Here is a 57671-nt window from a genome sequence, read left to right as displayed (position 1 = left end):
ACCACGTCTTTCCTGAAGATATCGCTGGTGCTGCTGGTGCTGCGCAACGCCATCGGCGTGCAGCAGGTGCCGCCCACGCTGGCCATTTACGGCATCTCGCTGGCCTTGTCGGTGTTCATCATGGCGCCGACCGTGCAGGAGGTCGGCAAGCGTGCCATGGCCGTCGACAGCACGCATCCGGCCGCTTCGCGCAACACCCCGATCCTGCAGCGGGCGCAGGATTCGTTCGAGCCGCTGCGCCAGTTCATGCTCAGGATGAGCCATGCCGAGCAGCGCGAGATGTTTTTGGCATCGGCCAAGAAGCTGTGGCCCAAGGAAGCCGCCAGGGATGCCCAGTCCAGCGACGCGCTGATCCTGATTCCTGCCTTCGTGGTGTCCGAATTGCAGACCGGCTACGAGATCGGTTTCCTGATCTACATTCCGTTCGTGGTGATCGACCTCTTGATTTCCAACTTGCTCATGGCGCTGGGGATGCAGCAGGTCAGCCCGCAGACCATCACCATTCCACTCAAGCTGTTGCTGTTTACGCTGGTCGGCGGCTGGGCCAAGCTGCTCAACGCCCTGGCCATGTCCTATCTGTAATGCGCATGACGCGCCATCTTTTTCCACCCACCCAGAGGAGTCCGGCATGACCGATACCATCACCTATTTCCAGCAGGGCCTATGGATGGCCGTCATGATGTCGGCGCCACCGTTGCTCATCGCCACCTTGTGCGGCATGGGGGTGTCGCTGATCCAGGCCGTGACGCAGATCCAGGACCAGACCCTGCCCTATGTGGTCAAGCTGGTGGCGGTGGCGGTGACGCTGGCCAGCATGGGGCGCTGGATCGGGGTGGAAATGATCCGCCTGGCCGAGCTTGCCTTCACCATGGTTCCCGACATCGGGCGTTGAGCAGATGCCGACCTCGCTGCTGCTCGACATCAATACCGTGCTGGTGACCATGGCTCTGGTCACGCCGCGGGTGCTGGTGTGCCTGGTGATCCTGCCCGGCTTCGGCCTGAACGTGCTGACCGGCATGGCCAAGAACGCCGCGGCCATGGCGATTGCCTTGCCGGCGGCGCTGCCGACGTTCTATTTCGTGCAGCAGAACGCGCCCGACATGCTCAGTTCGGGCGTGATCGTGTTCAAGGAGGCCATCATCGGCTTGATCTTCGGCATCCTCATGGCCATTCCGTTGTGGGTGGTGCAGTCGATCGGCTCGATCTTCGACAGCCAGCGCTCGCCGATCCAGATCCAGGCCAACAACGCCTCGGTCGACCGCGACGCCAGCGCCATCGGCGCCATGCTGCTGCAGGCGGTGGTGCTGGTGATGGTGCAGGCGGGCATGTTTACCGCCATGGCGCGCATCCTCATCGAGAGCTATGCGGTGTGGCCCGCATATGCGCTGATGCCGCCGTTCGAGCCTGGTCATTTCGACATCATCGTCAAGCGTTTTGGCGAATTGCTCTGGTACATCGTGGTGTATGGCGCACCGGTGCTCATTCCGCTGGTGCTCATCGAATTCGGCTTTGCCATCATCGGGGTGTTTGCGTCCAACCTGCAGGTCTCGTTCGCCTCGGCCCCGATCAAGAGCCTGGTGGGCCTGGTGATCCTGCTGCTGTACTGGTCCACGTTTTCGCATTACGTGGCGGGAGATTTCGCCCATCTGCTCGACCTGGTGGCGAGCATGATGGAAATACCTTGAGCGCGCGGAGGATGCATGAGCGACGAAAAGAGCGAAGAGCCGACCGACAAGAAGATCGAGGATGCGAAGGAGAAGGGCCAGATCGCCGTCAGCCGCGACCTAGCCCGGCTGGCTACGCTGGTGGTGGTGATGGAAACGGTGCTGGCCACCGAATCGCTGTGGCGCGGGGCCTTGTTCAACATCATGACCGGCGGCATCCAAGGCGTCGGCCAGGATTTTCGCACCGTGCTGGAAAACCAATTGACGGCGTCGATGACCTTGCTGGCGGTGTTCTTCTTCGCCGCCTTCATCATCTGTCCGGTGGTGGCGGTGGCCGCCCACTGGGGGCAGTTCGGCGTGCTGATCGCCACCGAGTCGCTGCAACCGAAATTCGACAAGCTCAATCCGGTCAACGGCCTCAAGCAGCTGGTGTCCAAGAAGAAGCTGATCGAGCTCCTGATCACGGTGGGCAAGGCCGGCCTGATCGCGTTCCTGATCTACAGCGCCATCCGTGGCCAGCTGGCCAACATCGTCACGCTGGCCGGCGGCGAGCCCAAGGATATCTACGAAGCCTTCGTGAGCCTGATCCGCTCCATCTTCCACATGATCGCCGTGGTGTGCCTGGTGCTGGGGGCGCTTGATTTCGCGGTGCAGAAATACTTCCACAAGAAAGAGCTGATGATGGACAAGGAAGAGATCAAGCGCGAATTCAAGGAGTCCGAAGGCGATCCGATGATCAAGGGCCAGCGCAAGCAACTGGCGCGCCAGTGGGCCAACGAAGCGCCCGCGGCCAAGACCGAGAACGCCAATGCGGTGGTGGTCAACCCCACCCACTTCGCCGTGGCGATGTTCTACGACAGCGCCGAGGCGATGGTGCCGATGGTGCTGGCCAAGGGCCGCGACGACGTGGCCCAGGCCATGATCCGGCGCGCCCATGAGTGCGGCATCCCGGTGATCCGTCACGTCTGGCTGGCGCGCACCCTGTACGCCACCTGCCGCGACGATACGGCGGTGCCGCGCAGCAGCTACCAGGCGGTGGCGCAGGTGTATGCGGTGGTCCACGAGATGCTGGCCAGCGGCGACACCCAGCGCGAGGTGGAACTGGAGTCCCTGGGCGAGCCACCGATTCCGGCAACGCTATAGGGAGCGCGCATGGCCAACCCGCACGATATTGCCGATCCCGGCGCGCTCCATCCCGAACGGCTGGCGGCGGGCGAGACCCGACAGCGGCGCGCGCGCCACGAGATCGAGCTGCGCATCGTGGCGCATCGGCGCCAGGCCGCTGCCGAACGGCAAGCCGACATCGACGCCAGCGCCGGCAGCCAGGCGCCGGAGGCGGCCCCAGCGCTGATCGGCGCGGCGCACCCGGGCCCGGGCGAGGATGCCTTCAACTGGTCGCTGACGGCGGTCTTGCGCCTGGGCAGTGACCTGATCGCCGACGACGGTCCGGCGCCTGAGCGTCACACCATCATCGGCAGTGGCGACCGCAGCCATCATCTGGCCCTGGCGCCGGGAACGCCTGCGCCGCCGCCGCGCCCGTCCAGCGCCCGACGCGAAGCGCTGATCATGCCCCCCAGGCCCGGCTCCAGGGCCGAGTGCCGGCGGCGTTGCGGCAAGAACGGTTTTTGCGATCCGGCCTCGGACCTGGGGTGCGGCGGCGAGCATTGCGGCAATCCGTTGATGCGCCATCCTGGCCTGCTGTGACAGCGTGGCGCGGCCGCTGGAACCTTCCCTTGCGGTTTTCCACTCAAGGAATGTTCAGTCTGATTTCGATGGAGTGAAAAATGCAGCAAGCATCATTACCGCCAAGCGCGACCCTGAACGACCAGTCTGCAGGTGGCCCGCGCAGCAACGGCCTGCACATGGACATCCAGGGCGGCAATGCCGAAGGCGAGCACTTCAAGGCCATGTTCGAGCAGTACATGAACAAGGACGCGATGCGTCTCAAGCCCAACACCAATTCGCTGGGCAGCGCGCTGGCTCAGCGCACCACCAGCCTGGCATCCGAAATCAAGCAAGACCAGCAATATGTGTCCAAGCTGCTCGAGAAGGCCAGCGTCAGCGGCGACTCGATGCAGCTCATGCGCGCCATGATGGCGCTGAGCGATTACCAGATCCGGGTGCAGACGATTTCCAAGACCGTCTCCAAGGCCTCTTCTTCTGTCGATTCACTGACCAAACTTCAATAACCGGGGGGCATGTCGATGCCGACGATAACCAATCTGCCACTGCGCAGACCGGTGGGATGCGGCGTGCTGGCGCGCCTGGCCTGCCTGGTCCTGCTGCTGGCGCTGTTGAGCGCCTGCACCAAGATGGTGGTCCTGCAGGCCGGCCTGAGCGATGCCGACGCCAACGAGATCATCCTGACCCTGAACCGCCAGGGGATCGAGGTCGACAAGCAGAAAGGCAAGGAAGGCGTCTCGCTGCTGGTCAAGGACGTCGAGCTCTCGCGCGCCACCGAAACCATGACGGCGGCAGGCCTGCCGCGCCGCAGCCTGTCTAACCTGGGCGAAGTGTTCAAGAAGCAGGGCATGATCTCGTCGCCCATGGAAGAGCGCATCCGCTACATCCACGGCCTGTCCGAAGAACTGGAGTCGACCATGCTGCAGTTCGACAACGTGGTGTCGGCGCGGGTGCACGTGGTGCTGCCCGAACGCATCGCGCCGGGCGAACCGATCCAGCCTTCTTCGGCGGCGGTGTTCATCAAATACCGTCCGCCGCTGGATGAGGACGCGGTCATGCCGCGCATCCGGCGGCTGGTCGCCTCCAGCATTCCGGGCCTGGCCAGCGAGGACGGGCGCAACAAGGTATCGGTGGTCATGATGCCGGGCGAAGCGCCGGCGCCGGGCATCGAATGGACCATGTTCGGCCCCTTCACCGTGGCCGCGTCATCGGCGACCGGGTTGGCACTGAGCTTCGGCCTGCTGTTGATGGTGGCCTTGGGCAGCCTGGGCTACATCGGCTTGCAAAAGGCGCTGCGTCATCCACGGATCAAGCGCATCGTGGCCAACTTCGCCATGCGCCGCGCCGGCAAGGCCGCCACCAAGCTGGCCAAGGCGCAGCAGAGCACGCAGGGCACGTGATGCAGACGGCCTTGTCGGATCAATTCCTGGACTGGTGGTTTTCACCCTGGTCGTATGGGGCGCCGGCGGCAGCGTCGGACGCCATCGGGCAGATCGCCGGCAGCACACTGGGGCGGCGCGACACCTACCGGCATTGGTGTGCGCAACATGCCGTGGCTGCAGTGCTGCCGGCGTCACCCGACCTGCGCTGGCAGGGGGCGCTGCTGCGGGATGCGCAGCAGTTCGCACTGGCGGCAAGCCTGTACGGCGGACTGTTTGCCGCCCGCGCCCAGCGCACCGACGAACTGGCGGCGCTACCGGCGCCGCATCGCCGCTGGTGCCTGAGCGTGGCGCTGACTCAGCCACTGGCCGGATGGACCGGCGAGCTGCCCGCGCCGTTGGCCAATGCGCGCACGCGCGGCGCGCTGGAACTGGCATTGCGGCTGGAGCAGGCATTCCCTGGCATGTGGTCGCGCCTGAGGTTGTTGCTGCCGCCAGCCGAGCATGAACAGATCGCGCCGCAATTGCGTCTGCCGCTGCCAGAGACGGCGCGGCTGCGTGAGCGTGAGCGCAGTTGCTGGCAATTGTGCGTGGCGCGTGCCACCGCGCCGTAGGCCAGCGCCAAGAATGAAGCCGAGGACATCATGCAGCCCGAACAGGCAATGAATAATTTCTGCGTCGAGACGCTGGCGTTGCCGCGCACGCTGCGCCCGCGCTTTGGCGTGATCAGCTCGCCCGCCTTCGCCGTGACCGACGAGGCCGGGCAGGCGGCTGCGCACATCCTGGCCGAGGCCCGTCGGCAAGCCGAGGCGTTGATGAAGAAGGCGCGCCAGGAAGCCGATCACCTGATGCGCGACGAACAGCGACGGGTCGCCGAGGAGGCCACCCAACTGATGCAGGTGCTGCAACAAATGCAACACGAGGTGCTGGAGCAGGCGCAGGAACTGGCCATCGAGCTGGCCCAACTGACGTTCGACCGGCTGGTGCTGGAGACCACTGCGCGCGAACGGCTGGAAGCGGCGTGCCGGCGGGTGCGCGCGGAGGCGCCATCGAAACTGACCGAGGCGGTGGCCTGGGTGCATCCGCTGGATCGTGCCGAACTGGACAGTGCCGACAGCATGGCATGGGCAATCAAGGAAGACGACCGCTTGCCGCGCGGCACCTGCCGGCTGGAAGCTGCCAGCGGCGAATGGCGTGCGCAATTCGACCTGGCGGCGGCCGCCTTGCGCGCAGCGCTGGCGCAATTCGGCGCACCCGGTGCGGCAGCGCCCGGTTCGGATGACATCCCCGAGCAGGAGCATGCGCCAGCGGACGATCACCAGCATGCTTCCCCCGCGCACGATCTGGACCACGAAGCCGAGCATCAGGGCGAGGAGTAGGGCGCCGGCGTCTCATGGTGGCGATCATGGCGACGATCAGGGCGGCGATAAATGTTGAGACTTTTGCGGGGCGTGCGAGCGAACCGGATGGCAGGGCGGAGGCACATATCGATGCATTCCCATCTGTCAATCGCGAAGTGGCGCGCCGCTTCGCTCACGCAAAGGAGAACGACCATGTCCGCCAATAACCATCCTTATTTGCAGACGCTCGGCAGGCTGAACAACCGTTTCGAATCGACCGCCGACCAGTTGGGCGACTTCAACCGGCGCCAGGCCGACGGCGAACATCCCGATCCGGCTGAGTTCATGGACCTGCTCAACAAGCAATCGGTCACGCGCACGGCGATGACCGCCCAGTTCGGCCTGCTGCAAAAGCCGCTCAAGACCGTCCTCAGCGAAACCCGTTAACCGATGCGATCGGAAGAACTGGAGCAGTGGCTACTGGCGCTGCCCCTGTCGGAACCGTGTGAGATCGACGGCGAACGCGTTTATTTCAACATCTTCGATGATGGCGCCGAGCTTGGCCTGATCTTGCTCGCGCAGCCATCCGACGCCCAGGTCACCGAAGCCATCCGCACCGGATTCCAGGGCGCGATGGAATTCGAGGCGGGCCTGGGCATTGGCGAGGATGGCGCGTTGCTGCTCAATCGTTGGCTGCCCCAGGCCGAGACCTGGTTCGACGCGGCCGACGCACTCGAGGATCTACTCAACCAGGCCGGTCTGTGGCGGGCCGCCCTGGGATACGTCACGAAGACGGGCAACCGGCGGGATACTGGAATCAATCGGGCCGAACAGCGCTTGCGCGCGGCCATCAAGGGGGACACACCATGAACGTTAGAGAAACCATCAAGTCCTGGGGCATCGGCATGGCCTTGGCTGTGCTGCTGCTGTGGGGCACCACGCTGCATGCGGCGGTGCCGGCGGCATGGAAGGACGGTGGATTTTCCATCAATGCCAATGGCCTCACGGTGCGCGGGGTGCTGGACGAGTTTTCACGCACCTATGGCGTGCGCCTGCAGATGAGCGCCGATGGCGGCCAGATCATCAAGGGCCGGATCAAGGCCGATAACGGCGTGGAGTTTCTCAACCGCCTGACCGGTTCCTACAAGATGCGCTGGTTTGTCTACAACGATACGTTGTACGTGGTGCCGTCGACCGACAATACTTCGTCGCGCATGCAGGTCGGCGACGACGCCGTGATGGACGCAAAAGCCGCGCTGGTCGGGTTGGGCCTGTTCGATGAACGCTTCGGATGGGGCGAGTTGCCGGACGAAGGCGTGGTCATCGTCAGCGGTCCGCGCGCCTATGTGGACCTGGCGCGAGAGGTGCTGCTGCCGACCGGCAAGAAGGAAAAACTGCGCGGGCGCCAGGTCATGCTGTTTCGCCTCACCTATGCCACGGCCAATGATCGCGTCATCAATTCGCGCGGCAAGGCCGAGACCATCCCCGGCATCAAGACCATCCTCACCAATCTGCTGATGGGTGCGCAGGGCGCCGAGAAACTTACCGGCAACAGCAGCAACCGTTTCGACGTCGACAGCCGCAAGCGTTCGCGCACCGGCAAGATCGCTCGTGGCGAGTCGGGCGAAAGCAATGCCGGCAATGGCGAACGCTTTTCACCGCTGTTCGCCGCGCCCGGCAGCAACGGACGCAACAACCTGATGGCGCCGGGCGCATCGCAGGCCGCGCAGGGTGACTATGACAATGGCGCAGGCGCAGGTAATGGCCAGGAAGGCGACGCCAAGCATCAGCCGCCGCGCATCGAGGCCGATCCCACCCTCAACGCCATCATGATCTATGACGACATCGCCAAGAAGGACATGTATGCCTCGCTGATCGCCCAGCTTGACGTCAAGCCCCAGCAAGTCGAGATCGAGGCGCTTATCGTCGATATCGATCGTAGCCGGCTGGCCGAAATGGGCGTGGAGTGGGGCGTGCGCGCCGGCGCGTTCGACACCATGGTCAACGGCACCACCACCCAGTCCAGCGGCACCGACCTGCCGTTGCCGGGCGCGACCCTGCTCATCAGCGATGCCGCGCGTTTCTATGCCCGGCTCAAGGCGATGGAGTCGAACGGCGAGGCCCGCGTACTGGCCACGCCCACCGTGCTGACGCTGGACAACGTAGCGGCCGTGCTGGACCTGAGCCAGAGCGCCTACGTGTCGATGATCGGCGAGCGCGTCGCCGACATGTCCGATATCACTGCCGGGACCATGCTGCGGGTGATCCCCCGCATCATCAACGACGGTGGCCATACCCGGGTGCGGATGGAAGTCGATATCGAAGACGGCTCGTTGAACAATACCGACAGCAATACCTCCACCACGACCAACGGCAGCGGCAGCACCAACATCGCCGCCAACGTGACCCGTTCGACCATCAATACCCAGGCCATCATCGACGCCCAGCAAACGCTGATGATCGGTGGCTATCGCGCCGAATCGCTGATTCGCAACAAGCAGAAGGTGCCGGTACTGGGCGACTTGCCGCTGGTGGGCGGCCTGTTTCGCAGCGAATCCAGATCCAATAGCACGCGCGAGCGGCTGTTCCTGATCACGCCGCGCATCACCAGCTTCGATGGCACGCGCCTGGCCTCCAATACGCCAGCCCGCGGCAAGGCAGGCGCGACGCCGGCAGGCCAGACGCCACCAACGGCGCCAGCGTCGGCGCCGGGCATGCCACCGATTCCGGTGCCTGGCCCCGTGAACAGTTCGCAGATACTGCCGGCGCCTGCGGGAGCGGCCACCTCCAGCAGCACGCCGCCGGCCATGTTGCCGCTGCCGGCCAGTCCGCCGGCGTCGACCACGCAAAGCGCCACGGATGAGCCGGCGCTGGCCAGCGCGGCGCCCGCCGGCGGCTCATTGATGGGGGTGCGGCTGCCGCTGCGCAAGACGAAGAACCGTTGTGTCAGGCCGGGCGGCATGGTCGGGATCCTCTAGCCGACCTGAACCATCTTCATGCTGAACCAAGGGAGCGCTGCGGCGCTCCCTTTGCCTTCTCCGATCCGCCCCGGATTTTTTGGCGATGGATGGAACCGCCGCCGCGCCACCTTCACTCATGTTCAGCGACCCGAAGGTCTATCGATGACAGGCCGGTCGACTGATGGAAAACGGTGGGACTTACCTGGAAGTTGTCGTTTTATCCAGTTCCGGATCGGTCATATTTGTTGAGAATTTCACGCGCCGGTTTAGTTACACTGTGCAACATGTTGAGACGGAAAGCGCCGCAAACGCTGACCGGGCAAGGATAGGGACCATCGCATGGCGTACCGCGCCGATGTTCAATTGTTCACTGCAATGGTGAGCAAGCGATGAAGGAAATGCAAAAGAAACAAGCAGCATTCGAAACTCGGGCAACAGCACATTTCTAGGATTTCAGGCGATTCCAGGCAGGGAAAACCCGTGCCGTTTCGCGCCGGCGATCTTGCACAGGCAAGACGCAGGGGACTTTGTTTGCCTTTTTTTTAACGTTGTCGTTCAAGGGATGCGTCATGGTTCGCTCACACATTGCAGGCAGCCACCACAGCAGGCAGTTCAGCTTGGTGGCTTGCGCTTTTGTTGTCACGCTGGGTTCAGGCTGGGCCAGCCAGGCCGCCGCACAGGCGGTGCTGCCGTCCATGAAGTATGCCGGCGCGGTGACCTTTGCCAGTGCCGAGGATAGCCGCTTCCAGCTGGTGGCAGGTGAACCGGAACTGGACGACTGCGACCCGCTGCCGCTGGCCCGGTCCGCGCTCTCCAGTGACACGCTGGTGCTGGCAAAGGCCGAGACCGACAAGAAACCAGGTCGTTCGGCACGGGCCGGCAAGAGCGCCGCCACCACCGAAACCCTGATCGATGCGGTGCCGATGGCGGCCGCGCCGGCCGCCATCGCGGTGGCCGCCGATGCCACCCGCACCTGGGAAATCATCGTCACCGACAAGACCCTCAACGCCACCATGGCGCGCTGGGCTGCGACGGCCGGATGGCAACTGCTGTGGGAGCTGCCGGTGGACTATGCGGTCGAGGCCCGGACCCAGGTGCGCGGCACCTTCGAAGAAGCCGTGTCGATCGTCGCCAGCAGCATGGAGTCGGCAGAAATTCCGATGAAGGCAATCTTTTATCAAGGCAACAAAGTGTTGCGCATCATGGCCAAGGGGAGCGAATGATGAAGGGATATTCCAGCAAATTGCCGCTGCTGTTGCCGCTGGCAATTCTGATTGCCGGCTGCAGCGGCCTGGCCAACAAGCTTGAAGGAAAGGTCGACCAGGAAGCCGAACGCGCCGGTCGCCTGAGCCGTGACGTGGGGCGCACCGCGCCCGGCACCGTCATGCCGTCGGCGCCGCTGGTGAAGCACGAAGCCGGGATCTGGCTGGGCAAGACGCCGATCAAGCTGGGCCAGCCTTCGCTGCCGCCGATCTTCTATGAACCGACTACCTTCGATCGCACCATCAATTCGCTCACCGAACTGGCCGAACGCATCACCCTGCGCTCGGGCATACCGAGCAAGGTGAGCCCGGACGCGCTTGAAGTGTCGGGCGGCGCGTTTCGGCCACGTAACCTTGCCGGTCTGCCGACTTCGGCCAACCCGGCGCTGCGCGCTGCGCCAGGCATGATCGCGCAAACCAACGGTCCCATGTTGCCGTTGCCCATGGGCACGCCCGGCGAAGGCCAGAGCAGCCCGGTGCAGCCCGGTCGCGGCCCGGCGGCCAATACCGGCCAGGCGCAGCCGACCTTTACCGACCTGCCCAATGGTGTGCGCATCGCTTATAACAGTGGATCGCTCAAGGGCTTGCTCGATACCGCGGCCGCCCGTTTCGGCGTGTCGTGGAAGTTCAGCGAGGGCGTGATCCAGTTCTTCCACACCGAGTCGCGCAACTTCCAGATCAGCGCCATTCCGGGCGACTCGACCTTCTCGGCCACTGTCACCAGCGGCGCTACCTCGACCGGCGGCGCCGGTGGTGGCAGCAGTGGTGGTGGCGGTTCCAGCGGCGGCGGTGGGGGTGGCGGCGCGTCCTCTGGCGTGAACGCCAACAATACCCAGAATACCCAGGTCGCCTCCAAGCTGTCGGTCTATACCGGACTGGAATCGGCGATCAAGGTGATGCTGTCGCCGTACGGCAAGGTGCTGGCGTCGCCGGCGACCGGTTCCATCACGGTGGTCGATACGCCTGATTCGCTGGAGCGCATCGCCTCCTATATCGATGGCGAGAACAAGTCGCTGTCGCGCCAGATCGCCATCAACGTCACCGTGCTGTCGGTCACCTTGAGCGATTCGGATCAGTACGGCATCAACTGGAGCGCCGTCTACCGCAGCCTCAACAGCAACTTCGGCATCTCCAACGCCTATGCCGGCGCCGCCGCCACCGGCCTGGTGTCGTTCACCGCCGGCATTCCCTCCACCGGCACCTCCAAGTTTGCGGGCAGCCAGGCGGTGATGCAGGCGCTGTCCGAGCAGGGCCGGGTGCGGCGCCAGACCACCGCCTCGGTGGTCACGCTGAACAACCAGCCAGTGCCGGTGCAGGTGGCGCGCCAGACCACCTACCTGCAATCGCTGCAGACCTCGCTGGTGGCGCAGGTCGGCTCGACCACCTCGCTCACGCCGGGCGTGGTGACGGCCGGTTTCAACATGAGCATCCTGCCGCACATGCTGACCAACGGCACCGTGATGCTGCAGTTCTCGACCGACATCTCGACGCTGCGTCGCATCCGCACCATCGTCGGCACCAGCGACTCCAGCGGCCAGGTCACCTCGCAGATCGAGTCGCCCGAACTGGATACCCGCAACTTCCTGCAGCGGGTGGCGATGAAGTCCAACGAGACCCTGATCATCAGCGGCTTCGAACAGACCGACGACGACCTCGGCCGCTCGGGCGTGGGCGAGGCCAAGAACATGGCGCTGGGCGGCGGCTTTTCGGCATCCTCCAACAAGGAGGTGATCGTGGTGCTGATTACCCCGGTGGCCATGGGTTCGGCGTCCTGAGGAAGATGACATGGCCGGCTATATCACCACCCTAGAGAAGCACAAGTTCGTCTGCGGCCTGTTCTGGCAATCGCTGTCCAAGCCGCGCGAACTCAACCGCGAAGCCGCCGACCTGGGCCGCCGGATCGACTCCGACCTGATGGTGGTCCGCATGGACCACACCACGGCCCAGGCCGGCTTTGCCCAGACCCGGGACGGCATCAAGCGCGGCATGTATTCGCTGGCCGCAGTGGTGTCGAAGACGCTGGCCATCGAAGGCGCGTTCTACGACGGCGAGCAGCAACCGGTGCACAACTGGCTGGGCGCCTTCAAGTTGCCCGACGATCACTGGGTCTACTTCGCGGTGCGCGACGCCAACTTCCTGCCCAATGGCGACTTCGCCGGCAGCAAGGAAGAAGTGCTCGACCGGCTGCACAACGACTACGCACTGGGCGGCTGGAACGTGGTGCTGGGTGAAGACGAGTTGCGCTCGTTCGGCTTTCACAACTTCCAGCCGCGCGATATCAAGAGCTTCATGCCGCAGCGGCCCGACGGCAGCATCCGCATCCACAAATGGTGGGGCCTGCGCCAGATCGGCGGGCGCCCCAGCTGGGTGCCGATGGCCGCCGCCGCCAGCGTGATCGGCGCGGTCGCGCTGGGCGGCAGCTACGGCTGGAAGGTCTACCAGCAGAAGAAGCTGGAGCGTGAGCGCGAGATCGCCATGCAGCAGGTGCGCGAAAGATTGATGCGCGAAGCCTCGGTGGCGGCGCGCCCATGGGCCAAGAAGGCGTCGCCGGTCAGCCTGATGCGCACCTGCCAGCAACAGTTCACTCATCCGACGGCGGGTGGCTGGGTGCTGGAGTCCTATACCTGCACCCAGGAGTCGCAGGCCTATGCCTGGGGCCGTGGCGGCTCGACCGTGGCGATGCTGCGCGAGCAGATGCCGGACGCCACCGTGGAGCCGGCAGGAGAACGCGCCAGCTACGTGCGTCCGCTGAAGATGCAGGCGCCGCAGAACGAAGAATTGCAGGACAGCCGCAAGACGCTCGAACCCTTGCTGTCGCGGCTGCAGATGATGGCGGTGCCGATCAAGGTCAGCCTGGCGCCGGCGCCGCAAATGAACACCGGCGACCAGCAGTGGCAACCCAACTGGCGCAGTTATCTTTTCAAGCTCGTCGCCGGCGGCATGGAGCCGCTGGAGATCGCCGAGATTCTCAACCGGCCAGGCGTGCGGGTCGACAAGGTGGTTTATCAAGGATCCCAGTGGATCATGGAGGGAACGATATATGCAAAATAAGACCGTTGTTGCACTGCTGGCGGTGGCCGCCTGGAGCGCGTTTCCCGCTTGCGCCGAGAGCACCTCCGAGAGCCTGACCCGGATCGAGGCCGAGACCATGGTCCTGAAGGCGCGCGAAAAGCAGCTCGAAGTGCAGGCCAGCATCGTCACCAAGCAAAATGAAATCGCCGCCCGACAGAGCGTGACGGCGGCGCTGAACCAGCCCGAAGTGGTGGGCGACCCGGTGGTGCGCGCCATCGAAGGCATCGGCAATCGCATGTATGCCACCCTGCAATTGAGCGATGGCAGCCTGGTCGATGTGCAGCAGGGCGACACCCTGCCGGGCGGCATGAAGATCGTCGCGGTGCATCCGCGCGAGGTACTGGCCTCCAACAAGGGCCGCCAGTTCCGGCTTGGCACCTATGCACCGGCGCTGACCGGCTTCAACCCGAATTTTCCGGGTCCGGGCGTCGTCGCTGCCGGCAACCGGGGAGTGGCGAGATGAAACTGCGCCTGCCACGACGCCGCGAGCAGCCGCAAGGCTCGCCCGCCGGCACCCCTGACGATGCGCCGCGCTTCGACGGCTTGCAGGTGCTGAGCCACAGCGGCCTGTTCGAAGCCAGCCAGGAAGAGCGCAAGTTGCTGTGCCTGCTGGGCGACGGCCGTCTGCTGGTCGTGGCCGGACAAGAGCTCAATCCCCATGTCATGTCGTACCAGGGACGGCTGGAGCGACTGGGGCAATCCTACAAGGTGGAGTCGAGCGGGGTCGAGGTGATCTACCGCATCAATCGCGTCGGCGGCGTGTTGCCCGAAGAGCGCCATCAGGAACACACGATGATGCAGGTCACCGCCAAGGACCTGCTCAACAAGGCTTGCCGTTCGCGCGCCTCCGATATCCACCTGCGGGTACGCAAGAACTGCACCGAGATCTACTTCCGGATCCACAACGACCTGGTGCCGGTGGGCGGGCAGACCCGTGAATACGGCGAACGCCTGCTGGCCACGCTGTACGGCGCGATGACCTCGGTCTCGGACAGTTCCTACAAGCCGACCGAGCGCCAGGATGCCGCCATCGCCGACCGCGACAAGCTGCCGCCGGCGCTGTACGGCGTGCGTATCGCCACCGTGCCCACCAGCGAAGGATCGGTGATGGTGATGCGGCTGCTCTATAACGATGCCGGCGACAACATCGACCTGCGCCCGCTCGGTTTTTCCGAAGCCCATGCGATCGCGCTGCAAAAACTGAAGGAGCAACCGGTCGGCCTGAACATCATCAGCGGCCCCACCGGTTCGGGCAAGTCGACCACGCTGCAGCGGGTGCTGACCGGCGAGATCATCGAAGCCGAAGGCAAGCTGCACGTGCTGACCATCGAAGACCCGGTCGAATATCCGATCGAAGGCGCGGTGCAGACCGCCGTGACCAACGCCGGCAACGAGGAAGAGCGCTCGCGCGCCTTCGCCGCCGCCATCTCCAACGCCATGCGACTGGACCCCGACACCATCATGATCGGCGAAGTGCGCGACCGCGCCACCGCGCAGAACGCGTTGCGTGCATCGATGACCGGCCATCAGGTGTGGACCACGGTGCATGCCAACAGCGCCCTGGCCATCGTCGATCGGCTGCTGGACCTTGGCTTGCCCGCTGCCCTGGTGGCCGACCACAACGTGGTGACCGGGCTGATCAGCCAGCGCCTGGTCAAGAAGCTGTGTCCCTGCTGCCGGCAGTCGCTGGCCAAGCATCCCGAAGCGCTGCCGCCGGCCATGCTGGCACGGGTGCGCCAGGCGGTGTCGTCCAACCTGGAGGGCGTCTGCGTGACCGGCCCCGGTTGTGATGAATGCAAGGGGCAGGGCACCGTGGGACGCTCGGTGGTGGCCGAGATCATCATCCCGGACGATCACTTCTTCCGCCTGGTGCGCCAGGGCGAAAAAACCGAGGCGCTGAAGTACTGGATCAATGAGCTGGGTGGAAAAACCATGCTGGAGCACGCCATCGAGAAAGTGGCGCGGGGCGAACTCGATCCACGCATGGCCGAGCGGGTGGTGGGTCACCTGATCTATGACCACGCGCCGGTGTTGCCCTTTCTGACTGTCGTGGAGGGTCGCAGTGCTACCTGATATCAACCGCCTGTGGGCCAAGACGCAGTTCACCGATACGGCCCGGCTGCGCCTGTATCGCAAGATGTCGAAAATGCTCAGCAACGGCTTGCCGCTGCTGAAGGTGCTGGAAGAGCTGCGCGACCGCGAATCGAACAACGGCAAGAACCCGAAGGAACCGCTGGCGATCATCCTCGACGATTGCCGCCGCAGCGTGCAGAACGGCCGGCTGCTGTCGGAGGCGCTGGACGGCTGGGTGCCGAAGTCGGAACAGATGATCCTGATGGCCGGCGAACAGTCCGGCAAGCTGGAGCCGACCCTGATCTCGGTGGTCAACGTGGTCCAGGCGCGCAAGAAGATCAATGCGGTGATCGTGGGTGGCATGGCCTATCCGCTGGCGATCCTGGGCCTGGTGCTGTCGTACATCTACCTGTTCGGGGCCAAGGTCATCCCGCAATTCACGACCATGATGGATCCCAACAAGTGGCAGGGCGCGGCGCGGTCGCTGTACCTGATGTCGCTGTGGGTGCAGCACTGGATGGGATGGACCTTGCTGGGCATCGCCGTGGCGCTGGTGATCCTGTTCGTGTCGATGCCCCGCTGGCGCGGCAGCCTGCGCATCTGGGCCGACCGCGCGCCGCCGTATTCGATCTATCGCCTGATGGTGGGTAGCGGTTTCCTGCTGGCGTTCTCGGCCCTGCAGGGCGCCGGCGTGACGGTAGAGAAAGCGCTGATGCGCTTGTCCGGCGGAGCCCAGCCGTGGTTGCGCGAACGCCTGGACGGTGCGTTGCTGGGCGTGCGCTCGGGCCTCAATTGCGGCGAGGCGCTGCGCAATACGGGGTATCAGTTTCCCTCCAAGGAAGTCATCGACGATCTCTGCGTCTATGCGGAATACAAGGGCTTCGCCGATGCCTTGCAGTTGCTGGCGGATGAATGGATGGAGCAGGGGGTGGAAGTCATTTCCCTGCGCATGAAGCTGGTCAACGGCATGGCGGTGGTCACCATGGCCATCGTGATCGGTTGGCTGGTGATCGGGTTCTTCGGGATTCAGCAGGAAATCGCGGCGCTTGCCCGCGCTCATTAATTGTTCAATGCAGTTCTTTTTCAATCACAGGGGTTAATCATGTTCGGCGAAAAAATGAATGGTTTAAAAGGAAAATCGATTCGTTCCAACAACAAGCTGGCGCGCCAGCACGGCGCGTCGCTGCTGGAAGGCATTGCCTACCTCGGTATCGCGGCGATTGTGGTCATGGGCGCGATCTCGCTGCTGACCGGCGCCTTCAGCAGCGCCAAGTCGAACCAGGCCAATGAAGAAGTGATCGGGCTGCGCACTGCCGTGCGCAAGCTGTACATGGGGCAGACCTACCCAACGACTGGCATTCCGCAAGCGTTGCAGAGCGCCAAGGCGGCGCCCGGCACCTTGGCCGCAGATGGCACCACGCTCAAGAACAGCTGGGGCGGCACGGTCGCCATCGTCGGCGCCAACAACGGCTTCACCATCGCTTACCCGTCGGTGCCACAGGATGTGTGCGTGAGCATGATCTCGGGCGCCAACGGCTGGGTAACTATCAAGGTCAATACTGCCGATATCTCCGCTTTCCCGGCGAGCGTGGAAGACGCCACCGCGAATTGCACGCTGACCAGCAACTCCATCACCTACACATCGAGCTGATGGACGCGTAGCGATTCTGCCGGCGGCGCTGAAGTCGCCGCCGGACCGACCCACCGGAGGACCAATATGTGGAACGCTGCAGTAGTGGCCATCCTGATCGCGGTGGCCGGGATCTATGCGACCCGAAACGCCCAGGCGCTGGATGGCGCCCAGGCCGGTCTGGCGGCCAGCCGGGCGGCCGAGATGGGCATCTATCGCAACGCGGTCATCAATTATTTCAGCGCCCATGATTCCAGTCCGGGCGTGGTGAGCACGGCGGCCCTCAAGAGCGGCGGCTACCTGCCGTCGTGGAGCCGCCTGTACCAGCAGAGCACGCCGCTGGCGTGGAGCAATTATCGCGACGCCGACGGCATCATCTACATCTACGCCACGGCGCTGCCCGAGCGCAACCTGACGGCTGAACTGGCCAGCCTGGCGCAGAACTCGGTGCTGTTCGGCCTCTATGACAGTACGACCAACAAGTTGCAGTCGCCGGTGGCCGGCAATACCAATATTCCGACCACCGCCATTTCCGCCATGTCGATCCCCAACGGTGCGCCGGTGTGGATCGCAATGATCAAATGAACATGATGCCGACCCATCCCCCTTCTGCCCTACGCCGCCAGAGCGGCATTGCGATGCTCGAGATCCTCGGCGCGCTCGCCATCGGCGCCATCCTCGTGATGGGCCTGTCCAGCATGATGGATACCGCGCTGGAGGACACCAAGGGCCAGCAGGCGGCGTATTACCAGTCGCAGATCGTGGCCGCCGGACAGAAATACATCGCGGCCAATGCCGCCACCCTGACGACGTCATTGCCAGCGACGGGATCGTTGCTCGCGGTGGGCGTGGCGCAACTCAAGACCGGAAAATTCCTGGCTGACGGGACGGCGACCAAGAATGGCTACGGGCAGACGCCGTGCGTGCTGATCCGTCAGCCCGATCCAAGCGGCAATCCGGGCAAGTTCGATGCCCTGGTGGTGACCACCGGCGGCGAAAAGATCCCCGAGAAGGTGCTGCCAGTGATTGCCGCCAACGCCGGGCCCAACGGTGGCTATATCAGCACCTCGGACACCGCCAACGCCAAAGGCAGTAACTGGAGCAGCGTCACCACGTCGTATCGATCCACCACCTGCACCGGCGGCACCAACCTGACCGGCAACGCCGCAGATGGCGGCCACCTCGCCTCCAATCTGTTCTTCGATGGGCCGGGCCAGTCATCTGCCGACTATCTCTATCGCAATGCCGTGCCCGGACGTCCGGAACTGAACCGCATGAATACGCCGATCCGCATGGCCGACCTGGCGCTGGTGACCTCCGGCGCGAGCTGCCTGGATGCGGATGGACAGAACCGGGCGGCGATTGCGATCGACGCCGCCACCCGCGGCCTGCTGGTCTGCGGCACGAACAACGTATGGAGTTCGCCCTCGCAATGGAAGGACCCAAAGGCAAACTATGGCGCGCTGCCCACCACCGGCAATACGGTCGGCGATGTGCGCATGACGCTGGACAAGTTCCGGGCCTATTCCTACAACGGCAGCGCGTGGGTCGCGCTGGCGGTGGACCAGAACAACAACATGAGCGTGCCGGGCACCCTTACGGCCGGTAACGTCAGCACCGGCAATGTCAATGCGTCGCAAAATATCGTGGCCGATGGAACCATTCATGCCACTGGCGACATTAGTACTAGTAACTCCGTTTCGGCAGACCTGGACGTCAACGCCGCCCGTGCGGTCAATGCGAAGGATGTCTATGTCGCCCATAACGTGGTTACCGAGGGGTTGCAGGTCAACCGCTGGACATCGTCGCCGGCCATCTCCATCGGCATCAATTACTTTGTCGCCGGTGCAGCTTGCCACTACCTGGAATACGACCCCTGGGAAAACACGACCCATATCACGTTCCCCGTGGGGACGATCGTCATGGACAGCAATTACCGGCCGCTTATTTGCGGCGCAGACAAGACAATGAGATACGCAAATGGAACCTATTCCCCGTGAACCCAACCGCTGGCTGGCGCGCCTGCTGCTGCAGACCGCCGCCCTGATCCTGGCCTGCCTGGCATGCGCACCGGCGCTGGCCTGCTGGAACGAAGTGGCCTCGTGGTATGGCGTCAACGTGCACCTGCTGTACGCGATCGCCAAGACCGAATCCAACCTGAACCCTAACGCCATGAACAAGAACAAGAATGGCAGTTACGACATCGGCATGATGCAGATCAACAGCAGCTGGCTGCCTACGCTGCGCAAGTATGGTGTTACCGAAGAACAACTGAAGGATCCCTGCGTGAATCTGCAGGTGGGGGCCTGGATCCTGGCCCAGAACATGGCGCGCATGGGGCTGACCTGGGAAGCGGTAGGCGCTTACAACGCGCGCAATCCGCAACTGCGTATCAAGTATGCCCAGAAGGTATACAAGAACATACCCCAAGAGATACTGGTGCAGGCGTCCAGATAATGATATTGACGCCGGGCGGAGCTTGAACGCGACGTACAAATGAGTTAAACGTTAAAGGAAGGGGACATGCATCTTTCAATTGAATTTTCGCTCGGTCTACGATATTTAGCTCAATTGGCAAGTTGAGTGCTCAGCAGATGGGATACCGTTGTGTAAGCATAAAATATTAGTTTTTGCGAACAATTGCGACGCCGCGAGCAGGTATAGTAGACTCCCTTTTCATGATGTCAGTTGGTGGTCCGGTCATGGAAAGCACCTTTGGTGAGCGGTCAAATCCTAGCGCAGCCCGGGGTCGCGGCGGTCAAACATGTCGGGGAACGCAGCGGGCAGCAGTCCGTTGCTCTTCCATCGAGACTAAAAAGTGCTTTAAAAAAATCAGGTGGCCGAATGTCAAATGACCATTTCCTCGCACGCGATCTCCAACGGGAATTGCTCGCGCTCGTCAACTCCACGCAGACTTTCTCGGACATTCATATCGAGCAAGACCAGCCGCTGATGCTCAAGACGCCGCGCGGCTGGCAGCCGGTGCATGACATGCCGGTATCGATCGAGAACCTGGCGCCGCTGCTGAGCGCCATCGATGAAGACTGGGAAGACAAGATCATCGACGGGGCGCTGGATTGCCCGTTCGTGCTGGGCGAGTGGCGCCTGCGCTGCAATATCTATCGCATGGCGCGCGGCACCAAGGTCGCCGTCTCGATCCGCCGTTTTCCGCTCGAGCCGCTGGCGCTGGAACGCACCGGCTTGCCAAGTTACGTCAAGACAGTGCTCGAAGCGACCAAGGGCATCATCCTGGTGACCGGTCCCACCGGTGCAGGCAAGACCACCACCATCGCCTCGATGCTCGATTACATCAATTCGACCCGGCATGGTCATATCATCACCATCGAAGAGCCGATCGAGTACGAGTTGCAACGCAAGCAGTCGCTGATCTCGCAAAAAGAGGTGCCCACCGATACCGAGAGCTTTTCGTCGGGACTGCGCGAGGCGCTGCGGCAGAAGCCGGATGTGCTGATGGTCGGCGAGATCCGCGACTTCGATACCGCCGACACGGTATTGCACGCCGGCGAATCGGGCCACCTGGTGCTGGCCACGCTGCATACCAGCAGCGCCGTGCGCGCCATCACCAAGCTATTGGGATTCTTCCCGCAGGACCAGCGCGCCCAGCGCGCCGCCACGCTGGCCGAGAGCCTGGTCGGGGTGATCTTCCAGAGCCTCTTGCCGTCCGAAGACGGAGAGCATCACGTCATGGCCAGTGAAATGGTGTTCAACAACAACCAGCAGATTGCCGCCTACATCAATGATCCGACCAAGCTGCACATGATCGGCGACTTCATGAAGCGCAAGGAAGACAACATGTCGCGCAGTCTCAACGAGGTGCTGCTGCAACTGGTGCACAAGAAGAGCGTGTCGGCGCGCGACGCGCTGCGGGTGGCCTATAACCGCCTGGAACTGCACGAAATGCTCAACAGCGCCAAGCGTTAGCGAATTTAGCACGTCCCGTCCGCAAGCGGCCTTCCAGCGAAGGCCGCTTTTTTTATGCGGCCTGCATCTTTGGGGATTCCTGATTCCTGTTGCATGGCGACGTGTAAAGATATTTCTCTCAACGATCTTCACTGCATCGGAACCACACTTGCTGCGCAGTTCACCCATGGGAGAACCACAACAAGAGGAACCCATGTCCAGAAGCCGCTTTATTGAATTGACCAATGACTTCTGCGCGATCGCCAACATCGATCAGCCAGAACTGATGGTGCAAGGTAACGCCATCGAAGTCGATGGCATCGATTTTTTCGTCCAGTACGATGAGGAGTTCTCGCCCGATCACCTCATCGTCTATTGCGATTTCGGCACGCCGCCGCAGGAGCGTCTGCAGGACGCTTACCAGGCCCTGCTGGAAACCAACATGCTGATCTATGCGGCCAATTCGCCCGCCTTCATGCTGGGCCCGGACCAGCGCGTGACGTTCGGCTACCAGTGCCGCCTCAACGAGCTGCGCGCGCCCGAACTGATGAACATATTGCTGAACCTGGCCGAGCAAGCCAGGGATTGGCGCACCGACCATTTCCTGGACGTCTGAGCCTACCGCCAGCGCCCCAGTCAGCCGAACCCAACCAGGAGCCATCATGGGTCCCATCGATAACAAGCCTATCCCGTCCCCGGGCTATTTCCACCAGGCCGGCGACGCCAGCAAGACCAGCACTGCGCTGCGCTCGACCTTCAATCCCAGCCCCAACAACAAGATCACCAACATGTTGGCGCGCAATCACATGCCGCGCGCGGCCGGCATGGTCAACGCCGTGCGCGGCCTGGACCTGTCGATCCGCCAGTCCTGGAACCAGCGACGCCTGGACAGCGCCCGCGGCAAGCTCGAGAAGATGACGGGGGCGGCAGACCAGACTAACGTGGCTGACCTGCAAAGCCAGCGCCAGCGCGTGGAGCAGCGCGAGCACAACGCGCTGCGCCTGCACGGCAAGCAGGCCCTCGGCGAGCAGGCCAGCAGCGGTCGCCTGGAGCAAACTGTTAGTGATTTTGACGAAGCCTTGCAGGACCATCTGACCAAGAAGGACTACGTTCCGCTGACCGGGCTGAGCGACATCAAGGCCGAAAATGTGAAGAGCTGGTATCTGAACGACATCAAGGACAACCATCGTCTCAAGGTGCATTCCGATGGTCCGCCGCTGTTGGCCGAGCACGTGGCCAGGCGCGTCAGCGCCGCCTACGACCGGGGCGCCAGCGGCGCCGCCAGCCGCAGTCTCAGCACGCTGCAGCATGCGCTGGTCGGGATCCAGGGCGCGGCCTTGTCGGTCAAGGGGGCAGTGGCGGGCAGGCTGGCCGAGAGCCAGTACCTGGATGCGGGCGGACGCGCCCGCATGGACGTGCGGGCAGCCCGTAGCGAACAAAAGCGCACCATGCTGCAGGCTTCCCTGCAGGGAAATGCGTCGCTCAGGCAGGCCTATCGCGACGTGGTCGAAGAACAGGCCAAGTCGGCCCGTGCCCGGACCGCGCCCAGCGATGACCCGAATCAGCCGCACTATGTGGCACGCGCGGCGGGCCCGAACGGCGAGGCGCCGCCGCAGACGCGCTCCTTTGACCGTTTCGTGAATCGGCTGGCCCAGCCGCGTGAGGTCGCGCCGCCGGCGGCCAAACTGGAATCACAATCGACCGGTTCCAGCACCACGGGCAGTATCGACCGGCCTGCCGCCGAACCCGGCGTGCAACGCCAGCCCGGACGCATGTCGCGCTTTGCCATGGCGGCCGCCAATCTGCGCAACAAACGCCACCTGCAGAAGGCCGGTGGCGATCTGGCGCTGGCATCGGTCAAGCTCAGGGGCATCAACAGCGAGGAGCAGGATGGCGCTTACAAGCAGCAGGTGCGCCAGAGCTCGGCTGCCACCGACAAGGCGGGCCATCAATATGTGGCACGCCGGTCCGCGCTGCAGGGCAAGTTGCTGGAGACGCTGGATAAAAAAGAGGTACGGAAGATGCAGGATGATGCGTTCCCGACCCAGAGGTGGGTACACGACGAGCTGCCCTGGCAGCCGCCGCGCGATGACGAACAGGGCTCCTGATCATCATGCTCGATCTGACCCGATCACAGCCGCCGGCCTGGATGCAATTTGAATGCACGCGTGACGTGCGCTGGCATGAGATCGAGGCCATGGTGCAACGGCACCAGGCCGAGATCGCCGCGCGCTATGACCTGCTGGTGGCCGTCCTGCGCGCCGGCGCACCGGTGGCGTCGCTCATCGGACGCAACACCGGCTTGCCCATCGATTACCTGGTCTGCAACCGGCGCAACCCGCAGCCGCACTTTCTGGATGGCGAGGCGCGTGCGCCGCGAGGGCGCCGCATCCTGCTGGTGGATGACGTGTGCGGCAGTGGCTGGACCTTCGAGCGGGCCGCCGGCTACTGCCGGGAGATGGGCAATACGGTGGGCACCTTCAGCGTCTACCGCTGCCTGGGGCCTGGCATGTACCAGCCCGATTTTTCGATGGAGATGACCGCCGACACCTATCTGCGCTGGCCCTGGGAATACCAGTCGGAGACCGAAATGCCGCAAGACCGGCAGCAGATGGCCGCCTGAAGGTGGCGCCGTCCATGCCGCGCAAGACAGGCAAGTAGCAGGGCGGCCGGCGCGAGGGCGAGCCACAGGCGAACCATTTATGAAATTTAATTCATAAACATGATGCGGTTAAAGCTAGGGTAGGGGGTGCCAGGAACTGGCTGCGGAGGGAACTGCGTGAACAACGAAAATTACATGCGTCGCATGGTCACCGGAGCGGGCCCATCCAGGAAATCCTCTAGGGCAGTTTCATTTTCTGCCATGTTTTCCGCGCTCGCCAGCAGCTGCTCGTCGACCGGGTCGAGGCGGTAGCCCTGGCTGTAGGCGGTGCGGATCACCACCACCTGCCGTCCGTCAATCTGTAACTTCTTGCGTAGTTTATAGACGTGCTGTTCGATTGTGCGGCCGGCGATTTCGCTGTCGGCGCTCCAGATGACGGTGCCCAGCGTTTCACGCGAGATGTAGACGCCGGGCGAAGAAAAAAACAGCCAGGCCATGCTGAATTCACGTGGAGTTAGTGATATCGGCTGGCCTTGATAGCTGAATTTCGCGCTTTCCTTGTTCAGCGAAAAGCCCGCGTACTCGATCGAGCGCTTGCTGTTCTTGGGCGCACAGCGCCGCATCAGCGCATTGATCCGGGCCACCAGTTCGACCGCCTCGAAGGGCCGCTCCAGAAAGTCGTCCGCCCCGCCGTCGAGCACTTGCGCCACCAGTTCGCCGGAACGGCGCGGCGCCAGCACCAGGCTGGGAATGTGGTCGCCGCTGCGAATGCCGAGCCAGGAAAAGATGCTGTCGCCAGCGGCGGGGTTGGCGGGAATGTCGAGGATGAGAAAGTCGTACGGTTTCCTTTTGAGAGTCCGTACCAATATTGTCTCGGAGTCGAACTGCGTCGGTTGAAAGCCGGCCCGCGCGACGGCTTCCTTCACCTGTTCGAACACGCTCGTATTGCGGATATAGCATGCAATTTTCATGGGGCCATCGGTCGTTGTTATAGGCACTGCTGGGGATTTGCCGTCCGATCGACGAAGGCTTGTCGTCGGTAATTCTCTGCACAGCGGGAGGGACGCTAGCTGAATTGCAGGGAATATAGTAGAGCAAAATTCCGCGCCGCACCGAGCCAATTAAACATTGTCGCCAGCGCGATGTAACAGAAGATTAACGAAATTCAAACTTCGGAATGAATCTGTGCGACTGTGACGCATCCACCGCGCCGACCGCGCGGAGGATGCCTAATGTACCCGGATATTTAGAAAAAACCCAGTGGTCCGCGCAAATAGAAGCGTCGAACTCTTGACGCGCGGTAGGCCGGTGCAAGGCAAAACACGCCGCTGACACCGAATGGCCATGGTGCCGCCGAGGTGCCAGAAAACAAACCGGCGTGTTGTTGTTATGTTGCACCGCGCAGTCGTCAGAAAGCGACGCCTGCAGGCGCTCTGTCCTACACGCACCTGAACTGGATTTTCACCTCATAGTCGTCATTCGCATTGAGGGATGGAAAAGTCGGCGCGCTCACGTAGGCGGACAGTTGCTCGGCCTGATCCTTGTGATCGCGCGGGTTGGACCAGGCGCCGCGAAAGCGTGTGTCGATGCCGCTCACCACATGCCGCTGCTGGCGATCGCGACAGGTCGACGCGGCCACTGCCAGTGAACCGTCCAGCGCAAGCTGTTCGGTCGGGGCAAAGGCCACGGTGCGAAAAGCGCCATCTTCCTGCGGGATCAGGCTGACCTGCGGCGCGGTGGAGCAGCCGGGCACCAGCAGCAGGCAGGCCAGCGCGGCGAATAAGTTTTTGTTCATGAAGGTCCTTTCATGGCCGGGCTGGCCTTGGTGGAAGTGCGGCGTGCAGTCGAGGCATGGCTGCGTTTGTCAGTGTTATAGCCGTCGCGGCGGTTCCATTGGTCAGCTATAAATACGATTTATCCCGGTCTCCGGATCGGGATCACGCCCTGTCGCCGTGCGCAAGAACGTAAAGGAAGGTGACAAGCGCTTAGTCCGCCCCGGGAATTTCATCTTGCCGAAGCGCCCGAACAACACAGAATTGGCCCTGTTTTTGCGCCGCTGACCGGCTGTAGGAAGAAAGTCTCAATTGGTGCAGACGCCGCATCGTTGCGGTGCGCAACGCGTGCGTTCCGGTTTGCTGCTGTGTGGTGTTGGCGCGGGCATTCATGCCAGCGGTGCGGTATCGCTTGGACATGGTCCGAAAAGCGTTGGCAGGCGTTTGCATCCGGCCCTTTTCCGACTTGCCTCCGGCATGCTTTTTCATGGTGCAGTGCGACCAGGTCGGGCACCTGCGAAGCCCCTTTCGACGGGGCTATCTGTACCCCGTGCGGGACAGTACAGAAGTCCCTACTTCTTGCCTTTCTGTATATCCCTCCCTGCTGCGTGGCTGATTACCATGCAATCGTTCGAATTAACTCAGGGGAGAAATAGAAAGTGAAAAAAGGAATCTTCGGTGCTCAGCTCATCGCGCTGGCAAGCCTGCTTGGTCCCTGTGCTCAGGCGGCCGACATCAAGATCGGACTGGCTGCCGAGCCCACTGCGATGGACCCGCATTTCCATAACCTGACGCCCAACAACCAGGTCGTCATGCACATCTTCGAACCGCTCATCATCGCCAATTCGAAGTTCGAATGGAAACCCGGACTGGCCGAGTCCTTCAAGGCGATCAACCCGACCACCTGGGAGTTCAAGCTGCGCCGTAACGTCAAGTTCCATGACGGCAGCGCCTTTGACGCCAACGACGTCCTGTTCACCATGTGCCGGGTGCCGACCGTGGTCAACAGCCCGTCGCCCTTCACGCTGTACACCAAGGCGATCAAGGAGATGGAAGCGCCGGATCCCTACACCATCATCATCAAGACCGCCGAACCGTATCCATTGCTGCCCAACGAGTTGTCGTCGGTGGCGATCCTGTCCGATACCCTGATCGAGGGCGAGAAAGTGACCTTCGCCAGCGCCGGCTGCAAGATTTCGCATGCCATGCCGACCACGGCCGACTTCAACAGCGGCAAGGCGGCCATCGGCACCGGCCCGTTCAAGTTCAAGAGCTTCACCAAGGGCGACCGCATCGAGTTCGTGAAGAACGACGCCTACTGGGGCAAGAAGCCGGCCTGGGACCAGGTGATCATGCGCCCCATCGCCGCGCCGGGCTCGCGCGTGGCGGCGCTGCTGTCGGGTGACGTCGATTTCATCGAGCGCCTGCCGACGCAGGACAGTGCACGGGTCAAGGCTGATCCCAACTACCGCATCGCGGACGTGATCGCGGCGCGCTCGATCTTCCTGGTGATGGACCAGTTCCGCGACGTGCCGCCGGGCGTGACCGGCACCGGCAACAAGAATCCCTTCAAGGATGTGCGGGTGCGCCGCGCGATCTCGCTGGCGATCGATCGCGATGCCATCGTCAAGCGTGTCATGGGCGGTGCGGCGGCTGCGGCCAACCAGTTGCTGGACAAGTCGTTCGAGGGCGGCGACACCAAGATGGCGCCGTTGCCCTACAAGCCCGAGGAAGCCAAGAAGTTGCTGGCCGAGGCCGGCTACCCGAATGGCTTTGCGGTGACGCTGGCTTCGCCCAACGACCGCTACGTCAACGATGCGCAAGTGGCGCAGGCGGTGGCGCAGTACCTGTCGCGGGTCGGCATCAAGGTCACCGTCAACGCCATGACATCGAGTTCCTTCTTTGCCAATCGCGCCAAGTATGACTTCGGTTTCTACCTGGCAGGGTGGGGCGCACAGACCGGTGAAATGTCGTCATCGTTGCGCGCCCTGGTGGCGACCCAGAACAAGGATCGCGGGTGGGGCGTGTCGAACTTCGGCAAATATAGCGATCCCGAACTCGACAAGCTGATCGACGAAGCCATGGTCACGGTCGACACCACCAAGCGCGCCGCGCTGCTGGCCCAGGCCAGCAAGCGCTCCATCGATGAGATGGCGGCGGTGCCGTTGCATTCGGAAAAAGCGGTGTGGGCCATGAAGAAGTCGCTGAGCTACGAGGCGCGTGCCGACGAGTTCACCAGCGCGACCAATATCACCCCGAGCAGCAAGTAAGACCGGCAGTCAGGCGCGCGGAGCAGGCCCGGCCGGTTCCGCGCACTCGCCACCTTGAATGGTAACGACGATGATTTCATTTCTTGTAAAGCGCATCATTCCCTCGCTCATGGCGATGTTCGTGCTTGCGCTGCTGTTGTTTGTGGGCTTATACGCCATCGGTGACCCGATCGAGATTCTGGTCGATCCGGCCGCCGACGACGCCACCCGCGAGGCGGTGCGTCAAAGCCTGGGCCTGAACCAGCCGCTGTATGTGCAGTTCCTGCGGTTCCTGTCCAACGCGCTGCATGGCGACCTGGGCAGCTCGTTTGTGCAGAACGTGCCGGCCATCCAGCTGATCCTGCAGCGCATGCCGGCCACGCTGGAGCTAGCCGTGCTGGCGCTGGTCATCGCGGTGGTCACCGGCGTGCCGCTGGGCATGGCGGCCGGTCTCAAGCCCGAAGGAAAGTTCAGCCGCGCCATCATGGGCATGTCGATCCTGGGTTTCTCGCTGCCGGGTTTCTGGATCGGCCTGATGATGGTGCTGGGCTTCGCCGTGCTGCTGGGCTGGATGCCGGCCGGCGGTCGCGGCCAGACCGAGCTGCTGTTCGGGGTGCCGGTCAGCTTCCTGACGCTGGATGGATTGCATCACCTGATCCTGCCGGCGCTGACGCTGTCGCTGTACAAGACGGCGCTGATCATCCGGCTGGCCCGCGCCGGCACCCGCGAGGTGATCCAGAACGATTACATCAAGTTCGCCCGCGCCAAGGGCGTGCGTCAGTCACGCATCATCGGCTTGCATGTGCTCAAGAACATCGCGATCCCCATCGTCACCGTGATCGGCCTCGAGTTCGGCTCGCTGATCGCATTTGCGGTGGTGACCGAAACCGTGTTTGCCTGGCCCGGCATGGGCAAGCTGCTGATCGACAGCATCCAGCGGCTGGATCGCCCGGTCATCGTGGCCTACCTGCTGGTGGTCATGGTGATGTTTTCGGTCATCAATATTCTGGTCGATCTGGCGTACTCGCTGCTCGACCCCCGCATTCGCACCAAAGGGAGGGCGTGACACATGGAGATCACGATGAAAGCATCCGCGGCAGAAAAGCCGCTCAAGAAGCCGGGCTCCTCGCTCTGGCTGCGCATCGGACAGGATTTCATGCGCAACCGGATTGCGGTGGCGGGGCTGGCGTTGCTGCTGCTGCTGATCGCCGCGGCGTTGCTGGCGCCCTGGATCACGCCCCAGAATCCGTATGACCTGAACCAGCTCGACGTGATGAACAGCCATTTGCATCCGGGCGCCGTGGCCGAAGGGCTCAACTATCGGTTCTGGCTGGGGACCGACGACCAGGGCCGCGACATCTACAGCGGCATCGTCTACGGCCTGCGCATCAGTCTCACCGTGGGCCTGGTCAGCACCGGCATCGCTTTGCTCATCGGCGTCACGCTGGGCCTACTGGCCGCGTACTTCGGCGGCTGGCTGGATGGCCTGCTGATGCGCATCGTGGATATGCAGCTGTCGTTTCCGGCGATGCTGATCGCGCTGATCCTGGTGGCCTTGCTGGGTTCGGGCCTGGACAAGGTGATCATCGCGCTGGTCGCGGTGCAGTGGGCCTACTACGCCCGCACCGTGCGCAGCGCGGCGCTGATCGAAAAGCAGCGCGAGTATATCGAGGCGGCCAAGAGCCTGGGGCTGTCCAACGCCCGCGTGGTGTTCAGCCACCTGCTGCCGAATTGCATTCCGCCCATCATCGTGGTGGCCACCATGAACATCGCCACGGCGATCTCGCTGGAAGCCACGCTGGCGTTCCTGGGTGTGGGCGCGCCGATTACCGAGCCATCGCTGGGACGACTGATTGCCAACGGTTATTCGTACATGTTGTCGGGTGAATACTGGATCTGTTTCTTCCCCGGCGTGATGCTGCTGATCCTGATCATGTCGATCAACCTGGTGGGCGACCACTTGCGCGACGTACTCAATCCGCGCTTGCAGAAATGAACGGCCACGACGGCGAGGACAAGAAAATGAACGATACCTTATTGGAAGTACGCGGCTTGCAGACCTGGTTCGAGACCCGCGCTGGCACCGTGCGCTCGGTCAATGACGTCAGCCTGACCCTCAAACGCGGCGAAATTCTCGGGCTGGTGGGCGAATCTGGCTCCGGCAAGAGCGTCACCGGCTATTCGATCATGGGCCTGTTGGAGTCTCCCGGGCGCATCGTGGGCGGTTCGATCAGCTTTCACGGCCGCGACGGCCAGGTCGAAGACCTGGTCAATGTCTCGCAGGAGCGCTTGCGCCAGTTGCGGGGCGACCGGATCGCGATGATCTTCCAGGACCCGGCGACCAGCCTCAATCCGGTCCTGCGGGTCGACACCCAAATGTGCGAAGCGCTGCATTCGCATGCCGAGCTGAGCCAGGCCGAGGCGCACCGGATTGCCCATGACGCGCTCAAGCGGGTCGGCATCCCGGCGCCGGAAGAACGGCTCAAGTCGTATCCGCACCAGTTTTCCGGCGGCATGCGGCAGCGGGTTGCGATCGCCACGGCGATTCTCAACAAGCCGGACCTGATCATCGCCGATGAACCCACCACCGCGCTCGATGTGACGGTGCAGGCGCAGATCCTGTACGAGGTGAAGAAGCTCTGTCGCGAATCCGGCACCGCGCTGGTCTGGATCACGCACGACCTGTCGCTGGTGTCCGGGCTGGCCGACCAGATCGCGGTGATGTATGCCGGGCGCATCGTCGAGTCGGGCCCGGTGGCCGAGGTGATGTCGGCGCCGCGCCATCCGTACACGGTGGGCTTGATGAAGTCCATCCCCAGCAACAATCCGCGCGGACAGCCGCTGTACCAGATTCCCGGCATGGCGCCATCGGCGGCCAACCTGCCGGAAGGCTGCGCGTTCCGTCCACGCTGTGCATTCGCCAGCGAAATCTGCGCCACGGTGCCAGAAGCCATCAACCGTTCCTCGCAACCGGGGGTGGAGCATCTGGTTCGCTGTTTTCATGCCGATAAGGTCAAAGTATGAACTTCACTGAAGAAGCCGCCTCGGTCGCCGAGGCCGAATTCGACGACATGCCCTTGCTGCGCCTGGAGCAGATCGCGAAGCGCTTTTCTGCCAAGCGCGACCTGGTCGATAACGCACTGGCCAGGCTGATCGGACGTGGCGATCCGCCGGCGGTGCACGCGGTGGACGACGTGTCGCTCGAAATCCGCAAGGGCGAGGTATTGGGCCTGGTGGGCGAATCCGGTTGTGGTAAATCGACGCTGGGGCGCGTGGTGGCCGGTATTCATCCCAAGTCCGAAGGGACGATGGAATGGAAGGGCATTTCCACCGACCGCCTCAACGCATCGCAGCGGCAGCGCCAGACGCTGGCCATCCAGATGATCTTCCAGGACCCGATGGCGTCGCTCAATCCGCGCAAGCGGGTGCGTGACATCATCGGCGAGGCGCCGCTGGCCCATGGCTTGATCAAGCCGTCCGAGCTGGAACCCTACGTCGAGGAAATGATGCTGCGCGTCGGGCTCGATCCGACCTACCTGTTGCGCTACCCGCACCAGTTCTCGGGGGGACAGCGCCAGCGCATCGGCATCGCCCGCGCGCTGGCGGTCAAGCCCGAGTTCCTGGTGTGCGACGAGTCGGTGGCGGCGCTGGATGTGTCGGTGCAGGCGCAGGTGATCAATCTGTTCATGCGCCTGCGCGAAGAACTCGGCCTGACCTACCTGTTCATCAGCCATGACCTGGGCGTGGTCGAGCATATCTCGGACCGGGTGGCGATCATGTATCTGGGGCGGATTGTCGAAGTCGCGCCGACGGTGCGCATGTTTGCCAAGCCGAATCACCCGTACACCCAGGCTCTGCTGGCCGAAATTCCGCGCATCTCGCTGGCGCCGCGCGAGTTCACACCGATGAAGGGGGAATTGCCGTCGCCGATGAATCCACCGTCGGGATGCCATTTCCATCCGCGTTGTCCGTATGCGATGGAGCGCTGCAAGCAGGAGCGTCCGCCGATGAAGACCATTGCCAGAAACCATATCAGCGCCTGCCACCTCAATGCCTGAAACGACAACCCGGTCGGCGTTCCTGCACCTGATGGACGCCGCCATACCATGGGACATGCTGGCCCGGGCAGCCTGTGCCGGCGCGGAACCTGAGACCGCCGGATGCGATGTGCGCCAGGGTTTGCGCATCTACTTTCTCCAGCACTGGTTCGGGTGGTCCGACGAGGCCATGGTCGACGCCATGCACGATTCGCGGTCGATTCGCTATTTCCTGCAACAAAGGAACGGCACGCCGGCGGCGGTCCCGGCGGCCACCCTGCAGGGCTTTCGCCAATGGCTGGAGCGGCGCGACATGGGCCGCAGCCTGCTGGAAGCGATGGCCCGGCATCTCGCCATGCGCGGCATCGTGGTCGAGGCCGGCCAGGCCACCGAACCTTGTGCCGTGACCCGGGTGCCGGCGCCATCGGCCTGGCCGGGCGGGCAACGTGCCAGTGACGGCGTGGCGGCTTGCCGTTAGCCGTTGCTGCCGCATGTCCGGGGTCCCCCCACGAGGCCGCTGATACAAGACGGTCAGGAGACGCGCAGGGGTTTTATCGACAGGCCGGCCCAGCGCTGGCCTGGATTCAGCACAATAATGTCGCCGGGGAACGCATGATCTCATCCATTCGCAACAAAATGCTGGCCATCAGCGCCGGCACCGTGATCGTATCGCTGGCATTGACCACGCTGGCCACCTATATGCTGGTGCGCGCTGACAACGCACGTTCCATCCAGCAGGGCCTCGACAGTCTCAGCACCGCCAATTCGCTGGCCATCGGCGAGTGGAGCCTGGCCAAGGCCACCGCAGTGCAGTCGGTGGCGGCCGAGGTGGCGCCGGGCGACCAGCGCGGACTGGTCAGGCATCTGATGAGCGCAGGCGGCTTTTCGCTCACCACCGGGGGGTGGCAGGACAAGTCGTTTGTCTCGACCACGCCGGGCTTGCCGGCCGACTACGATCCGACGCCGCGGCCCTGGTACAAGGAAAGCATCGCCGCCGGCAAGCCATTGATCACCAAGCCTTACCGCTCCGCCACCGGCTTGCTGCTGGTGTCGTTTACGGCCCCGATCATGCGCGATGGCAAACCGCAAGGGGTGATCGCCGGCGGGGTGTCGCTGGACAAGGTGCGGGCCGTGATCGCCGCCATCCAGCCGACGCCATCGAGCCTGGGCATGGTGCTGGACAAGGAGGGCGTCATCATCGCCCATCCCGACGAGAAGCTGCTGCTCAAGAAGGCCGATCAGATCGCGCCGGGCCTGGTGCCGCAGGCGATCCTGGCCGCCGCCGGCAGTGGCGAGCTGCTTGAGGCTGACGTCGATGGCGCCTCCAAGCTGTTGCGCGCGCGCCCGATCCCCAACACCGAATGGACGCTGGTGGTAGCGCTGGACCAGCGCGAAGCCACCGCCGGCATTCGCGATGTGCTGCGCGCCTCGGCGCTGGCGGTGTTGTTGCTGGTGGTGGCGGCGACGCTGGTCTGTGCCATGTTGACGGCGCGCTCGTTCCGGCGTCTGTCGCAGGTGCGCGATGCGCTCGACGAAATCGGATCGGGCAGCGGCGACCTGTCGCAACGCCTGCCGGTGGTCGGACGCGACGAGGTGGCGCAGATCGCGGCCTCGTTCAATCTCTTCGCCGGCAAGATTGCCGAGGTGCTCAAGGAAGTGCGCCATGGCAGCGCCTCGGTGGCGCTGGCCACGATGGATATCGAATCCGGCAATCGCGACCTGTCGCATCGTACCGAGACCGCCGCCAGCAGCCTGCAGGAAACCTCGGCGTCACTGGAACAGATGACGGCCGCGCTCGAGAATTGCGTGGACAGCGCCGGCCAGGCGTCGCAGCTGGCGCGCGCGGTGAGCGGCAGCGTGGTGCAGGGGCGCGATGTCATGGGTGAGGTGGTCACCACGATGGACGAGATCTGTCGTGCGTCGTCCAACATCGCCACCATCATCGGCGTGATCGACGCCATTGCGTTCCAGACCAATATCCTGGCCCTGAACGCCGCCGTCGAGGCCGCGCGGGCCGGCGAGAACGGGCGTGGCTTTGCCGTGGTGGCCAGCGAGGTGCGGGCGCTGGCCCAGCGCAGCGCCACCGCTGCGCGCGAAATCAAGTCGCTCATCGCCGTCTCCGAGAGCAGCGTGGCCTCGGGCAACGCCAAGGTGCTGGCTGCCGGCCGCAACATGCAGGAAATCGTGCAGGGCATCGAACGGGTGGCGAGCATCGTGCAGGACATCGATCATTCGATGCGCGAGCAGGGCGGTGGTATCCGGCAGATCAACGGTGCGCTGGCCGAGCTGGAGCATTCCACCCAGCAGAATGCGGCGCTGGTCGAAGAAGCCGCCGCCGCATCGATCACCCTCAAGGAACAGGCGGGCCGGGTCAGCCAGCTGGTGGCGGCGTTCCGGCTGGATCCGGCGCCGCGCGCGCCGGGCCTGGCCACGCGCGTGGGCGGCGCGCCTCAACAGATCGATTTGAACAATTCGATCAGCGCCGGCTCGGTGCCGTAACAGACATTGAGGCGGAACCATGGCGTGTCCTGCATTCCGTTGCGAAACACCTTGCCCGGCGCGATGATGATGCCGGCGTTGGCGGCCAGCTTCCAGATATCCGACGAGCTGTCGAACTTGGGGTGCCGGATCCAGATGAACTTGCCCCCCAGCGGACGGCAGAAGAACTGGAACCCCAGCGGGCGCAGCGCGTTTTCGGTGTCGGTCAGGCTGCTGGCCAGGCGCAGCTTGAGGCGTTCGGTCGAGCGGCGGTACAGGCCCTCGGTGAGCGCATGAAAGACGAATTTCTCGCTCAACTGGGCGCTGGTGATGCTGGTGATCATCTTCATGTTGGCCAGGTCCTTGATCGAGTTGGCGGGCGCGGCCACGTAGCCCACCCGCGCCGACACCGACAAGGTCTTCGAGAAGCTGCCGACATAGAACACCCGCGACAGCTGGTCCAGCGTTGCCAGTCGCGGCACCTGTTCCGACAGCATGTCGGCATAGGCGTCGTTTTCAACCAGCCGGAAATCGTACTGCTCGGACAATCGCAGCAGGCGATAGGCATTGCCCGGCGAGATGGTCGAGCCGGTCGGCGTCTGCAGCACTGACTGCGTGAACATGACGCTGGGACGGTGCTGCTGCGCGATCTTCTCGAGCATGTCGAGGTCGGGACCATCGTGATTGCGGCGCACCGGCAACGGCTCGATCCCCTGCATCTGCAGGTTGCTGAACAGGTTGAAATAACCGGGGTCGTCGACCAGCACCTTGTCGCCCGGGCGCAGCAGGTAACGGATGATCAGGTCCATTGCCTGCGATGCGCCCTGGGTCAGCAGCACCTGATCGGGCTGGGCGTAGATGCCCAGGTCGGACAGTTTTGACAGCAGCAGCGTGCGCAACGGCAGATAGCCGTAGGGCTCACCGTACTGCATCATCCCCGAGTCGATCTTGGAGGCCACCGATTTCAGGCTGGCCTTCACCATGTCGGGGTCCATCCATTCCTTGGGCAATTTTCCCGTGCTGACATCGAGCAGGCCGTCGTCGTTGCTCAGGTGCGACCGCATCTGCCACAGGTGATCGAAGGCCTTGGCAAACTTTTCGGTGGGATTGCGCTTGTCGACCGTCGGCCGCGACTGCTTGACGAAGAAACCGCTGCGCGGCCGCGATTCGAGATAACCCAGTGCCACCAGGCGCTCGAACGCATCGGCCACGGTATGCACGCTGACCAGGTGCTGGCGGGCGAACAACCGGATCGAGGTCATCTTGGTGCCGGAGCGCAGGGAGCCGCTGTCGACCAGGTTCTTGATGCGATCGACGATTTGCTCCACCAGCGAAATTTTCGACGCGGTAGACAACTGGATCAACGCCATTTTCTTCCCATCTGTATTCTCCGGCCGTCATTACAGACGTCGGAAGTTAATGAATATCTGTACCTCGCCTGAGATGCACAGGGTAACTAGCATTGTCATATTCTAAATAAGCATCAATCCGATGGCTATAGCCCGGTGTCCGATAGGACCACAGCGGGCTACCGATTTCAGATACGCGCGCTCTGCTACGCCAGCCGCACCGCTCTGTGTCGGCAGCCGGAGATGATTGATTCGATCCAATGGAAAACAAAAAATTGATTACGCCAGCCCAGCCGTCGGCCGAGACCTTGTCGCTGTTGTCGACACTGATCGGCTTCAACACAGTCAGCCGTGAGTCCAACCTGGGCCTGATCGAATGGGCACGCGACACGCTCAACAGGCTCGGCGCCCAGGTCAGGCTGACCTACGACGCCAGCGGCAAGAAGGCCAACCTGTTCGCCACGTATGGCGAGGGGCCGGGATTCGGCACGGTCTTTTCCGGTCACACCGATGTGGTGCCGGTGGACGGGCAGCAGTGGGATACCGATCCCTTCGTGGCGACCACCATAGGTGATCGCATCTATGGCCGCGGTTCCTGCGACATGAAGGGTTTTATCGCAGTGTGCCTGTCGCGACTGCCCAGCCTGGCGCGCCAGAAGCTGCATACGCCCATCCACTTTTCCTTCTCCTACGACGAAGAGCTGGGATGCCTGGGCGTGGGCGGCCTGCTCGATGACCTCAAGGCCAACGGCATCAAGCCTACCGCCTGTATCGTCGGCGAGCCGACCATGATGCTGCCGGTGCTGGCGCACAAGGGCAAGCGCGCCTATCGCTGCTCGGTGCACGGGCATTCGGCGCATTCGTCGTCGCCGCAACTGGCCATCAACGCGGTGGACTTCACGGCCGAACTGATCGTGCGCATCCGCGAGATCGCTCAGCGGGTGCGCGGATCCGAAACCTGGGATCGCGAGTTCGACGTCCCGTATTCGACCATCGTCACGACCGTGATCCACGGCGGCAAGGTCGTCAACACGATCCCCGATAAATGCGAATTCGTGTTCGAGCACAGGTTCTTGCCGGGCGTCGATCCGCAGCAGGTGCTGGACGAACTGCGCAGCTACATCGAGCAATCGATGCTGCCGCGGATGAAGGTCGAGGCCGAGGGCGAGCATGGCAGCAGCGCGGGCCGGGTCGAGTTCGAGATCCTGTCTTCCTATCCGGGCCTCAATTCGCAGCCTTCGGACGACGTGGTCCAGCGCGCCATCCGCATCCTCGGCGCCGAGCGCGCCAGCAAGGTCGGATTTGGCAGCGAGGCAGGGTTGTTCAGCGCAGCCGGCATCCCGGCCGTGATCTGTGGCCCTGGCGACATCGCCCATGCGCATAAACCCAATGAATTCGTGACGCTCGAGCAGCTTGCGCGGTGCGAGGCATTTTTTGACAAATACGTGATGGCCACCAGCATCGACGCTGGCCAATCCGTCATCCGGTAAGGAGCGGCAGCATGGAATTGAGTGAACAGCTGGCCGCATGGTGCGCCGACGGCAGCAAGGTATTTCCATCGGCGTCGATCAAGCGCGCCGAAGCCGCCATTGCAGACGTCATGGGCTGCGTGCTGGGCGGGCGCAATGAGCCGGCCGTGATCGGCGCCGGCAAGATCACGCCAGATGATGGTTGCGGGCGCTCCAGCGCGGTCACCCACAAGCGCCCCATATCGGCGCCGTGGGCCGCCCTGATCAACGGCTGCGCCGCGCACGCGCTGGATTTCGACGACAACTTCTTCCCGCCGGTGACCCATGCCAGCGCCTCGCTGGTGCCGGCGCTGCTGGCGCTGGCCGAGGAGATCGGCACCAGGCCGGTGGAGGTGGTGCATGCCTATATCGCCGGCCTGGAAGTGGAGGCGCAGATCGGCAAGGTGGTCAACCCTTCGCATTACGAATCGGGCTGGCACGCCACCTCCACCATCGGCGCCATCGGCGTGGCCGCGGCCTGCGCAGTGTTGATGAAGCTGGGCCAGGAGGGCATCCTGCACGCCATCAGCATCGGCTCCAGCCTGGCCGGCGGCAGCAAGCGCCAGTTCGGCTCGATGGTCAAGCCGATGCACGCCGGCTTCGCCGCCATGCATGGCGTGATGGCGGCCAAGCTGGCCGGCGCCGGCGTGACCGGCGTGACCAATACGCTGCAAGGAAAATGGTCGTTCGAGGAGTTATACGCCGGCAGCGGCGACCTCGGCGTGTTCTCGCCCGAGATGTTCCCGGCTGCGCGCCTGGCCATCGACGAGTACGGCCTGGTGGCCAAGCTCTATCCGTCGTGCATGTCGTCGCACCTGGGTATCGACGCCATGCTGGCGCTGGCCGAGGATCATGTGTTCGCGCTCGAAGACATCAAGGCCATCGATATCCATATGCCCGAATTCATGGTCGCCAACCTGCGTTACCAGACCCCGGTGTCGTCATCGGAAGCGCGCTTCAGCATGAATTACTGCGCCGCGCTGGCATTGGTGCATGGGATTCCCCGCATGAGCCATTTCACCGAGCAGGCGCTGACGGACAAGAAGGTCCAGCGATTGATGCCGCTGGTGCAGATGCATGTCCGGCAGATCCTGCCGGAGGCGGCCAGCCTGCCCTGGGGCGGCGATTGCGAGGCGCGTATCACGCTGTCCGATGGCAGGGTGCTCGAGCACCAGGCGATCTACCCCAAGGGCTGCATCCAGAATCCGTTGACCGAAGAGCAGCAGCGCATCAAATTTACCGAGTGCGCGCGCGGCAATACATCGGGCGCCGATGCCAACGGGCTGTTCGAACGATTTAGTAATTTTTCCCAGGTAGCGGCATTGGACTCTGTGGCCCAATGCCTGCGGGCCTGACATTCCATAATAAAAAACGCAGGCGTCCCGGCGCAGCGACAATTCGAAAAAACCACCCTGCCGGCGCGCTACGGCAGGGATGGCGCATTTCTTGCTGGATTGCAATAATGCGCTGGCCTGCTGCCACGGGACGCTCCAATGGAGCACATTGCCGACCGGCTTATGCCGTGCGCCACCCCCTTAGGATTGATATGACACAACTTACCGATCGCAATAACACCTTGACCGGCGCACCGCCGGCAGCCGCGTCCCGCTATGGACGCAGGCAGAAGATATTCGTGCTGGTCACGCTGCTGTTTTCGTGGATCCTGGCCAATGCCGACCGCATGGCCATGAGCGTATCGATCATCCCCATCACCAAGGAATTCGGACTCGATGCGGGCGCCGCCGGCATGGTGCTGGGATCGTTCTACATCAGCTACGCCTTCATGCAGTTGCTGGCCGGATGGATGGCCGACCGTTTCGGTTCGCGCGCGGTGCTGGTGTTCTGTGTGGCCTGCTGGTCGGTCTTCACCAGCCTGACCGGCATGGCCGAATCGTTCATCGCGCTGGTCGCGATCCGCTTGCTGTTCGGACTGGGCGAGGGCGGTTTCGCGCCGGCCAGCACGGTGACCATCGCCGAGGCCTTTCCGCGTCAGGAACGGGCGCGCGCCAAGTCGCTCATCATCGGCGCCACCTTCATCGGCAGCGCCGTCGGCACCGGCGCCATTGCTGCATTGATGCAAGCCCACGGCTGGCGCTTTGCCTACCATATCTTCGGCCTGATCGGCGTGGTGGTGGCGGTGGTGCTGTGGTTCGCCGTCAAGCCGTCGCCGGTGCGCACCCAGGGCGCGCGTCCCAAGGGCCTGTTCGGCCAGTTGATGGGCAATCCGGTGATGCGCAAGACGATGTTCATCTTCTTCTTCAGCAATATCGTCTATATCGGCCTGATCTCGTGGATGCCGACCTTCCTGGTCAAGACCCGCGATATCGATATCCTGCATGCCGGCCTGGCTTCGTCGGTGCCGTACCTGGTGGCGTTTGCCTCGCTCAATGGCGTCGGCTGGCTGCTCGACAAGGTCGGCGATGGTCACGACCGCTTGTTCATGTCGATTGGCGCGGCGATGGTGATCGTGTTTCTGGGGTTGATGGCATTTGCCACGTCGCTGCCGGTGCTGATGGTGTTCTGGACCCTGAGCCTGGTCGGTTATACCGCGATCTACGGTACCGTCTTCGCCGTGCCGCTCAAGCATCTGCCGGATGAAGCGGTGGGCACCGCATCGGGCATCATCAACTTCGGTGGCCAGGTGGCAGCCGGCATCGGTCCGGTCGCCATCGGTTTCCTGGTCAGCTCGTCCAAGGGCTCGTTCGTACCGGCGTTCGTGTTCCTGATCGCCGCCGGCGTCTGTGCGCTGCTCATTGCGCTGACCTGGAAGCCCGCGGTCAAGCACTGACGCCATCTTCTTGCACGGCCGGTGGCGTTCAGCGAGCCGGGCACTCCGGTGCTTGTGCTGGCGCCGTTGGCGCTGTCGTGCTTACCGCCCGAAGATGGCCTGGAGGTCGACGGTGTCCGGCTCGCCATTCTTGAACTGATAGCCTTTGATCACCAGTTTGTAATGGGCGGCGAGTTTGCTCTTGGCCGCCGCAATGTCGCCCTCGGACAAGAAATCCACCACCGCCATGTGATCGCCCTGCAGGCAGTTGTAGTCGAAGTCGGTCTTGAACAGTGCCGTGATCAGCGCCTGTTGGCGCAGCAGCTGGCTGTGCGCCTTGATGATCAGCGTGTTGTTGGTGAAGCCCACAAACAGGCCGTGAAAGTCGCGCGCCAGCGCATTGGCGGTATCGAAGTCGCCGTTCTCGAACGCCTTGTGTTCATTGTCTACGTGTTGCCTGAGTTGCGCCCGCTGCGGCGCGCTCATGTCGGTGGCAAGCTTCTCGATCGCAGCGCCTTCGATCATGGCAATGGCGTCGAACAGCTCGTGGGCCTGTTCGATGCTGGGCTTGGCCACCACCGTGGCGCGCTTGGGCGAAATCTCGACCAGCCCGTCTTCTTGCAGACGCGCCAGGGCCTGACGCACGATGGTCCGGCTCACGCCGAAGGCTTCGGCCAGTTCGCGTTCATTGATCTTGGCGCCGGGCGGCAGTTTCTTGTCTTCGATGGCGGCAAAGACACGATCTCTTATTTCCAGGGCTTTCATTTCATTGGCTTGATGTTGAGATGAGGGGCGCTGCTTTCATTTGGCGCACGTCTGCGGCGAACTGGCCTGTTTGGTGCACGACATACGTCGCATTGATGCATCGATCCCCCGATACCCCCGCGCAGGCTTTCCCGCCAGCCCGCTCGGCCAGCGACCTTGTACGTCCAGGAGCCGCTACGGCGCGGGCTGGCCCCATTCTACTGCAATCTGGTATCCCTGATTATAAAATCTGGCATACCACTTGCTTAGCTATTCTGGTATGCCAGATTTTGGTGATTGGCGTGCCAGATGCGCCGCGCTCCGGTCGCCCATTTTTATCCTGACCAACCAGCAAGGGGAAACCAATGAAAGCCAACAGGACGTTACCAGTCATCAGCCGCGCCGCCATTGCCATCGTCGTCGCCGCTGCCACGCTCGCCAGCGGGGTGGCCGGGGCAGCGCCGGCGCTGCCTTCGCCACTGCCGATCGCGTTCGTGTACCTGGGTAATCCGGGTGACGCCGGCTGGACCTATGCGCACGACGTCGGCGCTGGCGACGTCCAGGCAAAATTCGGTGACAAGGTAAAGATCACCCGGGTAGAGAACGTGCCTGAATCGGCGGATGCAGAACGGGTGATCCGTGACCTGGCCAACAAGGGTAACAAGATCATCATCGGCACCAGTTTCGGTTTCCAGGACTTCGGCTTGAAGGTTGCGCGCAGTTTCCCGGACACGGTGTTCCTGCAAAGCGGTTACAAGCTGGCCAAGAATTATGGCGCATTCGATGTTCGCATGTACCAGGGGGCGTATCTGGCCGGCGTATTGGCCGGCGCCAAGACCAAGACCAATACCTTGGGTTTCGTGGCCTCGATCCCGATCCCGGAAGTGGTTCGTAACATCAATGCCTACACGCTTGGTGCCCGCTCGGTCAATCCGAAGGTGCAGACCAAGGTGGTCTGGATCAACAGCTGGTACAACCCCGGAAAAGAAAAGCAGGCTGCCGAAACGCTGATCGGCCAGGGCGCCGACGTGCTGCTGCAAAACACCGACTCGACCACCGTATTGCAGACTGCGCAGGAAAAGGGCGTGTTCGGTTTCGGATGGGATTCCGATATGCAGAAATTCGCGCCCAAGGCCCACCTGGCGTCGGTGGTCATCAAGTGGGGCGTGTACTACAACGCGGCGGTGCAGCAGGTGATGGACGGCACCTGGAAGAGCGAGCACGTCTGGTGGGGGCTGCCGGAAAAGGCGATCGCCATCGAGAAGGTCAATGGCGAAGCCTTGCCTGCGGGGACGACCAAGAGTTTCGAGCAACAGCGCCAGAAGATCGTCGACGGCTGGTCGCCGTTCACCGGCCCGATCAAGGACCAGTCAGGCGCCACCAAGGTGGCCGCCGGTGTGGTGCTCAAGGATAGCGACCTGGTGCCCATGAACTGGTTCGTCGAAGGCGTGCAGGGAAGCCTGCCCAAATAAGGCCATTGGCCGCCCCGCCGGCCGCACCCTGGCAAACGCCAGCGGTCGGTCGCTATCCCGATTGGAGCCCAAAGCATGGAACTCGTTGAAACCTCCGTTACCGACCTGCTGGCCGGATACCGCAATCGCACTATTTCACCGGTCGAGGTGATCGGTGGCTTCCTGTCACGAATCGCGCAGGTCGATCCGCTGTTGAACGCTTTCAGCGAAGTCGATGCGCAAGGCGCGATGCAAGCCGCCGCCGCGTCCGAACAACGCTGGCAGAAGGGCCAGCCGCTGAGCCCCTTCGATGGTCTTCCCGCGTCGCTCAAGGACCAGTGGCCGCTGCAGGGATTCGCCACCAGAAGCGGATCCCTGACCACTGACCCGGCGAAGATCGCGACCGAAGACGCGCCGGCCGCGCAACGCCTGCGCGAGGGTGGTGCGGTATTTCTGGGGAAGACGAATCTGTGCGAATTTTCATGGAATGGAGTCACGCGCAGCACCCTCAAGGGCGAGAGCCGCAATCCGTGGAATCCCAGGATGAACTGCGGCGGCAGTAGCGGCGGCGCGGCCATCGCGGCGGCGGCGCGGCTGTCGATCCTGAATGTCGGATCAGACGGCGCCGGCTCCATCCGCATTCCGGCGGCGTTTTGCGGCGTGTTCGGTTTCAAGCCGACCTATGGCGTGGTGCCGGCCTATCCGCAGGGGCAACTGATCAATTGTTCCCACACCGGGCCGATTACCCGGACCGTGCTGGAGGCGGCCTTGATGCTGGATGCCATCACCCGCTACGACCCGCGTGAATGGCTGGCCACGGGCGATCCGCAGCCACGCTATGTGAGCCAGCTCGATGCCGGTGTGAAGGGACTGCGCATCGGCTATAGCCGCAGCCTGGCCGGCGCGCATGCCAATGAGGCGGTGACGCGGGTGGTCGACCAGGCGGTGCGGGTATTTGCCGACCAGGGCGCGATCCTGACGGAAGTCGACGACGATTTTCCCGATCCACGTCCGGCCTTCGAGGTGATCTATGAGTCGAGCCTGGCGGCTGGACTGGAAAACTTTACCGAGGACCAGAAAGCGCGCCTGGATCCGGGTCTGGTGCGCAACGGCATGCGCGGTTTTTCGCATACCGCGCAAGCGCTTATCCGGGCCTTCGCCGCGCGTGAAGAGCTGGGGCGCGCAATGAACCTGTTCCACGAACAATTTGATCTGCTGATCACGCCGCAACTGGCGGTGACGGCCTTCGAGTGCGGCCAGGATGTTCCTGCGCAGAGCGGCATGCGGGAGTGGCTCGACTGGAGCCCATTTACGTACATGTTCAATCTCACGCAGCAGCCAGCGGCCGCGGTCCCATGCGGCTTTGTCGAGGGGCTGCCGGTGGCCCTGCAGATTGTCGGCCCGCGCCATGCCGATCTGCGGGTCATGCAGGCGGCCAGGGCCTTCGAGCAAATCCAGCCGTTCGCCACGCCGGTCCTGGCCGGCATCGGCGCGCCCTGACACCTCGTCGGCCTGCATCGGACAGAAAAAACATGCGTCCTTTCATTTTCCTCGAGCCTCGGGCCGTGCCTTCCAGGCGCATGCGCTACGGATCGCCGCTGCTGGCCGCTTTGTTGACCTTGGCGGCCGGATGGTGCCTGTTCGCCGCCCAGGGCCAGCCGCCATGGGAGGCCATGCGGATCTTCTTCATCGAGCCGCTGGCCGACCGCAACGGTTGGGCCGAACTGATGTTGAAAGCGACGCCGATATGCCTCATTGCGCTGGGCTTGTCGGCGTGCTTCAAGGCCAATGTCTGGAACATCGGCGCCGAAGGACAGATGCTGATGGGCGGCATCGCCGCCAGCGGCGTGGCGCTGTATGTCGAACCGGGCAATCCGGCCTGGATGATGATGCTGATGATCGGCGCGGCGATCCTGGGTGGCATGCTGTGGGCGGCCGTGGTGGCGACATTGCGCACGTGTTTCAATACCAATGAGATATTGGTCAGCCTGATGCTGACCTATGTCGCCTCCAACATCCTGATCTATCTGGTCAGCGGCCCTTGGCGCGATCCGATGGGCATGAATTTTCCGTTAACCCGGCAGTTCGACAGCGATGCGCTGTTCGCCCTGCTGGCCGACGATTGGCATTGGACGTTCTGGCAGGGCACGCGACTCAATGCATCGGTATTGCTGGTGCCGCCGCTGGTGGCGGCGATGTGGCTGTTCCAGCAAAAGAGCTTTTCAGGATTCAAGATGCAGGTCGGCGGACTGGCCCCGCTGGCAGCCCGCTATGCCGGTTTCTCCGAGAGCGGCGCGGTCTGGCTGGGGCTGATGCTCAGTGGCGCGCTGGCAGGGCTGGCAGGCGTCGGTGAAGTGGCCGGCACGATTGGGCAGTTGCAATCATCGTGGTCGCCGGGGTATGGCTTCACCGCGATCATCGTCGCTTTTGTCGGACGCCTGCACCCGGTCGGCGTGGTCCTGGCGAGCTTGCTGATGGCATTGCTCTATCTGGGCGGCGAATCGGCGCAGACCGCGCTGCATCTGCCCAAGTCCATCAGTTCGGTATTTCAGGGCATGCTGCTGTTTGCCTTGCTGGGATGCGACCTGGCGGTGCATTACCGCCTCCGACTGACCAGGCGCACCATGTTTTCACCGATGCAGGGAGGGCAGTGATGGATGCCATGCAATTGACCGTATTGCTGTCCAATACGCTGGTGATCGCGGTGCCGTTGATACTGGCCGGCCTGGGCGAACTGGTTACCGAGCGCAGCGGGGTACTCAACCTGGGCGTGGAAGGCATGATGCTCATCGGCGCCGTCTGCGGTTATGCGGTGACCGTCGTCAGCGGCAACCAATGGCTCGGTTTGCTGGCAGCGGCGGCGGCAGGGGCGATCATCGCCGGCGTGTACGCGTTGCTGGTGCTGGTGTTGCTGGCCAACCAGGTGGCCGCCGGTCTGGCGCTGAGCATGCTCGGTGTCGGCTTGTCGGCCTATGGCGGGATCGACTATACGGGCGCCACGATTGCGCACACGATTTCGCCCTGGCCGATTCCCTTTCTGGCTGATCTGCCCTTGCTGGGCGCGGCGCTGTTCCGACACACGCCCCTGGTCTATCTGTCCTGGATCGCGGTGGCTGCGGTCTGGTGGTTCATTTATCGCAGCCGTAGCGGACTGGTATTGCGCGCGGTGGGCGAGTCGCCTGATTCGGCGCATTCACTCGGCTATTCCGTACGCGGCGTCAGGGCCGCCGCCGTGGTGTTCGGTGGCGCGATGGCCGGATTGGCGGGGGGGTATTATGCCGTCGTCTATCTGCGTCTGTGGCAGGAGCAGATGACCGCGGGACTGGGATGGATTGCGCTCGGTCTGGTGGTGTTTGCGGCCTGGCGTCCGTGGCGACTGCTGGCGGGCGCATTGCTGTTCGGATGCCTCATGGCGCTGCAGTTCCAGTTGCAAAGCACCAGCTTGCTCGCTATCCCTTCATCCTTGCTGGCCTGCCTGCCTTATCTGGCGACGGTCGTGGTGCTGGTCATGATTTCGCGCGATCCGCAGATGCTGCGCCGGAATGCGCCGGCGTCCCTGGGCAAGACATTCTTCCCGGGGACCTGAGGCACAGTCGCGATTGAACCTGGCTGCCACAGCGCACGCGCCAGTGATGCATTGGCGCGTGCGGCCTGTATCAGCGTCCGGTCAATTGCGAAGGACGGGGGAACTGGTTGTCATCGCCATTGGACAGCGTGCCATCGGCCACCTTGGCCTCGAAATCCCGGGTCATGTTGCGGCGGGCCGAAAAGGCGTCGCCTGCTGCGGCCATGTAGTCGAACAGGGCTTCTGCCGCCTCGCGCTCGTGGTGGTAGTTGGCATTGTCGAACGTGGAGCTGGCCACCGTGCCGGGCAACATCGTGGGGATGCCAGCCAGCGCTTCGGGATGATGCTGCACGCCGACCACCGGGGCCCCGTGCCGTGCTTCGAAGCCTTCGATCGTTGCTTCGCCCGGATTGTCGGACCGTACGCGCGCCGTCACCTTCAGCAACGCATCCGTTTGCAGTGCCGACATGGGATCTGTTCCGGCAATGGCGACAGTTTCGCCATGACTTCCCGGCTTGCTGAGAACCTCGGCCCAATGCACCGAATTGGCATTGATGTCGAGTCCCTCGCCGGACAACTTCATCGCGTCCGCCAGCAAGGAGCCGGCTTCGACCGTTACCGGGTGCTGCATGATGGTGCCATGCGCGACCCCCATGGCTGGCTCGGCGTTCGGTCGTGCCACCGGAATCAGTGAGGGCATGTCCGCGGTGTGCCGTGCTTCGAACTCGGGCGAGGTCACCGTGTTACCACCGAAGGCCGCTGCCAGATGCCAGGAGCCACCGCAGATGCCCAGGGTCGGCTGGCCGGTATTGCGTGCCTGGCGCAACAGGTTGGCCTGGTGGTTGGCACGCTCGCGGGTGGAATTTTCACGTCCTGTCTTTGGCGGATAGCGCAAGCTGGCGCCTTGTTCGCCGTGCGCCGACCCCGGCACGCCGGGTTGGCCCAGCACCTCGCGTGACATGCTGGTGGGGCCACCGGGCACCACCAGCAGCCCTTCACCGGAACGACCATTTTCATTGACCCCGGGCTGGTTGACCGGGAATGGCAGCTTGCGTGTGTTGAACCATGCGAATTGCTTGCGCGGAATGCCCTTGCTGTCTGCATATTGGTTGGCCAGTTCGATCTCCAGGTCGCGCTGCCGTGGCGACGCCACGGCGACCGTCTCGCGCCCGCTCAACGCCTGGATTGTCTTATGGTCCCAATCGCGGCCGCCACCGCTGGCGTCGTCGCGATTGGCGATGTAGATCGGGGTTTGCGGCATGACGCGCTCGCGCAGCGCATCGGCCAGCGCATTGTTCTTGTCCAGCTTGGTGGCCGGGGTCGAGCGGCCGGTGTAGGCCGATGTCACGGTGGAAGCCGACGCGCGCTGGTCGTCCTGGGCTGGGGCGGTGGTTGAAAAATCGGCGGCGATGCCGCCAGCGGAAGAAATGGGTATGGTCATCTGGTCACTCTGTTGGTTGCGTGAGGAGGTGCGACATCGGCCCGAGTCGGGCCTGTTTCGCGTTTGCGAGGGAGACGATTTGCCCCCTCTTTGCGTTATATGTAGAGGGGCTCCAGATGATGGTTCCTGCTCATATTTGGTGATATGACGCACCAAAATTGCATTTAATGTCAATTTTGGTGCGAATCTATTCATTTATGGCTAGCTGGGTGAATGTTTTATTTTTGCTCGATGGCGCGCGAGCCGCCCCGGTCCTGGCCGCAACCGCGCGCAGGGCGCTGCCGGTCGTGGCCGTCAGGGCGCATCAATTAGGGGCGTTGGTCAAGCGTCAGCGAAGGCAGGGACGAAAAAATAATGATGCAGCGTGTTGCATGCATTGAACTTCAGGCAGGTCGGGGACAGTGCAGGGGAGTGGACAATCAAGCTACGCAATAGCGCGTGAAGTCGGCCATGTCGTCAAGAGGTAGTGCGGGAGGGGCACCATGGCGCAATGGCCATGGTGGAAGACTGGGGGAGATACCGGCGGGCGTGCCGTTCAGCCGCGTTGCAGGCCGCCGGCACTTGCCAGCAGCAGGTGAGTGCGGCTCTTGCCGCGAGCGGCCGTCTTGTCATCGCGCAGGTAGTAGCCGTTTCGCCATTGCCTGGCGTGGGTGGCATGTTCGGCCAGGAGGTTCATGACGTCCAGCGCACGCAGGCGGGCCAGCACCACCCGGCGCGCCAGCAGCACATGACCGTTTTCCGGGTTCTGGGCGAACAGCGGTGCGTTCGGGCCGTGGGTGGCCAGATTGACCTGCAGCAGTCGTTCCAGCACCTGTTCCCTGGCGGTTGACGGCAATGGCCCGAAATCGCAATACAGCGCCAGGGCGTGTTCTTCCCCCTGCGTGGCGTCCCTGATCGTGAAATCGACCCGATCGACCGTCAGGTTGACATCCTGGTACATCAGGCTCGAGGCCGGGATGTCGGCCAGGGTGCAGATATCTTCGAGGATCTTTCGATAAACGCTCGTGACCATAGAATCTCCAGAAATGGGTCAAGACACGGGGCGACGGCGCGCCCCGTGCGATTTGCTTGCGGATTAGTGGCCGCCTGCAGCCGGGCCGCCGGTCTCGTTGTCCCTGGCCTGTGCCAGATCCTCCTGCATGCGCAGGCGACCAACCCGGTTTTCCAGCACTTTGTCGGTGACGTCCTTATTGACCTTGGTTGCCGCCGCCGCAGCGTTGCCGGTGTTATAGATGCCGTTGAGGCCGCGTAGGCCGCCGAAGACAATTTCGGCGCCGTGACGCTGGAACACCTTACCCGCGCCGCGGATCTGGTAGTTCTCATTTTTCTGGCGCTCGTCGCGCACACCCAGCTTCATGTTCTGGTGGCTGGTTTCGGCAAACGGCGAGTAGGGACCGAACAGCACAGTAATCTGCTCGGCAAAGTTCAGTGGCGCGATCAGCGCATTCTTGACCTGCAGTCCCGAGCGCAGGTTCAGCGCGAACGCACCGCCCCATATCAGCGAGGTGATCGCGCGTGGCCACAAGGGCGTATCGAAAGCGGCAGGATCCTTGGACGCGTAGCGGGCACAAGCGATCAAAAAACCGGCCACCGAATTCAGCGCCACCGGCGCGCTGCTCCCGGCCAGGCCATAGTTCTGGAAATTGCGCGACATGTTGGCCCATACGTTGCAGATGATTTCAGGCGCATTGGCCACGCGCCGGCTACCGTCCCTGAGCAGCATGGGAGTCTCTGGCTTCATCTTGAACAGGCCCTGGTTCTCGGTGACCTGCATGCCGTCATGTACCAGCTTGGCATGTTCGTCTGAAACATTGCCGAATTCGCGCTCGCTGATCACCAGCGGATCACGCTTGATCTTCTGGTAGCGCGCGTCAAGCTGGTCGAGCTCGGCGTCCTTGCCCTGCTTTCTCAGTTCGCTGCGCGCATAGTCGGTCTGTTGGGTAATGGCGGCCAGTTCAGCCTGTTCGTCATCCGACAGTTCCTCCAGCGGGTGATGCTGCAGGAAATGGAATTGCTCGACAGCGCTGACGTCGATCCCCAGTTTCTGGGCGATGAAACTGCACAGTTCGCGCTGCTGGCGGTCGTCGCGATTGGCGCGCGCCATGGCCAGGTCGGTGTACAGGCCGTGCATGCCGGCCACGGCATACTGGTCTTCCAGGCTCAGTCCGGCTTTGGCGGTGGCGATCTTTTCGCCGATCTCGAGCATGGGCAGGATCGCGGTATCGTCGAACTCCTCCAGGCCGCGCTGCTGGAACTGGGTGAACTGCTGGTACTCGTCCAGGGTGATCCCCAGTTTGGTGGCAACCTGCGCCATCAGCGCCGGCTTTTGCGCAGCGCTGGCGGTATCGATACTGGCCAGCAGCCCGGGGCCATCCCGCGCCACCAACGCCTGGGATTGCGTCACCATCTGCTGCTGCGCTGCCTGGAGTCGACGCGCGTAGCTTTGACGCTCTTGCAGTGCAAGCTGGGTGCGCAGCTTGAGCAGGGCGACTACCTCGGGGTCGCGTTTGGCGGCCGCGGCAATCTGGGCGGGGGAAGCGCCTGCGGGCGCCGGTGATGTTCCCAGCGCCGGATTGGCCGCGCGCAGCATTTCCGCCATGCCCTGTTCCAGCATTTCGTTGTCATGGGTGGCGATGCCTTGCAGCGAATTGGCGCGCACCTTCAATGGCGAGCGCACCATGCCCTTGATCACCTGCTCGTCGGCGTGATCGTCGCCGGTGAGCTTGCGCGACAGGATCTCCAGCTCGAACATCATCTTGAACAACTGCACTTCATCGCTGGGCGTGACGAGGCGCTGGCCCAGCATGCGCATCACCGAGGTTCCGATCTGGATATAGCCTGCCAGCCGGGGAATCTTGGTCAACGCCGCGATCAGGCCGCCGCCCCAATTGCCGAAGGCCTGGCCGGTGGCCATCACGGACGCCCGCGAGCTGCCCTTGATGTAGGTGCGCTGGACATTCGAGCGCCCCGTGAAATGGGTTCGCGCAGGTGCGTCGTCTTCGCGCTTCTGCGCCTTGTCGAGCGCAGCCTGCAGCGCTTGCTGGCGCGCCGGATCCTGGCGATCGGCATTGAAATGATTGAATGCCTGCTGCACTTCGCTATCGTCCGAAATCAGGACCAGCAAATCTTCAAGCTCTTGTTTGATCTGTTCAAAGCCTGGCAGGGTCGACAGTTCGGGTTTGATATCGGGAGCGCCGCGACTGGAGCCATCCACGAAGGGGGTGCCGTAGATCAGCGCATCCGGATTGGCCAGCGCGCCCACCGCCTGGGCCAGGATGCTGGAGATCATGTAGCCACCCATCAGGCCGACCTGTTTGCCGTATTTTTCCTTGTTTTCCTCACTGGTGGCGGCGAACATGAACGCCAGCGGTGCCAGGTTGATCAGGTTGCCGGGCACATTTCGCCACGACAGCCAGGCGCCCGCTTCACGCGCGCCTTTCTCGAATTCGTTCTCGTCAAGCTCATTCATCTTCAGCAGCAGCTCGCGCAGCTTGGGCAGGTTCTCGAGCTTGCCGTCATTGATCGCTTCGAGCTGCAAGGTGCGAAACAAGGCCATGTCGCCCCGGTCGATGGGGCGGGTTTCTTCATTGACGATCTGTGCCGATGCGACGAAACGGCCTTCCCGCGTGCTGGCCGCGTTGGCGGCATCCTGCTTGGCCGAGCGCGACATGGCGCCCGCTGGCGTGGGGGCGAATTGCGCTTGATGCGCATCCAGCGCCCGCTCGACATCGCGGGGAACGGCATCGAACGCCGGTGGCAGGTTGATGCCGTCCTGGTCGAACATGTCGATGACGTGCCCGAATGCTTGCGGCTGGATGCGATGCTGCGCATCGGCGGGGGTCATCGGCACCGTCTGCGCGGAACGCTGGGTGTTCGATGGGCCGCGGCCACCGGTGCGGTCCTGTTGATGCCGCGGCAGCACGGGGGCTTTCGATGCGGTGACGCGTCCGGCAAAGGGGGCATTGGAGCGGGTCTGCTGCAGTTCGTGTGATTCTTGCGATTGATTGACCGAGGACGAGGCGGTCGGGTCTAGTTTTGGCATGTTGTTTTTCCGTTGTGGAGTGGCGTGCCGCCGGCAAGTGGCGGCACTGTGCGTCAGGCTGATGGGGCGTCAGCACGCCGAGTTTGCCTGGCGCTTGTGATTGATAGGTGGCAGCGCCGCGGGTGATGGTTTCACTGTCCGTGTCGGCGCGCCCATGAAAAAGCCCGCCAGGCTTGCCGACGTGAGGTCGGACTGGTCCTGGCGGGCTGGGCCTGCCGCATCGGGTCGGCTGGCGAAATTACTTGCCCTTGGCCGCTTCCGTGGCCTGGTTGTCCTGGGTGGACTCGGTGCGCGGGATCTGCTTGGCTTTCCTGGCCGCGTCCACATTTTCGAAGGTGCGTGGATCGTCGGCCGGCAGGTCAGGCAGCGGAGCGAGCTTGAGGCCTGCTGGTGGCGGGCCTTCACGGTCGTTTGCGATCTGGCTCTGGTCGCTCTTGCCGACGAACACGTACTGGAATTCGCCGTTGACCTTCGACAGCAGCATGTTGTTGAACATGGTGCGCGGCGACTGGTTCACCGGATTGTATTGCGCCAGGCCTTCCAGTTTGTCCACCAGTTCGTCCATGGTCGGCGCATCCTCTGCCGGCAAGCCCTTGGCCACCCACTCGGCTTCAGCCTGGGACTTCAGGCGAAACAGGTCGAAACCCTGGATGTGCTTGGCCACGCCCGTGGAGCAACTGCCGCCCTCACGTAGCGAGGTGTGCAGGTTGGCGGGATTGCGCGCCCAATTCGCATCGCCGAAGGCCTGCTGGCCGTACTTCACTGCCATCCCACGGGCATGCTCGTCCAGCGCCAGCGGGCCGGCCTTGGGGTTGGTGCGTCCTTCGATGGTGTGCGGCGCGAACGACTTGCTCAGGTCGCTCATCGAGTATTCGATCTGGCCGGTGTGGGCCATCAGGCTTTGCGACAGGAAGCCTTTTGGACTGTCATCGTTGCGGCGCATCCACATCGTGTAGCGCGATTCCTCGTTGTTGAGGAAGCCCGGTTGCAGTGTCATGTAGGGCTTCGGCTTGTTGGCGGCGGCGCGCCATTCCATCACCTCCGGTTCGCCCAGCGGCTGGTCCGGATCCTGGTATTGCGTCTCACGCATCGGATTGCCCTTGGTATGGACATACACGCCGATGTGCACCGTACGCAGTGCGCCCTGGTTCTGCGATGCCGGGATGCCGTTGTGGTCGGCCGACTGCTTTTCGACCGTGACGATGCGGTTGGAACGCAATTCGTCCTGAGCGCGTTCATAGACGGCATAGATGTCGTCGACCTGGGCATCGTCCTTGTTGCGGATCTTGATGTTCGGATTGCCCTGTTCCTTGTCCAGATCCAGTTCGGCCAGCAAGTCGCCCAGCGGACGCCCGTCCATGTCGGCCAGGCTGGGGAATTTCTCCTTGTAGAACGCATGGGCTTCGGCTTGCGGCGCCAGTTCGGAAAACTGCTTGGAATAGATCTCGCACATTTTCCGGATATCGTTGTCGCGGCGCAGGGACGCCGCCTTGCCCTGGCCGGCGCTCTTGCTGGTGCCGGGAGCAGTGGTGCTGCCGGGTTCGGCTTTCTTGGCCTTGGCCTTGGCGTCGTCGGAAGAAGAGTTTTCGTCCACTTTGGGGTGGAACGTGACGTAGCTTTGTTGGGTGATCTGGAGTGTCATTTCTGTTTTTCCTGGTTGGACCGCGTCCGGTTGCCGTTCGCCTTCGGGCAATGCGGCAGGTCGCAGGTCATGTATTCGTTTTCAAGTCTGGTCGGGCGCTGCATGGCGCCTGCAAGCCAGTATCGTGTGGCCGGTGCTGCCTGGAGCCGCGCGCTGTCGGTGCTCGACGCGATTGCGGTAAGGGCGCTCCTGCCTGACGCCGATCGCTCTTTGTTTTGGCAAGCTGATCGACTGTCATGATTGAGTGGTGCTCGCGTGAACTTCTGTTCCATGCCCGACGCGATAATTCGGTACCGTTCGACGTGCGAAAAAAAACGCCGCAGGAGATGCCCTGCGGCGTCGATCTATTGCAGTGAGAACCACTGCTGCCGGAAGGCAGCAGGTCTTGATCATTGTTGCCCTTGACCCGACCAGCGTTGCTGGATCCGGGTGGCGGCGCTGCCGTTGGTCTTGACGGGCGGATTGTCCAGCAGCTGTGTCTTGCGCCATTCCTTGGCAGTGGCGGCCAGCAGCGCCAGCGTGTCGCGCAAGCCTTCGGCCTGCATGCCGGCCAGGGTATAGCGTTGTTGTGAGACGACGCGTCCGCTCGCCGGCGAGATGGCATACATCGGCCCGTTGGCGGCATACATCAGGAGATTGGCTTCGAGCAGGGTGCGCGAGACCTCGGCCTCACGCCCCTTGAAGATTTCGCCGAAGTCGCAATACACCAGCAAGTCGCCCTCATTGGCGTCGGTGCCCGGATGCAATGAGAACACCACTTCGCTGACGGCCACCGGGCCGCCATTGACGATGCTTTGCGCATCCTTGATGCCGCTCAGCGCGCACAGTTCGCGGATGACCGCTTCATAGAGTTGTTTGGACATGGTCGTATTGGAAATCAAGCCCGGACCCGCCGCCAGGGCGGCGCTCCGGGGCGGTCGCGCTCACCGGGCGGTGGGCGCGACCAGGGGGTCAGGCGGCGCGCAGTTCGCGGTTCTTCAGTTCCTTCTCGGCGCGCGCATCGAGGATGTCGTTGGCTTCACGCAGCGCCTTGGAACCATCGGCCATCATCTCGGTCAGGGTCTGGGTCGCGTCCAGTGGCTTGGTGCTGCCAAGGTCTTTCTTCTGATCGTCGGTCATCGCTTCTTCGGCAGGATCGATCTCGGTGCAGAATGCGCCACGCAGGTGGACTTCGATGCCTTGTTCCTTGGCCTCCTTGATGGCCAGCACTTCGCCATCGTGGATCCGTTGCGCCGCCAGTGTCATCTTGCCTGCCTTTACGCCGTCGTAGATGCCCGACATGATCAGGTCTTGCGCCTTCTCGCCGGGGATCACCCAATTGATCTTGGGCATCGGATATTTCGCCCGCATCGCCTTTTCCTGGTTTTGGTACAGCGCGCCCGACACCGTGCTGCGGGTGCCGACGATGAGGATATTGAGCGGCTCGGCACGGTCCTTGTAGTTCTTCGACAGGTGGTACATGACCGAATCGGCGATATGCAGGTAAGGCGTATCGCTTTCGGCCGCCAGGATATGGTGGTTGTTGTGCAGGCTGTTGCAAGGTGAACACTTCAGGTGGGTACCGCCGGCCGAGGCACGACGGCTCAGTTCGAGCACGCCCCACAGCGGGTTCTCGGGCACCTTTGCGGTCAGGTGATTGGACCAGGCGACGGCATCATTGCGGTCGCCCTTGAAGGAATTGAAGTAGGCGGTGCGGTCGGTAATGAGGTGCGACTGGTTGGACAGTCCGACCGGCATGTGTTGCTGGTCGTTCTCTGGCGAGCTGATGCTCTCCGCCGTCTTCATCTGTTTCATGGACATGTCATTGCCCGCCAGCGGGCCCATGCCGGCGATCAGGGTCGCTTCGACGAACTTGTCGTTGACCTCGAACGGGATGGTATTGCTATTGATGTTTTCATTGCTGAGCTTGGCGTCGCGTTCGAACGCTTTGAGCGCCGACTCGCCCAGCTTGGCGTTCTTGGCCCACGATTGCACGCCGTGGAACAGCATCGAATAGACGTCTGCGTTGTTGAATGCGTAGCGCGGGCCGGTGCAGGTGGTCGGCTCGGCCGCCTGCATGACGCGTGGGCCTTCGTTGGCTGCCGGTTCCGGCAATGGATAGCTGTGCTTGAGTTCGGTGGAAAGATGTACGATTGGCATTTTGTTGACCTCTGAATTCTGTCGATGATGGAAATCCGGATTCCGCCCAGCGGAAGCACTGCGCATGTGCAACGTGATGTACGGCATCTATGCGCAAGCGGCTATCTAGCCATCCGGAGATATTCTTGTGCCGGCGTTTCTTCGCCATGCATCGATGGGTGTCGGCCACGGCGGCGCCAGTTCCATCGGGCCGCCACACGCGGCATCACGATTTGGCGACATCCTGGCCCGGATGCAACTCGGCATAGGTTCGGCCCAGCCAGCTGTCGACCGGGTCATAGCCGCTCTTGGCAAAGTTCCTGAGCCGTTTGAACATCTCGGTTGCGGTATGGGCCACCGGGTCGCGTTGCACGCCCGGCATCAGGCGGCGCAATGTGCTCGGCGTGGCCGTGGCGCTCTTGATCTCATTGCCCTTGACGGTATAGCGGTTGCGGTTGGGATTGGGCGTGGCCAGCGCCAGGAACGCATGCATCAGGTTGCCCGCACGTAGGCCGGGCCCGGCGATATTGACCGGCACCGCCCGGTACTGCCCCTCGTGCAGCGCCACCACATAGTAGCCATTGGGACCGACGCCGAGCATCGGCGCGCGCTGGGTATCGTAGGTCAGGTCGAAATGATCGTGCGTCTTGAGGAAATGGCGCTGCACCAGCGGCACCTGCTCGCTGCGTTCGCGGTCGTGATGATCGATGCGGGTGCGTTGCTGCATGACCAGCGCACCGCTGGCGTCCACCTCCAGGATCATCATGGCCCGATGCAGGGCCGAGCTCAGCACCCGCGCCATCAATTCACCCGGGAACGGCTTGCCGGCCACGAAGACGCGCCCGGCCTCCGGCAGCGCAAACACGGTTTGCTGGCTCCATCCTGCGATCTCCTTGATCGGCGGCTGCGCCGCCTGCTTCTCGCGGGTCCGGCGCGCGTCGTCGGCCAGCTTGTACTGATGGTTGGGGCTGGCCGGGTCGTAATAGCCACCCAGGCGCCGGTAGGTTTCATGGGACACGTTGCGCACCATGTCGTTGAGGAAGGGCACCACGGGATGGCCGATCAGGATCGCGCCCTGGATGCCGATGCGAATCTGCGCCGGGCTTTGCGGCGAGGTATAGGGCTCGCGCCAGCGGGCCTGTTCGTGTTCCTTCGGCTCTTGCGGACCGCCATGAAAGTAATTCAGCGTGCCGCCGGTAAAGACCATCTGCTGCCGGGCGGCATCATAGCGATACAGCTGCGACGTGTCGGGGTGACAGCACAGTGCGCCATCTTCCAGCGTCAACCCGAGCGGCTCGCCGCTGGCGTGCGCCGCCGCTTGCGCCTGCTGGTATTGCAGGTAGCGCACCTCGGCCAGGAAGGTGTCGGCCACGCTGGCATAGACCACCTGTCCCAGATTGAATTCGGTGCTCTCGGCCGGGCCCATCAATTCGCCGGTCTTGCGTTTCTGCTTGACGTCGCGGTTGCCTTGCGGCGGCGGATTATGGTCGATGCGATCGATGGTGGCCACGGTGCCCGGCATCAGCAGGCTCTCGACCTGGATATGCTCGGTCTGGCGCGGCACCGGCAAAGCGGTTTCCTGGCGAATCACCATGTGCTGGCTACGGTCGATGGGCGCCGCACCGTGGCCCAGCCCCTGCAGGAAAGTGGCCGTCATCTGGGTGGAGCTGGTGACCGACATGATCTCGCTCATGGCCACCACCGCGCCTTCGCCGATGAATACGGCATCGTCGCCGTAGCGTGCGCGGGCTTCTTCCTGGCGCGACTGCTCGATGTAGTGGGCATCGGTGACCACGCCGCGATGCACCAGGTGCGCCGCCGGCTTGCCGTGCAAGGCCATCAGGTTGACCATCAGCACCGAGATGGCGGTGACGAACTTGTCGCGCTCGCCGGTGACGTTGCCGCGATGGTTCATCGCCGCAATCTTGAACCACACGCCCGAGGCCAGCCGCAGGTACTTTTCCTGGCCGGTCTGCGCCCACCGCAAGAGGTAGTGGAACAGTTGCGATTCGAGCGAGTAGGCGTGGATCGAATGGTCGCCTTCGTCGATCATGCGATGGCTCAGCTGCAGGTACAGCGCATTGCTGTCTTCCACCCGGCGCGGCATGCCCGGCGCCTCGGCCAGGGCGCGCTGGATTTCCTTGACGTAGGGCACTTGCGCATCGGTGAACGTGGTGTGGTCGCGCGGCATGCGCTCGGTCTTGGCGAACGGCGCGCCGGGCTTGGCAGTGTGGGGCAGGGCGGCGCCGATGAAGTCGGGCGCCACTGCGGTGGGGTAGGTGATCTCGCGGTTCTCGGCATGGGCCTGCGGGAAACGCTTCATCAGCAACTCGATCTGCTCGCGGATGCGCTGGGGCAGGTTGGCGCTGCTGTTGGATACCGCCAGGCTCAGGTCCGGCGGAGCCGACTCGCGCGTGTCGCCCAGGGGTGGGGGATTGCGCTCGGCGAACACGTCGGAGGCGGCGATCATGTCGTGGTAGCGCCGGGTGACCGCTTCCAGGTGCGCGCGCTGTTGCGGCTCGCTCATGTCGTGAAATCGCGCCGCATCGCGCACCTGCGCCAGTTCGCCGGCATGGGTCTGGGGCGCATCCAGGTTCAGATGGTTGATGGCGCGCCGCATCTGCTCCACGCCGCGCTTGAGCAGCACCGCCGTGCGGCGCAGGCCTTCGACGTCTTCCAGCTTGTCGCGGCCGGCCTCGATCATCCGCTCGCCGTCGACTGACAACACGTTGATCGCGTCGCGCACCCTGGCCACCAGGTTGTTGGGAGCGTTCTCGCGCGCCAGCTGGTCTTCGCCCGCGCGCGCATTGGCGCCGGCCAGGCCGGCAGCCGAAAAGGCCAGCCCCACCATCGGCAGCAGCCATTTGTCCGGACCGCGCGCGCCCATGCGGGTGACGAACGCTTCCAGCAAATTCTTGGCCA

General features: G+C 63.2%; 53 protein-coding genes (2 of these 53 running past the window's edge). 40 read left to right on the top strand and 13 right to left on the bottom strand.

Going from position 1 to position 57671, the window contains the following annotated elements; genetic code table 11:
* From sctR to LBW87_RS16025, 26 genes are all read left to right on the top strand, one after another.
* Positions 1-582 carry the 3' portion of a type III secretion system export apparatus subunit SctR gene (gene sctR / locus LBW87_RS16150; protein ID WP_225202515.1) on the top strand. Its footprint begins 81 nt before the window's first position, so only the last 582 of its 663 coding nucleotides appear in the window; its start codon lies beyond the left edge, outside the window; its stop codon occupies positions 580-582.
* 46 nt (positions 583-628) lie between these two features.
* Positions 629-892 (top strand): type III secretion system export apparatus subunit SctS, encoded by a 264-nt coding sequence (sctS, locus tag LBW87_RS16145; protein ID WP_225202514.1) that lies wholly within the window; start codon positions 629-631, stop codon positions 890-892.
* Between the two features lie 4 nt (positions 893-896).
* Positions 897-1685 carry a type III secretion system export apparatus subunit SctT gene (sctT, locus tag LBW87_RS16140; RefSeq protein WP_225202513.1) on the top strand — a complete coding sequence of 263 codons (789 nt, stop codon included), beginning with the start codon at positions 897-899 and terminating at the stop codon, positions 1683-1685.
* Positions 1686-1700: 15 nt separating this feature from the next.
* Positions 1701-2807, top strand: a complete 1107-nt coding sequence (gene sctU / locus LBW87_RS16135) for a type III secretion system export apparatus subunit SctU (RefSeq protein ID WP_225202512.1) — start codon at positions 1701-1703, stop codon at positions 2805-2807.
* Between the two features lie 9 nt (positions 2808-2816).
* Positions 2817-3368, top strand: coding sequence for a hypothetical protein (locus LBW87_RS16130; protein ID WP_225202511.1), 552 nt, complete (start codon positions 2817-2819; stop codon positions 3366-3368).
* An 80-nt stretch (positions 3369-3448) separates the two neighbouring features.
* Positions 3449-3853: an EscI/YscI/HrpB family type III secretion system inner rod protein gene (locus LBW87_RS16125; RefSeq protein ID WP_225202510.1), complete on the top strand. Its 405-nt coding sequence runs from the start codon at positions 3449-3451 to the stop codon at positions 3851-3853.
* Between the two features lie 15 nt (positions 3854-3868).
* Positions 3869-4747 carry a type III secretion system inner membrane ring lipoprotein SctJ gene (gene sctJ / locus LBW87_RS16120; RefSeq protein WP_225202509.1) on the top strand — a complete coding sequence of 293 codons (879 nt, stop codon included), beginning with the start codon at positions 3869-3871 and terminating at the stop codon, positions 4745-4747.
* A gap of 11 nt (positions 4748-4758) precedes the next feature.
* Positions 4759-5340 (top strand): hypothetical protein, encoded by a 582-nt coding sequence (locus LBW87_RS16115; RefSeq protein ID WP_225202508.1) that lies wholly within the window; start codon positions 4759-4761, stop codon positions 5338-5340.
* Positions 5341-5388: 48 nt separating this feature from the next.
* On the top strand, positions 5389-6105 hold the full coding sequence (locus LBW87_RS16110; RefSeq protein WP_225202507.1) for a FliH/SctL family protein: 717 nt from the start codon (positions 5389-5391) through the stop codon (positions 6103-6105).
* A gap of 174 nt (positions 6106-6279) precedes the next feature.
* Positions 6280-6513, top strand: coding sequence for a hypothetical protein (locus LBW87_RS16105; protein ID WP_225202506.1), 234 nt, complete (start codon positions 6280-6282; stop codon positions 6511-6513).
* Between the two features lie 3 nt (positions 6514-6516).
* Positions 6517-6936, top strand: a complete 420-nt coding sequence (locus LBW87_RS16100; protein ID WP_225202505.1) for a hypothetical protein — start codon at positions 6517-6519, stop codon at positions 6934-6936.
* On the top strand, positions 6933-9044 hold the full coding sequence (gene sctC, locus LBW87_RS16095) for a type III secretion system outer membrane ring subunit SctC (RefSeq protein ID WP_225202504.1): 2112 nt from the start codon (positions 6933-6935) through the stop codon (positions 9042-9044). Before LBW87_RS16100 ends, sctC begins: the two co-directional genes overlap by 4 nt.
* Positions 9045-9595: 551 nt before the next feature.
* Positions 9596-10249, top strand: coding sequence for a toxin co-regulated pilus biosynthesis Q family protein (locus LBW87_RS16090; protein WP_225202503.1), 654 nt, complete (start codon positions 9596-9598; stop codon positions 10247-10249).
* Positions 10249-12063, top strand: coding sequence for a PilN family type IVB pilus formation outer membrane protein (locus LBW87_RS16085; RefSeq protein WP_225202502.1), 1815 nt, complete (start codon positions 10249-10251; stop codon positions 12061-12063). Before LBW87_RS16090 ends, LBW87_RS16085 begins: the two co-directional genes overlap by 1 nt.
* Positions 12064-12073: 10 nt before the next feature.
* Positions 12074-13339 carry a type 4b pilus protein PilO2 gene (pilO2, locus tag LBW87_RS16080; protein WP_225202501.1) on the top strand — a complete coding sequence of 422 codons (1266 nt, stop codon included), beginning with the start codon at positions 12074-12076 and terminating at the stop codon, positions 13337-13339.
* On the top strand, positions 13329-13823 hold the full coding sequence (gene pilP / locus LBW87_RS16075; RefSeq protein WP_225202500.1) for a type IV pilus biogenesis protein PilP: 495 nt from the start codon (positions 13329-13331) through the stop codon (positions 13821-13823). The genes pilO2 and pilP overlap by 11 nt, the downstream gene beginning before the upstream one ends.
* Entirely contained in the window at positions 13820-15433 is a 1614-nt protein-coding gene (locus LBW87_RS16070) for a GspE/PulE family protein (RefSeq protein WP_225202499.1), read from the top strand. The genes pilP and LBW87_RS16070 overlap by 4 nt, the downstream gene beginning before the upstream one ends.
* A complete protein-coding gene (locus LBW87_RS16065; RefSeq protein WP_225202498.1) occupies positions 15423-16496 on the top strand; it encodes a type II secretion system F family protein in 1074 nt (357 codons plus the stop codon). The genes LBW87_RS16070 and LBW87_RS16065 overlap by 11 nt, the downstream gene beginning before the upstream one ends.
* Before the next feature lie 39 nt (positions 16497-16535).
* On the top strand, positions 16536-17084 hold the full coding sequence (locus LBW87_RS16060; RefSeq protein WP_225202497.1) for a type 4 pilus major pilin: 549 nt from the start codon (positions 16536-16538) through the stop codon (positions 17082-17084).
* Positions 17085-17150: 66 nt separating this feature from the next.
* Positions 17151-17648 (top strand): type IV pilus biogenesis protein PilM, encoded by a 498-nt coding sequence (pilM, locus tag LBW87_RS16055; protein ID WP_225202496.1) that lies wholly within the window; start codon positions 17151-17153, stop codon positions 17646-17648.
* A 2-nt stretch (positions 17649-17650) separates the two neighbouring features.
* Positions 17651-19063 carry a shufflon system plasmid conjugative transfer pilus tip adhesin PilV gene (pilV, locus tag LBW87_RS16050; protein ID WP_225202495.1) on the top strand — a complete coding sequence of 471 codons (1413 nt, stop codon included), beginning with the start codon at positions 17651-17653 and terminating at the stop codon, positions 19061-19063.
* Positions 19044-19520, top strand: a complete 477-nt coding sequence (locus tag LBW87_RS16045; RefSeq protein WP_225202494.1) for a lytic transglycosylase domain-containing protein — start codon at positions 19044-19046, stop codon at positions 19518-19520. The genes pilV and LBW87_RS16045 overlap by 20 nt, the downstream gene beginning before the upstream one ends.
* Before the next feature lie 387 nt (positions 19521-19907).
* A complete protein-coding gene (locus tag LBW87_RS16040) occupies positions 19908-21005 on the top strand; it encodes a type IV pilus twitching motility protein PilT (RefSeq protein ID WP_225202493.1) in 1098 nt (365 codons plus the stop codon).
* A gap of 193 nt (positions 21006-21198) precedes the next feature.
* A complete protein-coding gene (locus tag LBW87_RS16035; RefSeq protein WP_225202492.1) occupies positions 21199-21600 on the top strand; it encodes a CesT family type III secretion system chaperone in 402 nt (133 codons plus the stop codon).
* A gap of 46 nt (positions 21601-21646) precedes the next feature.
* Entirely contained in the window at positions 21647-23092 is a 1446-nt protein-coding gene (locus LBW87_RS16030) for a hypothetical protein (protein WP_225202491.1), read from the top strand.
* 5 nt (positions 23093-23097) lie between these two features.
* Positions 23098-23607 (top strand): phosphoribosyltransferase, encoded by a 510-nt coding sequence (locus tag LBW87_RS16025; protein ID WP_225202490.1) that lies wholly within the window; start codon positions 23098-23100, stop codon positions 23605-23607.
* 170 nt (positions 23608-23777) lie between these two features.
* On the opposite strand, the gene LBW87_RS16020 is transcribed toward LBW87_RS16025, so the two are convergent.
* The 3 genes from LBW87_RS16020 to LBW87_RS16010 all read right to left on the bottom strand — a co-directional run bounded on the left by LBW87_RS16020 (position 23778) and on the right by LBW87_RS16010 (position 25847).
* Positions 23778-24524, bottom strand: coding sequence for a response regulator transcription factor (locus tag LBW87_RS16020; RefSeq protein WP_225202489.1), 747 nt, complete (start codon positions 24522-24524; stop codon positions 23778-23780).
* A gap of 500 nt (positions 24525-25024) precedes the next feature.
* Positions 25025-25381, bottom strand: a complete 357-nt coding sequence (locus tag LBW87_RS16015) for a hypothetical protein (protein ID WP_225202488.1) — start codon at positions 25379-25381, stop codon at positions 25025-25027.
* A gap of 190 nt (positions 25382-25571) precedes the next feature.
* Positions 25572-25847 (bottom strand): hypothetical protein, encoded by a 276-nt coding sequence (locus LBW87_RS16010; RefSeq protein ID WP_225202487.1) that lies wholly within the window; start codon positions 25845-25847, stop codon positions 25572-25574.
* 170 nt (positions 25848-26017) lie between these two features.
* Here LBW87_RS16010 and LBW87_RS16005 point away from each other — a divergent pair, with 170 nt between their 5' ends.
* The 7 genes from LBW87_RS16005 (at position 26018) to LBW87_RS15975 (ending at position 34143) form a co-directional block, all read left to right on the top strand.
* Positions 26018-27628 (top strand): ABC transporter substrate-binding protein, encoded by a 1611-nt coding sequence (locus LBW87_RS16005; RefSeq protein WP_225202486.1) that lies wholly within the window; start codon positions 26018-26020, stop codon positions 27626-27628.
* A 70-nt stretch (positions 27629-27698) separates the two neighbouring features.
* Complete coding sequence (locus tag LBW87_RS16000) at positions 27699-28673, top strand: ABC transporter permease (RefSeq protein WP_225202485.1); 975 nt, start codon at positions 27699-27701, stop codon at positions 28671-28673.
* Between the two features lie 15 nt (positions 28674-28688).
* Positions 28689-29603 (top strand): ABC transporter permease, encoded by a 915-nt coding sequence (locus LBW87_RS15995; RefSeq protein ID WP_225202484.1) that lies wholly within the window; start codon positions 28689-28691, stop codon positions 29601-29603.
* Positions 29604-29629: 26 nt separating this feature from the next.
* A complete protein-coding gene (locus LBW87_RS15990) occupies positions 29630-30631 on the top strand; it encodes an ABC transporter ATP-binding protein (RefSeq protein WP_225202483.1) in 1002 nt (333 codons plus the stop codon).
* Positions 30628-31665 (top strand): ABC transporter ATP-binding protein, encoded by a 1038-nt coding sequence (locus LBW87_RS15985; RefSeq protein ID WP_225202482.1) that lies wholly within the window; start codon positions 30628-30630, stop codon positions 31663-31665. The genes LBW87_RS15990 and LBW87_RS15985 overlap by 4 nt, the downstream gene beginning before the upstream one ends.
* Positions 31658-32122 (top strand): transposase, encoded by a 465-nt coding sequence (locus LBW87_RS15980; protein WP_225202481.1) that lies wholly within the window; start codon positions 31658-31660, stop codon positions 32120-32122. Before LBW87_RS15985 ends, LBW87_RS15980 begins: the two co-directional genes overlap by 8 nt.
* Positions 32123-32256: 134 nt before the next feature.
* Positions 32257-34143, top strand: coding sequence for a methyl-accepting chemotaxis protein (locus LBW87_RS15975; protein ID WP_225202480.1), 1887 nt, complete (start codon positions 32257-32259; stop codon positions 34141-34143).
* Here LBW87_RS15975 and LBW87_RS15970 read toward each other — a convergent pair.
* Positions 34095-35492, bottom strand: a complete 1398-nt coding sequence (locus LBW87_RS15970; protein ID WP_225202479.1) for a PLP-dependent aminotransferase family protein — start codon at positions 35490-35492, stop codon at positions 34095-34097. The genes LBW87_RS15975 and LBW87_RS15970 overlap by 49 nt on opposite strands.
* Before the next feature lie 239 nt (positions 35493-35731).
* Between LBW87_RS15970 and argE the strand changes: the two genes are divergently transcribed.
* The 3 genes from argE to LBW87_RS15955 all read left to right on the top strand — a co-directional run bounded on the left by argE (position 35732) and on the right by LBW87_RS15955 (position 39767).
* Positions 35732-36961: an acetylornithine deacetylase gene (gene argE / locus LBW87_RS15965; protein WP_225202478.1), complete on the top strand. Its 1230-nt coding sequence runs from the start codon at positions 35732-35734 to the stop codon at positions 36959-36961.
* An 11-nt stretch (positions 36962-36972) separates the two neighbouring features.
* Positions 36973-38334, top strand: coding sequence for an MmgE/PrpD family protein (locus LBW87_RS15960; protein ID WP_225202477.1), 1362 nt, complete (start codon positions 36973-36975; stop codon positions 38332-38334).
* Positions 38335-38525: 191 nt separating this feature from the next.
* Positions 38526-39767, top strand: coding sequence for an MFS transporter (locus tag LBW87_RS15955; RefSeq protein ID WP_225202476.1), 1242 nt, complete (start codon positions 38526-38528; stop codon positions 39765-39767).
* Between the two features lie 81 nt (positions 39768-39848).
* Here the strand turns inward: LBW87_RS15955 and LBW87_RS15950 are convergent, their stop codons facing one another.
* Complete coding sequence (locus LBW87_RS15950) at positions 39849-40511, bottom strand: GntR family transcriptional regulator (RefSeq protein WP_225202475.1); 663 nt, start codon at positions 40509-40511, stop codon at positions 39849-39851.
* A gap of 344 nt (positions 40512-40855) precedes the next feature.
* Here LBW87_RS15950 and LBW87_RS15945 point away from each other — a divergent pair, with 344 nt between their 5' ends.
* The 4 genes from LBW87_RS15945 to LBW87_RS15930 all read left to right on the top strand — a co-directional run bounded on the left by LBW87_RS15945 (position 40856) and on the right by LBW87_RS15930 (position 45527).
* The gene (locus LBW87_RS15945; RefSeq protein ID WP_225202474.1) at positions 40856-41962 is read left to right on the top strand and encodes a BMP family ABC transporter substrate-binding protein; all 1107 of its coding nucleotides are present in this window, start codon (positions 40856-40858) and stop codon (positions 41960-41962) included.
* 75 nt (positions 41963-42037) lie between these two features.
* Positions 42038-43441, top strand: a complete 1404-nt coding sequence (locus tag LBW87_RS15940; RefSeq protein ID WP_225202473.1) for an amidase — start codon at positions 42038-42040, stop codon at positions 43439-43441.
* Between the two features lie 32 nt (positions 43442-43473).
* Positions 43474-44595 (top strand): ABC transporter permease, encoded by a 1122-nt coding sequence (locus LBW87_RS15935; protein ID WP_225202472.1) that lies wholly within the window; start codon positions 43474-43476, stop codon positions 44593-44595.
* On the top strand, positions 44595-45527 hold the full coding sequence (locus tag LBW87_RS15930) for an ABC transporter permease (protein ID WP_225202471.1): 933 nt from the start codon (positions 44595-44597) through the stop codon (positions 45525-45527). The genes LBW87_RS15935 and LBW87_RS15930 overlap by 1 nt, the downstream gene beginning before the upstream one ends.
* 70 nt (positions 45528-45597) lie before the next feature.
* On the opposite strand, the gene LBW87_RS15925 is transcribed toward LBW87_RS15930, so the two are convergent.
* The 8 genes from LBW87_RS15925 to LBW87_RS15890 form a co-directional block, all read right to left on the bottom strand.
* The gene (locus LBW87_RS15925; RefSeq protein WP_225202470.1) at positions 45598-46947 is read right to left on the bottom strand and encodes a gamma-glutamyl-gamma-aminobutyrate hydrolase family protein; all 1350 of its coding nucleotides are present in this window, start codon (positions 46945-46947) and stop codon (positions 45598-45600) included.
* 535 nt (positions 46948-47482) lie between these two features.
* A complete protein-coding gene (locus tag LBW87_RS15920) occupies positions 47483-47959 on the bottom strand; it encodes a CesT family type III secretion system chaperone (protein WP_225202469.1) in 477 nt (158 codons plus the stop codon).
* 63 nt (positions 47960-48022) lie between these two features.
* Positions 48023-50989 carry a hypothetical protein gene (locus LBW87_RS15915; RefSeq protein WP_225202468.1) on the bottom strand — a complete coding sequence of 989 codons (2967 nt, stop codon included), beginning with the start codon at positions 50987-50989 and terminating at the stop codon, positions 48023-48025.
* A gap of 238 nt (positions 50990-51227) precedes the next feature.
* Positions 51228-52631: a hypothetical protein gene (locus LBW87_RS15910; protein ID WP_225202467.1), complete on the bottom strand. Its 1404-nt coding sequence runs from the start codon at positions 52629-52631 to the stop codon at positions 51228-51230.
* A complete protein-coding gene (locus tag LBW87_RS15905) occupies positions 52628-52903 on the bottom strand; it encodes a hypothetical protein (RefSeq protein ID WP_225202466.1) in 276 nt (91 codons plus the stop codon). The genes LBW87_RS15910 and LBW87_RS15905 overlap by 4 nt, the downstream gene beginning before the upstream one ends.
* A gap of 117 nt (positions 52904-53020) precedes the next feature.
* A complete protein-coding gene (locus LBW87_RS15900) occupies positions 53021-53494 on the bottom strand; it encodes a CesT family type III secretion system chaperone (protein WP_225202465.1) in 474 nt (157 codons plus the stop codon).
* A gap of 88 nt (positions 53495-53582) precedes the next feature.
* A complete protein-coding gene (locus LBW87_RS15895) occupies positions 53583-54770 on the bottom strand; it encodes an aspartate/glutamate racemase family protein (protein ID WP_225202464.1) in 1188 nt (395 codons plus the stop codon).
* Between the two features lie 205 nt (positions 54771-54975).
* Positions 54976-57671, bottom strand: the 3' portion of a protein-coding gene (locus tag LBW87_RS15890; RefSeq protein WP_225202463.1) for a hypothetical protein. Its footprint extends 2161 nt past the window's final position; only the last 2696 of its 4857 coding nucleotides appear in the window; its start codon lies beyond the right edge, outside the window — the gene reads right to left on this strand; its stop codon occupies positions 54976-54978.

This window comes from Herbaspirillum sp. alder98 (genome assembly GCF_020179755.1).
Classification (GTDB): domain Bacteria; phylum Pseudomonadota; class Gammaproteobacteria; order Burkholderiales; family Burkholderiaceae_D; genus Herbaspirillum.
The sequence above is the reverse complement of the archived record's forward strand: the minus strand, read 5'-3'. Positions and strand labels throughout refer to the sequence as shown.

Bases quoted from the DNA above. Each gene is read 5' to 3' on its own strand.
- LBW87_RS16060 (WP_225202497.1), top strand. From the start codon at position 16,536: ATGTTCGGCGAAAAAATGAATGGTTTAAAAGGAAAATCGATTCGTTCC.
- LBW87_RS15930 (WP_225202471.1), top strand. From the start codon at position 44,595: ATGGATGCCATGCAATTGACCGTATTGCTGTCCAATACGCTGGTGATC.
- argE (WP_225202478.1), top strand. From the start codon at position 35,732: ATGGAAAACAAAAAATTGATTACGCCAGCCCAGCCGTCGGCCGAGACC.
- LBW87_RS16070 (WP_225202499.1), top strand. From the start codon at position 13,820: ATGAAACTGCGCCTGCCACGACGCCGCGAGCAGCCGCAAGGCTCGCCC.
- LBW87_RS16030 (WP_225202491.1), top strand. From the start codon at position 21,647: ATGGGTCCCATCGATAACAAGCCTATCCCGTCCCCGGGCTATTTCCAC.
- LBW87_RS16000 (WP_225202485.1), top strand. From the start codon at position 27,699: ATGATTTCATTTCTTGTAAAGCGCATCATTCCCTCGCTCATGGCGATG.
- LBW87_RS16090 (WP_225202503.1), top strand. From the start codon at position 9,596: ATGGTTCGCTCACACATTGCAGGCAGCCACCACAGCAGGCAGTTCAGC.
- LBW87_RS16085 (WP_225202502.1), top strand. From the start codon at position 10,249: ATGAAGGGATATTCCAGCAAATTGCCGCTGCTGTTGCCGCTGGCAATT.
- LBW87_RS15975 (WP_225202480.1), top strand. From the start codon at position 32,257: ATGATCTCATCCATTCGCAACAAAATGCTGGCCATCAGCGCCGGCACC.
- LBW87_RS16015 (WP_225202488.1), bottom strand. From the start codon at position 25,381: ATGAACAAAAACTTATTCGCCGCGCTGGCCTGCCTGCTGCTGGTGCCC.
- sctU (WP_225202512.1), top strand. From the start codon at position 1,701: ATGAGCGACGAAAAGAGCGAAGAGCCGACCGACAAGAAGATCGAGGAT.
- LBW87_RS15920 (WP_225202469.1), bottom strand. From the start codon at position 47,959: ATGGTCACGAGCGTTTATCGAAAGATCCTCGAAGATATCTGCACCCTG.
- sctC (WP_225202504.1), top strand. From the start codon at position 6,933: ATGAACGTTAGAGAAACCATCAAGTCCTGGGGCATCGGCATGGCCTTG.
- LBW87_RS16010 (WP_225202487.1), bottom strand. From the start codon at position 25,847: ATGAAAAAGCATGCCGGAGGCAAGTCGGAAAAGGGCCGGATGCAAACG.
- LBW87_RS16025 (WP_225202490.1), top strand. From the start codon at position 23,098: ATGCTCGATCTGACCCGATCACAGCCGCCGGCCTGGATGCAATTTGAA.
- pilO2 (WP_225202501.1), top strand. From the start codon at position 12,074: ATGGCCGGCTATATCACCACCCTAGAGAAGCACAAGTTCGTCTGCGGC.
- LBW87_RS16110 (WP_225202507.1), top strand. From the start codon at position 5,389: ATGAATAATTTCTGCGTCGAGACGCTGGCGTTGCCGCGCACGCTGCGC.
- pilM (WP_225202496.1), top strand. From the start codon at position 17,151: ATGTGGAACGCTGCAGTAGTGGCCATCCTGATCGCGGTGGCCGGGATC.
- LBW87_RS16105 (WP_225202506.1), top strand. From the start codon at position 6,280: ATGTCCGCCAATAACCATCCTTATTTGCAGACGCTCGGCAGGCTGAAC.
- LBW87_RS15900 (WP_225202465.1), bottom strand. From the start codon at position 53,494: ATGTCCAAACAACTCTATGAAGCGGTCATCCGCGAACTGTGCGCGCTG.
- LBW87_RS16100 (WP_225202505.1), top strand. From the start codon at position 6,517: ATGCGATCGGAAGAACTGGAGCAGTGGCTACTGGCGCTGCCCCTGTCG.
- LBW87_RS15905 (WP_225202466.1), bottom strand. From the start codon at position 52,903: ATGGAACAGAAGTTCACGCGAGCACCACTCAATCATGACAGTCGATCA.
- LBW87_RS15995 (WP_225202484.1), top strand. From the start codon at position 28,689: ATGAAAGCATCCGCGGCAGAAAAGCCGCTCAAGAAGCCGGGCTCCTCG.
- LBW87_RS15985 (WP_225202482.1), top strand. From the start codon at position 30,628: ATGAACTTCACTGAAGAAGCCGCCTCGGTCGCCGAGGCCGAATTCGAC.
- LBW87_RS15980 (WP_225202481.1), top strand. From the start codon at position 31,658: ATGCCTGAAACGACAACCCGGTCGGCGTTCCTGCACCTGATGGACGCC.
- pilV (WP_225202495.1), top strand. From the start codon at position 17,651: ATGATGCCGACCCATCCCCCTTCTGCCCTACGCCGCCAGAGCGGCATT.
- LBW87_RS15935 (WP_225202472.1), top strand. From the start codon at position 43,474: ATGCGTCCTTTCATTTTCCTCGAGCCTCGGGCCGTGCCTTCCAGGCGC.
- sctJ (WP_225202509.1), top strand. From the start codon at position 3,869: ATGCCGACGATAACCAATCTGCCACTGCGCAGACCGGTGGGATGCGGC.
- sctS (WP_225202514.1), top strand. From the start codon at position 629: ATGACCGATACCATCACCTATTTCCAGCAGGGCCTATGGATGGCCGTC.
- pilP (WP_225202500.1), top strand. From the start codon at position 13,329: ATGCAAAATAAGACCGTTGTTGCACTGCTGGCGGTGGCCGCCTGGAGC.
- LBW87_RS16130 (WP_225202511.1), top strand. From the start codon at position 2,817: ATGGCCAACCCGCACGATATTGCCGATCCCGGCGCGCTCCATCCCGAA.
- LBW87_RS16040 (WP_225202493.1), top strand. From the start codon at position 19,908: ATGTCAAATGACCATTTCCTCGCACGCGATCTCCAACGGGAATTGCTC.
- LBW87_RS15895 (WP_225202464.1), bottom strand. From the start codon at position 54,770: ATGCCAATCGTACATCTTTCCACCGAACTCAAGCACAGCTATCCATTG.
- LBW87_RS16045 (WP_225202494.1), top strand. From the start codon at position 19,044: ATGGAACCTATTCCCCGTGAACCCAACCGCTGGCTGGCGCGCCTGCTG.
- LBW87_RS15960 (WP_225202477.1), top strand. From the start codon at position 36,973: ATGGAATTGAGTGAACAGCTGGCCGCATGGTGCGCCGACGGCAGCAAG.
- LBW87_RS15945 (WP_225202474.1), top strand. From the start codon at position 40,856: ATGAAAGCCAACAGGACGTTACCAGTCATCAGCCGCGCCGCCATTGCC.
- sctT (WP_225202513.1), top strand. From the start codon at position 897: ATGCCGACCTCGCTGCTGCTCGACATCAATACCGTGCTGGTGACCATG.
- LBW87_RS15970 (WP_225202479.1), bottom strand. From the start codon at position 35,492: ATGGCGTTGATCCAGTTGTCTACCGCGTCGAAAATTTCGCTGGTGGAG.
- LBW87_RS15940 (WP_225202473.1), top strand. From the start codon at position 42,038: ATGGAACTCGTTGAAACCTCCGTTACCGACCTGCTGGCCGGATACCGC.
- LBW87_RS15925 (WP_225202470.1), bottom strand. From the start codon at position 46,947: ATGACCATACCCATTTCTTCCGCTGGCGGCATCGCCGCCGATTTTTCA.
- LBW87_RS15910 (WP_225202467.1), bottom strand. From the start codon at position 52,631: ATGACACTCCAGATCACCCAACAAAGCTACGTCACGTTCCACCCCAAA.
- LBW87_RS15990 (WP_225202483.1), top strand. From the start codon at position 29,630: ATGAACGATACCTTATTGGAAGTACGCGGCTTGCAGACCTGGTTCGAG.
- LBW87_RS16035 (WP_225202492.1), top strand. From the start codon at position 21,199: ATGTCCAGAAGCCGCTTTATTGAATTGACCAATGACTTCTGCGCGATC.
- LBW87_RS15950 (WP_225202475.1), bottom strand. From the start codon at position 40,511: ATGAAAGCCCTGGAAATAAGAGATCGTGTCTTTGCCGCCATCGAAGAC.
- LBW87_RS16125 (WP_225202510.1), top strand. From the start codon at position 3,449: ATGCAGCAAGCATCATTACCGCCAAGCGCGACCCTGAACGACCAGTCT.
- LBW87_RS15915 (WP_225202468.1), bottom strand. From the start codon at position 50,989: ATGCCAAAACTAGACCCGACCGCCTCGTCCTCGGTCAATCAATCGCAA.
- LBW87_RS15955 (WP_225202476.1), top strand. From the start codon at position 38,526: ATGACACAACTTACCGATCGCAATAACACCTTGACCGGCGCACCGCCG.